Origin of the sequence: Streptomyces sp. NPDC096311, assembly GCF_044763085.1 — a bacterium.
Lineage (GTDB): Bacteria > Actinomycetota > Actinomycetes > Streptomycetales > Streptomycetaceae > Streptomyces.
The window spans coordinates 1-56942 of sequence record NZ_JBIWFN010000034.1 but is presented as its reverse complement, the minus strand read 5'-3'; the positions used below and the strand labels follow the sequence as shown (position 1 = coordinate 56942).

The window sequence follows — 56942 nt, the reverse complement described above, 5'->3', positions numbered from 1 at the left end:
TGTCGGCGTCCATGCTCCCGGCGGGCACCACGGAGACGTCGTACGCCCGCGTCTTCCGCCACGACCTGCCCTCACGCGGCGCCCGCTACGTGATGGTCTTCATGCTCAACAACACCACCAACCACCGTGACATCCACTGGGGTTGGTCCGCGGACGGCCGCACCTGGACCTTCGACCAGGAGCCGCTGATCCGGCACGGCGACGTCGGCGCCGTCAACGTCGGCGGTCCGCACCTCCTCCACCGCGACAACAGCACCTTCGTCGTCTACAACAAGGACAAGTCGAGCGGCGGCGACATCATGATCACGGAAGTCGGCAACGACTTCAGCAAGCGCACCCACCTCGGCGTCTTCTACAACTCGCGCGGCGCGGCCCCAGAGAACGGGCGCGCCGCGGCGCCTTCCTTCGGCACCGATGGCGGCGTCCCGTACATGATCTACGAGGCGGGAGAGCGGCTCGCGGGATCCATCGCCGTGGCCCGGGGCTGACCCGGCAGGTCGACTCCACGGACGGCCGTGACCTCGGAGTTCTACGGCTCCTCATCTGCTCACTGCAGGACCGGGCGGTCGGCGGATTACGCCGCCGGCGCCTGCTGTCCCCGCCCTCGGAAGGAACCTCCCCGCGGGCCGCCACCGGCAACGTCGGCTGGAACCGTCACCACGGTTCCAGCCGACTACCCTCGATCGTCCTCGTCGGGTCAGTGGTCCGCGCAGCACGGTGTCGGGTCCGGTACCTCGAACGGGACCAGTGTCCCGCCCGCGGCCGGCATCGCGGCCAGGACCAGTCGCTCTTCGCGCCACTCCGGTCGTACGTGATCACGGGTGACGATCCGCTGGTCCGGGTCGGGCCCTTCGGGCGCCCCGAGGACGACGATCCGCTCGACCGCGGAGACGGCCAGCAGCCGGGCGACGGTCACCGTGCCGGTGAGGGCGTCGGCCCCGGCGTACCGGACGGCACGGCCCCCGCTGCGCGCGAGGTGCTCCGCGGCGGCGTGCGCGGCACCGGCGGCCAGCTCGTCCGGACCGTGCCGTTCGGCGCCGAGGGCGGCGCCGAACTCCCGTTCCGTGAGCGCCCGCCAGGCCGCACGGGCCACCCGCTCCGAGGGGGTGGAGAAGGACAGCGCGGTGTGCGGCCGCCCCTCCCGCACATGGTGCGTGCAGCCCACCACTCCGTCGTCCAGGCCGAGTTCGGCGGCGAGGTCGAGAAGGAGATGGTCGGCTGCCCGCAGGGTCCCGGACAGGCCGGTGTCGACCCCGACCACGTACCGTTCGGTCACGACGGCAGGATCCACACCGGGTTGGAGTAGAACCACAGGTCCTTCCACGGGTCCGCGTCGCCGACGACGTCCACGGCCGGGCCCGCCGGGTCGATCGCCGCGCCCATCAGACCGGTGGCGGAACGGTTGCCGTCGGTGCCGCGCAGCCGGACGTACACCGGGCGGTCGACCGCGCCGAGGGAGTACGACAGACGCACCACGCCCGTGGACTTGTTCACCTCGTACGACTGGACGACCTTCGCGGTCGGCGCGGTGAAGGTGTCCTTGTCGGCGACGGTGCCCGTGACATCGCCCTGGATGACATCCACGCGAGCCAACTTCGGTACAAAGCCTGCCCAGTTGGGTCCGTCGGCGAGCGCGATGTCGACCGTCAGCGTGACCTTCTGCCCCTTCTTGACGTGCAGCGCGCCGCCGAGGGTCGCCCAGCGGCTGCCGCCCGCCACCCGCGCGTCGAGGCCGCTGATGAGCTGCCCGTGGTCGACCCACACGCGTCCGGCGCGGATGCCGTCCATGACGGCGGCGTACGAGAAGCCGTCCGCGCCGACGTGGGTACGGCTGTACTGGCCGGGCCAGTAGTCGCCCTGGGTGAGGTCGACCTTGCCGCCGTAGACCGGGTCGGTGTGCTTGCCGTTGGCGAGGAAGTCGCTGTCCGGGCCGCCCCGTACGGCGGTGTCCGTGTACACCTGGTGGGAGTCGGAGTTGGCGGTGATCCACCAGGGCTTGCCCTCGGCGAGGAGGCTGTCCCACAGGCCGCCGACCGTGGCGGTCATCCAGTCGAAGCCGCCCCAGGTGCGGTAGCTCTCCAGCGGGTAGCCGGCGAACGAGCCCGCGCTCGGGCTGTTGTCGTACAGACCGCGCCCGCTGCCCATGCCGTACGCCTTCGGGATGCCGCCCGCCTGGTGGCCCGGCGCGCCCTCCATACCGACCGCGATCTGGTGGGACGCGGGCGTCGCGTCGCGCCAGGCCCGGATCTCGTGCGGAGAGTCGATGCCCTTGCGCGCGGGGTGGTTGGCCAGCATCAGGATGTCCTTGACGCGACGACGCTGGACCTGCTCGGAAAGGAAGTTGAGGCCCGCGACGGCGAGCGCCTCGTTGGCGGGGGTGGAGTCACCCGCCGCCTTCACACTGCCGTCGTACGAGGTCTCGAACTCCTTGAGGACCGCGACCTCGTTCCGGCCGGGGTGCACGAAGACCGTGCCGTGCTCGGCGCCCGGGATGTTCCACTCCAGGCCCTGGAAGACGAGCGTGTCCTCGTACTTCTCCCGGGCCTCCTTGATGTCCGGGTTGACCTTGTCGACACCGATCTTGGCATGCGTGTCGCTGCCGTGGTCGGTGATGACCATCCAGTCCAGACCGTGCCGGGCACCCTGCCGGACCTGGTCACCGACGCGGTACTTGCCGTCGCTGCTGTACTGGGTGTGGATGTGGTGGTCACCGGACAGCCAGAGGAACCCGTTCCGTCTGCGACCGCTCGTGGAGCTGGAGGCGTACGCCGGGGCGGTCGCCCCCTGCGCGAGAACACCACCGGCGGCGAGTCCCGCGCCGAGCAGTCCCGCGCGGCGCAGCATCGAGCGGCGCGACTGCTGCTCGGGGGTCAGGGCCTCGTCGGGCACGGAGACGTCGAAGGCGGCGGGCAGCACGTCGCCCTCGTGGCCGTGACTGTGATCGTGACCGTGATCGTGACTGTGCCCGTGGTGGTGATGCCCGTGCCCCATCGTTGCCTCCTGAGTTGTGCACCGCGCGTGCGAGCGTTCGCCACGAGGAGATTCGGTGCGGAACGTGAACGGGGGACGGCGGGCGCGTGTTCGGCGGGCGATGAGGGCGAGTCGACTCACCGCTCCCACCTCAACTACCTACCCAGCCCCACCAGTAGCTCCGCCCACACGACCTTGTAGGCCATCCCGATCCGGGGCACCACACCCCACCGCTCGGCCAGCGCGGCGACGATCACCAGCCCGCGCCCGCCTTCGTCGTCCGGCGCCCGCAGGAACGGCAGCCGCTCGGTCCGTCCGTCGGCCACCTCCACGCGGACGAGGCCGTCGCGCAGCACCAGCCGTACGCGGAAGCTGCGCCCGCGCACGTGCCCGTGCCGTACGGCGTTCGCGGCCAGCTCGGCCACGACGAGGACCACGCTCTCGCTCGCCTCGCTGTCGTAGGCGAAACCCCACACGTCCATCCGGTTCGCGACCAGCCGCCGCGCGAGCCGGGCGCCTCGCGGCGTGCAGCTGAAAAGTTGCGTGAACGTACGTACGGTGACCGGTTCTTGGGCCCGGGTGTCTCCTTGCATGGTTCAACGGTCCCGGGAATCGCAGGGGTCGACCAGCTACGCCACTCGTACGCCGCGTTCTGTAGGAGTTCACGCTATGGACAGTACGGGTCACCGTCCGTGACCATACCCGGCATGACCTACAGCACCACGAACGAGCCCGAACCGTCGGACAGTCTGAAGACGTTCGGCCTGGTTCACAAGGCCTGCCGCAAGCGGGCGGGGCTGACGCAGGAGGAGTTCGCTCCCCTGGTGGGGTACCAGCCGTGCACGGTGGCGTCGATCGAACAGGGGAGACGACTGCCGCCGCGGGGGTATGTGGAGCGGGCGGAGGAGGTGTTGGATGCGTTCGGTGTACTGAGGGCGGCGGCGAAGTACGCGACGCGGCAGCCGGGGTTGGCGTCGTGGTTTCGCGAGTGGGCGGAGCTGGAGGAGCAAGCGGTCACCCTGCACACATACGAATGCCGTGTCGTCCCGGGCCTGTTGCAGACCGATGCGTACGCCCGGGCGGTGATCTGGAGCGTGCCGCCGCTGCCTACCGAGGAACAGGTCGAGCATCGTGTGACCGCGCGGCTGGCCCGTCAGGAGTTACTCAGCGCGCGCAGCGAGCCCCCGACTGCGTTCAGCTTCATCATCGAGCAGGCCGTGCTGGAACGCCGCACTGGCGGGGACGACGTCACGCGGGAGTTGATCCACCATCTACTGGAGGTGAACAACCGCCACTGGAACGTCGAGTTGCAGCTGATGCCCCGCCAGCAGACAACGCACGCGGGCCTCGACGGCCCTGTACAGCTGCTGGAGACGCCGGAGAACGAGTGGTTCGCTTACTCGGAGGGCCAGCAGACCGGGGTTCTCATCTCCGACCGGAAAGACATCAGCTTGATCCAGCAGCGGTATGCCAAGATGCGCTCACAGGCTCTCACCCCCGAAGACACGGTGAGCCTGCTCCGGGACATGCGAGGAGCGCTATGAGCACCACGGAACTGGCCTGGTTCAAGAGCACCTACAGCGGCGACAGCTCTGGCGACTGCATCGAAGTGGCCCTCTCCTGGCGCAAGTCGACCTACAGCAGCGGCAGCCAGGGCGACTGCGTCGAGGTCGCCACCTGCCCCACCACCATCCACATCCGCGACTCCAAGAACACCTCCGGCCCTCAGCTCACCCTCTCCCCCACCACCTGGACCGAGTTCGTGGAGTTCGCCGCACACTGAGTCCACAGCGCGGCCCCCGCCCGCCGTCAGGTGTTGGCGCCGCGTGCCGCCACCCGCCACCGGTCCAGTTCCACTCCCCGGCGGGCGATCACCAGTTCCTCCGCGAGGTTCACCGGGGTGCAGACGTGGTTGGGGACGACGGCGAGTACCGAGCCGAGGCGGGGAGCGGGGACGCCCCGAGGGAGGCGGACCACGGCGTGGTGCTCCCAGAGGGCGGTGATCGTGGCTTCGGGGTACTGCGGGAGGTAACCGTGGCCGGTCACCCACGCGGAGCGGTCCGCGCCGAGGACCTTGCTGCCCGCGTCGAGGACGAAGCGGTCCGGGGCGGGGACACTGATGACCGTCGAGGCGGCCGCGAGGGCCAGGTCGTCGACACCGCAGCAGCCCATGGCCAGTTGCTGGGCGTCGTTGAAGACGTAGACGCCGGGACGGAGTTCGTCGACCGGGCCGGGGCGCCAGCGACCCGCCGTCGGAGTCGAGCCGCCGCTCAACACCCGGGGCTCCAGGCCCAGTTCGCGCAGAGCCTCCGCCGCCTCGGACAGGGCCTGCTCCTCGTCGCGGGCCGCCCGCTCCCGGGCCTCGGGGTCATGGCCGTATCCGTGTCCGGGGAAGGTGAACGCGCCGAGCACGCTCAGCCCGGCGTCCGACGCGGCGCGGGCCACCTGACCCGCGTCCGCGGCCGGCACCCCGGTCCGTGCCGTCCCGCAGTCCACCTCGACCAGCACCTCCACCGCACGGTCACTCCCCCGCACCGCGTCCCCCAGCCGCCGCGCCGCCTCCACCGAGTCGACGCCGACCCGTAGCGCGACCACGTCGGCCAGTCGGCGCAGGCGCCGCGCCCTGCTCTCGTCCGGCCAGAGCGGATAGGCGATGAACAGGTCGTCCACGCCCGCCGCCGCGAACGCCTCCGCCTCGCTCAGCGTCGCCACCGACAGCCCGCGCGCACCCGCCCGGAGCTGCCGCCCCGCGATCTCCGCGCACTTGTGGCTCTTGGCGTGCGGCCGGAGAGCGAAGCCGCCGGTCCTGGCGGCCTCTGCCATGCGGGCGATGTTGCGGTCCAGTACGTCGGCGTCCACGACCAGCGCGGGCGTGACGAGCCCTTCGGGCAGTTGCTCAAGCATCACTACGTCCTCCCCGCACCACTACGTCCTCCCCGGTCCGCCACAGCCTCTCACTCCCCACATGCCTGTGTATATTAGGTCTTTACCTAGGAGTCCTAGGCAATCAGGCGAGGCACATCAGACAAGCGAGTGCTCCAGAGGTGGTCCCCATGGCCCGTGCCGGGCTCACGGCCGACCGTGTCGTCGAGGCCGCGGCCGATCTCGCCGACGAGGTCGGGTTCGAGAACGTCACCCTGTCCGCGTTGGCGCGCCGGTTCGGGGTGAAGGACGCGAGCCTGTACTCGCACGTCAAGAACTTGCAGGATCTGCGGACGCGGGTCGCGCTGCTGGCCTCGGGCGAGATGATCGACGGGATCGCGATCGCGATCGCCGGACGGGCCGGCAAGGACGCGCTCGTCGCCTTCGCGGGCGCCTACCGGACGTACGCGCTCGCGCACCCCGGCCGCTACGCCGCCACGCACACCCCGGTCGACCCCGCCGTCGGCGCTGCGTCCGACGCGTTCCGGCGTACCGCCGAGATCACCTACGGCATGCTCCACGCGTACGGCCTGTCCGAGCCGGACCTCACCGACGCCGTACGGCTGTTGCGCAGCACCTTCCACGGTTTCTGCGCTCTGGAGGCGATCGGCGGCTTTCACGCCGCCAGGGACGTGCAGACCTCGTGGGAGCGAGCCCTCGACGGCCTGCACACGGCCCTGGAGCACTGGCCACGGAGCGAGCAGCAGACCGAAGAGAAGGAAGAAGACCATGCGTGACGGACACTACGACGTGTGCGGCAGCGGGCCCCTGCTGCTGGTCATTCCCGGCGGGGCCGGTCACCCCATGGGGCTGGACGGCGCCGTCGCGCGCCTTTCCGAGCGGTTCACCGTGGTGACGTACGACCCGCTCGGGCTGTCCCGCGGCCCGCTCGACGGGCCGGTCGAAGACCAGCGAGTGGAGGTGTGGAGCGACCGCGCCCACCAGCTGCTGGACTCCCTCCTCCCGGACGGCGAGTCCGCCTGCGTCTTCGGGAGCAGCTCCGGTGGGATCGTCGCCCTCGACCTGCTGGCCCGGTACCCGGAGCGGCTGCGGCGCGTGGTCGCGCACGAGCCGCCGAGCATCGGTGTGCTGCCGGACTCGGCCCGGCAGCACGCGATGATCACAGAGGTGTACGAGATCCACCGTACGGAGGGGGTGGCGGCGGCCACGGCCCGGCTCAGCGCCGGTCTGGAGGGCCGGAGTTGGGAGCCCGGTCCACGCCCCGCGTCTGCTGCCGCCGACGGCGGCGAGAACACACGGAGCACGCCGGACTCCCAAGGGGCGCAGAACACGCCCATGGACATCTTCCTCGGCCACGTCCTGCGCCCCTTCACCTCCCATGCCCTGGACCTGGACGCCCTGAAGGGTCTGTCCTCCCGGCTGACGCTCGGTGCCGGAAGCGACTCCCGGGGCCAACTCCCCTTCCGCACCGCCGCCTTGCTCGCCGAGCTCAGCGGCGGTGACTTCGTCGAGTTCCCCGGCGGTCACCTCGGAGTCCTCCAGCACCCCGTCACCTTCGCGGACCGGCTGACCGAGGCACTCCGAGTCGCCCGGCGGAGGGAGGGATCAACTAGGCGCCGCGAAAAGCTGTACTGAGTACTTTCCGCTGACGGCAACGCCGGTGTCCTTGAACGAGCAGTTGAGGATGTTCTCCTTGTGGCCCTTGGTGCTGTTCATCCAGCCGTCGACGACCTGCTTGGCGCTGGTGTCTCCCCAGGACATGTTCTCCGCTGACGGCCCCGCGTTGTAGCCGGCGTCCTTGATGCGCTGCTGGGGCGAGGAGCCGTCGGAGCCTGTGTGCGTTGTGATGTTGTTCTTGTCGGCGTCGTCCGCGAAGACCTTGGCGGCGTGGGTCAGCTGCGCGTTCTCGTGGAGCGCGGGGCAGTTGACCTTGGCGCGTTCGGCGTTTACCAGTTGCAGAATCTCGCCGGGCGAGGTCTGCGGGGCGCGCGGCACGGAAGCGGGCACGGTGGCCGTCGCCGCGGCGCCTGCGGCGGCCGCTCCGGAGAGCACCAGCAGAGGGGCCGCACACGCGGCAACGCAGACACGACGTATTCGATTGCTCTTGGTTCGCACGGGATTCCCTTTCGTCAGGGGCGGTCGGCAGCTCCCCGACATCGCGTGCGACGACATCGCGTGCGACGCGACGCGAGGAACGTGACGGCACCCTCCCCGCCCTTGGCCGTCACCAGCCCGCGGCCTCTTTCGCCGCTCGGGTGAGGGGCATGACAACGCCTCCTCGTACAACATCCACACTAAGCCCCACCACGCGGGCTCACGAGTCGGTTGGCCTGCGGGCGGATCACGAAGCCTGAGCAGGCCTAGGATGTGCGGTCGTGCGTGCTCAGTGCCTGTACCTCGTCGTACGTCGGCGCGGTGCCCCGCGGCGGGCGGCCGGAGCGGATGTCCGCCATCGCGTCCAGCGCCGCGCCCAGGGCCCGCCGGTAGAGGTACGAGCCCAGGCTGATCCTGCGTACGCCGAGGTCGGCGAGGTGGGAGACGGGCGGGCCCGCGGGTGAGTAGAGGATGTTCAGCGGTACGTCGAGGGTCTTGAGCAGGACGGTGACGCGGGCCGGGTCGGTCAGTCCGGGGACGAACACGCCGTCGGCGCCCGCCTGTTGGTAGGCGTCGAGACGGCTGACGGTCTCCCGCTCGTCCGCGCCGTCGCCGAGCCAGTGGGTGTCGGTGCGGGCGTTGACGAAGAGGTCCGGTACGGCTGCCTTGACCGCCGCGATCTTCGCCGCGTGCAGGTCGGCGGGGCCGAGGCCGTCCTCCAGGTTGATCCCCACCGCCCCGGCGGCAGCCAGTTCGCTCGCCAACTCCGCCACCTCGGACGGGTCCTGGGCGTATCCGTCCTCGGCGTCGACGGACAGCAGGTACGGGCCGGTGCCGAGCTGCCGCGCGAGCCGCACGGTCGGTTCCCGGGTCGCCGCGGCCCCGTCCGGCAGTCCGGCCGCCGCGGCGACACCGAGACTCGTCGTGCCGATCGCCGCGAAACCCTGAGCGGCAAGGAGCGCGGCCGAGGCGTGGTCCCAGGCGTTGGGCAGCAGGAGGGGCGCGTCGGCGTGGTGGAGCGCGGCGAAGGGAGTCGCGGTCATGTCGGCCTTCCACGTCATGTCGGCCTCCCGGGGAAGTCGCTCGTACCGGCAACGCTAAGCGCGCGATCCTTCGGCGCCCGCCGAACCGTATCCGTCCACCGCGCGCCGAGAAGCGCGGCAACCTTTCGCCGCGCGGCGGCGACCACCCGGCATGACCAACGCAAGACCCACCACATCGCACCGCCGCCGCCACGTGGCCCGTAAGCCGCTGGCGGCCGGACTCGGGGCCGTCGGTGTCCTGGCCGGTGCCTGGTACGCGACCGCCACGCCGACGACGACCACGACGGCCGCCGCCCCGCAACTCGCGGCCGTCACGAACACCACGGTGAACCTGGCCGCCAGGTTCCCGTACCTGTCCGCGGGATACAACAACGCCCGCGAGTGGACGCGCACCGCGACCGCCGTCGCCCCGAACGGCACCCTGCGCGTGGCCTGGCCCGCGTCCGACGGCGTCCACGTCACCCCGCTGACGGCGGCCGGGAAGCGCTCCGGCGCCGACACGGTCGTCAAGGGCGCCAAGGAGGTCGGCGGCCTGGTCGCGCACAACGACGGCTTCGCGCTGCTGACCCGCGTCTCCGACACCAACAAGTGGAAGGAGACGGCGGCGGCCCTCGTCCGCTACAAGAACGGCACCCAGGCCTTCCGTACGAAGCTCACGGGGACCGCCTCGCACGACACGGCCCCGCTGCTGGACGGCCAGCTCACCTGGAACGGCACCAAGTACGGCACGTACTTCGTCGTGCACGGCGCGGGCGGCTTCGCGGACGGCCACTTCGGCGACAAGCTGAGCTACGTCAGCGCCAAGGGCGCGAAACTGACGGGCGGCTGGAGCTGGGGGTGCAGCCACAACGAGGGCATCGCGCTGCACGCGGAGACGACGGGCGCGTTCACCTCCCTGTGCTTCGACGACTGGCGCTCGGGCCTGTTCGTCTCGACCGGCATCGGCGCCCCCGACAACGCGCCCGCCGTGCAGCGCGAGCAGTGCTGGGCGGGCTACTGCGGCGGCACGTTCGCGGGCCGTACCGGCGACCTGGTGAAGTCCTCGACGGGCCGGTACGCCACCGCCTTCGCCTCCCGGGGCGCCGCGTCCGCGGCCAAGAACCCGGCCGACGCGAGCGGGCGCGGCTGGACGGTGAAGCCGAAGACGTCGACCCACCAGGTGACGGTCGCCTTCCTCAAGAACCGCACCACCCCGGCGGGCAAGCCGGTCCGCCTCACCAGCGCCGCCGGCACCGAGAACGTCAACGTCCACATAGCCCCCTACGGCAAGGACCGGCTCCTCGTCTCCTGGGAGTCCCTGAAGAACGCCAAGTGCTCGGCCGGCACCTGCACGGGCACCTTCACCGGCACCCATCTGCGCCTGATCGACTGGAACGGCGCCCTCAAGACGCCGGACAAGGTCGTCCAGGCACGTATCTCCGGTGATATCGCGACCCTCAAGGACGGCTCCCTGACCTGGGCGTACGCCCCCGTCACCCCGTCCTACGCGAGCGCCCTCACCGGGGCTTCACCGACCACGACGACGCTGAAGGTCGCCCGTCTGAAGCCCTGAACCGGAAGCACGTCGAGGGGCCCGAGGGCCAGCTCACGCGCACGTCGTACTCCCCCTGCTCCTCCCCCTCCACGTCCACGGACACCGACTCCGTGAGGGGCAGGGGGTCCGGCTCTCCGGTGAGCCGGGCGAGGGCGACGAAGAGGGTGGCGGCGGGTCCCGTGACACCGGCGGAGTCCAACAGGTTGTGTGCGGGGAGGAGTTCGGCGTGCACGCCGTCGTCCTCCGGCCACCCTGTGACGCGTACCGGCGTCCCCGGTGCCGCTCCCGCCACCAGGTGGGCCCGCACCTCCACCGCTCCGCGCGCGACGACCAGGTTCACGACCCGCGCTCCCCCACCCCCCGTGTGCCGGGACGCCGCCCAGCCGTCCCCGGCGCCCAGCGGCTCGATGTCCGTCCGGCTCGGATCGTCACCGACGAGCACGCTGTTGTCGTACGACGCCGAGGGCGCGGTCGCGGTCGAGTACGCGAGCCGCGTGTAGTAGGGGTCGTAGCGGACGTCCTCGCTGCCGTGGTTGTGGAGTCGGACCAGGCCGTCCGACGTCGTGGTCTGGAGCAGCCAGTTGGGGGGTCCGACGGGGGTGACGGCGTCGGCGCGGTCGGTCGGGCCCGGCTCCTCCCGCGCCGTCCACACCTCGTGGTCCGGTGGGAGGAGCAGGCCGACGAAGGCCTTGCTCGCCCAGTAGGGGGAGGCCGGGCCCGAATAGCCCTGCAGGACCGTCTCGTCGGGGCCGTGCCAGCCGAGGGTGAGCAGGCCACGGTCGTCGACCGCGCCCCGGTCGAGGAAGTGGCGCAGGGCGCCGGACGCCAGGCGTCGGGTCTCGCCCGGAGACAGCGGCGTACGGCCGGTGAGGGCGCCGAGCCACAGCGGGGCGGTCGTCGCGAAGCGGTAGGTGAGGGAGCGGCCCTGGCGCATCGGGGCGCCGTCGCCGCCGAACAGCCGTGCGTAGTCGGTGAGATGGCGGGAGAGCCGGCCGCCGTACAGGTCGAGGAGCCGGGTGTCGTCCGCGAGCCACGCGTGCAGCACCGGATACAGGTGCATCGCCCAGCCGTTGTAGTAGTCGAAGGCGCGCCCGGGGCCGTCGGTGTACCAGCCGTCGCCGACGTACCACTCCTCGATCCGCTCCAGGCCCCGGTCGATCGCGGCCCGCGACGCCTCGGGCTCGTGGCCGATCTCCGCCAGGAAGCCGCCGACGGTCACCGGGAACAACTCCCAGTTGCAGGCCCAGGGTTCGGCCGTCAGCGCGTCGCCGAGCCAGGCCGCGGCCCGCTGTCGCACACCGTCGTCCAGGCGGTCCCACAGCAGCGGCCGGGTGAGCCGCAGGGCGAGGGCGATCGAGGCGGCCTCGACGAGGGGCTGGCTGCGGTCCTCGACGCGTGGCCAGACGCCGGCCGTACCGGCGGCGAGTCCGTCGGCGTACCGCTCCAGGGCCTTCTCGTCGCGGCGGAAGGCGGCCAGGAGCAGGGTGCGGGCGTAACCCTCCAGGCCGTCGGAGAGCCGGCCCGACCAGCTCGTGTGCGCACCGGGGAGGTGGTAGAGGGAGCCGTTCTCGGTCGCGTACGGGGCGACCGCGGCGAGCAGGGAGTCGGCCGCCGCCTCCCAGTGGGCGCGGGTGTAGCCGGTGTACGGGCTGAGGGTGCGGTCCTCGTCGGGCATCAGTGGCGCTCCGTGGTGGTGCGGCTCGGTCGGGTGGTACCTGGGGCGCCCCGGTTCCGGACGGGACGCCCCAGGAGTTCATCCCACCCTCACCTGGCGCTCGGGCACCAGATGCTGGGCGAGGAGTTCGTCGCGGACGAGGCCCGCGTAGACCGTGGCGCCGTGCACGGAGGTGTGTGTGTTGTCCCGCTTCTCGTTGTAGAGGTAGATCGCCTTGGAGCCCTCGACGCCCAGCGACTCCACGAGGGCCTTGGTCTTGGCCGTCAGGTCGATGAGGGGCACGTGCTCGGCGGCGGCGACCGAGCGGATGACAGCCGGGTGGTTCACGCCGAGGCCGTTGACCAGCAGCGCGGTGTCGTTGTTCAGGGTGCCGTCCGCGTTGAACCAGCGGCGGACGATGGGGGTGACCAGGACCGGGTCGCCGCCCCGCGCGCGGACCCCGGCGACCAGGGTCTCCAGGTTCGCGCGGTACGTCGGCTCATCGGTCGTCTTGTCGTTGTGCGCGAGCTGGATGAGGACCAGGTCGTGGCGCCGGATGAGCGGCTGGACGGTCGGGAAGAGCGCGGGGTTCTCGAGGTAGGTGACCGTGCTCTCCCCGGAGTCCGCGTAGTTGGCGACCGAGACGCCCTTGCGGAGGTACTGGGGCAGCTGCTGGCCCCAGCCGGTGTAGGGGTCGCCGGACTGGTCACAGACGGTGGAGTCGCCGACCAGGAAGATCTGACGGGTGCGCAGGGCGGCCGGGGTCACCCGGATGTCGGCCAGCGCGGGCGCGGAGCCGCCGAGGATCAGATCCAGGCCCGGGGTGCCGTCAGGGCCGGTCGGCTCACCCTCGGGGGTGCGGACGTTCACCGTGAAGCTGCGGGTCACGGGCTTCCCGGCCGCCGTGACGGTCTCGGGCAGCAGCGCGCGGCGCGTCTCACCGCTGACGCTCGTGCTCGCCGCGGCCTGCCCGCCGAGCCGTACGCGCACGTCGTACGTGCCGGGCGCGACGTCGAAGTGGCAGGCGGTCGCGGTGCAGTTCTCCAGGCCCAGGGCGCGGGGCCCTCCGTGCGCCTGCGCGGGCGTGACCGACAGCGCGGTGGCAGCGGCCAGCACGGCCACGCCTGGGATGAAACGTCTCATTGCGGCTCCTCCAACAGGACGACAAGACCTGGCGGCAGGACCGTACCGCTCTCCGTAAGCGCTTTCTAGTGTCCGGCGTGTTTTCACATGATTGCCAACTCCCAAGCAGCGAAAGCCCTTTCGCGAAATCGATTCAACTGTCAGTCTTCCGGACACCCGCACACCCCCACCTCCGAAGGAGGCACCCCCATGTCCGGATCCACCGACAGATCCCTCGGACGCCGCACCTTCGTCCTCGGTACGACCGCGGCGGCCGTGAGCGCGACGGCCCTCACCCCGACGGCCGCCGCCGCGAGCTTCGGTTACACGGACGACGGCTCGAACTACGTCGTCGACACCGGCGCGAACCTCGTCTTCAAGGTCAGCAAGACCAACGGCGACCTGACCTCGCTCGTCTACCGCGGCACCGAGTACCAGGGCTACGGCGGCAAGAACTCGCACGTCGAGTCCGGCCTCGGCACCTCCACCGTGACCATCACGCAGTCCGGTTCGACGATCCTCGTCTCCGTCGCGCACGGCACGCTTCTGCACTACTACGCGGCCCGCAGCGGCGAGAACAACGTCTATCTGTGGACCAACAAGGCCGACACGTCGGTCAGCGCCACCCGTTACATCGTGCGCGTCAAGGCGGGCCTGTTCCTCAACGACGAGCCGGACTCCTACACGTACGCGCCCACCACCATCGAGTCCGCGGACGTGTTCGCGAAGTCCGACGGTCAGACCCGCTCGAAGCACTACGCGAAGCTCCGGGTCATCGACTACAACTACCTCGGCTGGACCACCGGAAGCGCCGGTCTGTGGATCGTGCGCAGCAACCACGAGAAAGCCTCCGGCGGCCCGTTCTACCGCTCCCTGCTGCGGCACCAGAGCGCGGACGGCGGCGGGCTGTACGAGATCCTGTACTACGGCGAGAACCAGACGGAGTCGGAGCGCTTCGGCCTCCAGGGTCCGTACGTCATCGCCTTCACGGACGGCGGCGCGCCCTCCTCCGCGCTGTACGCGGGAAACCTCACCACCTCCTGGGCGGACTCGCTCGGCATCTCCGGGTACACGGCCGCGAGCGGCCGGGGCCGGGTCGCGGGCGTGGGCATCTCGGGGCGCGACACGGCGTACGCGTACACGGTCGGGCTCGCCAACTCGGCAGCGCAGTACTGGGGTTCGGCGCGTGCCTCGGACGGCTACTTCTCGATCGCGGGCGTGCTCCCGGGGTCGTACACCCTCACGGTCTTCAAGGGCGAACTCGCCGTGTACTCGTCGTCGGTGACGGTCACGGCGGGCGGGACCACGGCGCTGAACAGCATCGCGATCCCCACCTCCAACGACCCGTCCCACGCGAGCGCGATCTGGCGGATCGGCACCTGGGACGGCACGCCGAGCGGTTTCAAGAACGCGGACCTGATGACGTACGCGCATCCGTCGGACGTGCGGGCCGCGTCCTGGACCGGCAACGTGGTCATCGGCAGCGGCACCGAGACCTCGGCGTTCCCCTGCTATCTGTGGAAGGACGTCAACAGCGGCATCATCGTGTACTTCAAGCTGACCGCCGCCCAGGCCGCCGCCGCGCACACCCTGCGCATCGGCGTGACCACGGCCTACGCGAACGGCCGCCCGCAGATCGTGGTCAACGACACCTGGACCTCGGCCGTCCCCTCACCGCCCACCCAGCCGAGCACCCGGTCGCTGACCGTGGGCTCCTACCGGGGCAACAACTACACGTTCACCTACAGCGTTCCCGCGTCCGCCTGGCTGGCGGACACCAGTGCGTACAACACGCTGAAGATCTACGTGGCGAGCGGCTCGGGGTCGACCTCCTTCCTCAGCGCGGGCACCTCCATCGACGCCGTCGACCTACTGACCTGACGTCATGTTCCGCGCGTCCACTGCTGGTTGGTTCCTCCGTTGCAGGTGTACGTGATGATCGCGGCGGAGTTGGCGGTGGACGCGCCGGACACGTCCAGGCACTCGCCGCTCGCCCGGGCCTTGACGAGCACGTAGCTGCCGGACGTGGTCAGGCTCCACTGCTGGGCGGTGGCGCCGGTGCAGTTCTCCTGGGTGACACTGGCGGAGTTCTCCTGGAGGCACAGGGAGCTGCTCCGGCCCATGAGTTCGTAGTAGCCGGTGCCCAGGTCCTTGAACCACCACCTCTGGTTGGTGCCGCTGTTGCAGGTGTACTGGCTGATCGCGACGCCCTGCCACAGCGACTGGCTGGGAACGTCCGCGCACTTGGCGCTGGACCGGCCGACGAGGGTGTTGTACGTGGCGCTCGTCCCGGTGACCGTGCCGGCGGTGGTGTCGACCGAGACCTCCGGATACCAGGACATGGACATCGAGGTGGAGGTCGGGAAGGTCAACGGCAGCCAGACGTAACGCGAGTCGTTGACGGTGCCGCCGAAGGAGTTGCCCCACCGGTCGCCCATGTACAGGTACGAGGTACCCGAAGTCCCCTGGACCGGAAGGACGTACGCGGTCTGCGAGTTGTAGGTCGTCGAGTCGCCGACGTTGGTCATCGCGGTCCAGGGGCCGGCGAGGCTGGTCGCGGTGGCGTACTGCTGCTGGTTGGCGTTCCAGCCCGTGGCCGCCGAGGTCAGCATGAAGTAGACGCCGCCCCGCTTGAACAGCGCCGGTGCCTCGCGGTGGCCGCCCACCCACGGGTTGGCGACCAGGCTGTCGATGCCCGTGTAGTCGGCGGTGAGCTTGTATATCTGCAGGTCGTAGTTCTCGCGGGCCGCCGACACCATGTAGCCGGTGCCGTCCGTGTCGACGAAGGTCGTGATGTCACGGGACATGTACTGGCCGAGCGGCTGGAAGCTGCCCTGGTAGGTGTAGTTCCCGTCGACCGTGTCCGAGACGGCGACGGCGGCGCGCGCCTGGCTGTAGTCGACGCCGTTCTCCTTGTGCATCCACATGACGAACTTGCCGGTGGACGCGTTGTAGATGACCTTCGGCCGCTCGATGTAGGCGGTGCCCAGCTCGGAGGCGCTGGACTGGGTCAGTACGTGATTGCGGAACTCCCAGTTCTTCAGGTCGGTGGAGCGGTAGGCGTCCACGTACTTGAAGGTGTTGTCGGCGTTGCGGTCCTCGCCGAACCAGTAGTAGTAGCCGCCGACCTTGATCACCCCGCCGCCGTGCGCGTGCACGGCGTTGCCCGAAGTGTCAGTGAACTGGGTGCCGTTGGTGAGGGTCTGGGCCGCCGCCTGGGCCGGTCCTGCGGTCGCCAGTGCCGCGGCGAACGCACAGCACAGGGCGACAAGGATTGCGTACACACGTCTCATCGGACGCCTCTCGGAGGGGGGTCGAGATTTCGTACGGCATCTGTCATTACGAACGCCGAAAAGGTAAGGGTGTGTTACGGGAAGGTCAACGGGTCGCGCGTGACAAAGATGGACGCGAGATTTCTGTTATCGCCGCCGTCCGCGTACGTCTCCGATGACGTGCGCAGCCATACCCACAAGACAGCAGCCGTCGCCGGGGCCCTCGCCACGGTCGCCCTCACACTCGGCGCCCCCACCGCCGCGGCCGCCGGCGGGCGTGACGCCACCGCCGACGTCCTCGCGGACCGGGACGTCACGCTCACCGGCGACACGGTGGTCACCGTGCCGTCCGGCACGACGACGTACGACGGGGTGTTCCGTGGCCGGGGCACCCTCACCGTGCGCGGCGGCGGCACGCTGATCCTCGCCAAGGACAGCGACTTCACGCTCCCGGCGGCCCGGCAGCGGCAGAAGGTGACCACCCAGGGCGGCAACCACCCGTACACCACCGTGAGCAACCCCGACCCGCCCGCGATCACCGTCGAGCGGGGTGCCACCCTCCAGTACGGCACCGGCGGCGGCACCGGTCTGATCGGCCACTTCCCCTACAACACGCCCGGCTACCGGCTGAACCAGCTCAACGTGCGCGTCGACGGCACCCTGCGCCTCTCCCTCACCCGCACCTTCAACATCGGCACCATCAGCGGCTCGGGCCTGGTCACCCAGCCGCGCACCATGTGGGGCACCCTCGACCTGGCGGGCACCCACCCCTTCTCCGGAGTGATCGACAACGGCACCGGCATGGCAGTGGGCCGCCCCGAGTACCCGGTGGCACTCCCGAACGCCCGCGCCATTCTCAACCAGGGCTCCTGGATCATCGACACCCCGCTGCACCAGACGATCACCCTGCGCCAGAACTTCTACCAGCGCGCGTACGGCAGCGACGTCAACGTCCACTCGCGGCCCGGCAGCAAGGTCGTGCTCACCGGCCAGTACGGCTACAGCGACCAGGGCGGCGACACCGACCCGTCGTTGAGCGACCCGGGCATCAACTGGCGTTCCATTCCTCATCAGTTGAACAAGCGCGGTACCAATATCGAGGGTGCGGACGTCCAGTGGGGCGACGGAACCACCCACAAGATCTTCATGCCGGGGACGAAGGACACCGTCTACGTCAATCTGCACAGGGCGAGCGGCGTCCGGTCCCGGCTGACCTTCGCCTACGACGGTCCCGTCACCCTGGGCGCGCCCATCGGCGGCGGCCGGTACCACGACACACTCGCCGCGCCCGGCGCCGGGGACGTCGTGATCAAGGGGACGCCCGGCAACGACGTGACCTTCGCGGCACAGCAGTACTACGACGGGTCGACGACCATCGAGAAGGGCGCCGTGCTGCGGCTGGGCTCGGGCGCGCGGGGCGGTGACGGCTCGCTGCTGACCGGCACCGAGCGCAGGCGGATCGTCGACGACGGCACGCTGATCGTCCGCAACACCTCAACTCCCCTGTCGCTGTCCCGTGTCGACGGCGTCGGCGGGCTCACCCAGTCGGGCGCCGCGACGACGACCCTGACGGGCGGCGAGGTGTCGTACACGGGCCCGACGACGGTCACCAGGGGCACGCTCGCCCTGGCCTCCGGCGCCACACTCGCGCACAGCAAGGCGATCCGGCTCACCTCGGCCGGTGCGCGGCTGGACGTGCGGACGGCGGGACTTCGGGTGTCCACGTCCCTCAGCGGCAAGGGCACGGTACGGGGCACGGTCGTCAACGACGGCGAGGTCGCGGGCGCCCTCACGGTGACCGGCGACTACACGCAGGGCGCGAAGGGCACGCTGGTCCTGCGCGACAAGCCCCTGAAGGTGACGGGCGCGGTCCGGCTGGCCGGGGACCTCGACCTGTCGGCCGCCGGGACCGGCCCCGCCCGCGAGATCAGGGTGCTCGACCACACCGGCCGGGCGAGGACGACCGGCGCCTTCTCCGGCCTGCGCGAGGGCGCCACGGTCGCGCTCGCCGACACCACGTACCGGATCAGCTATCGCGGGGGCGACGGCAACGACGTCACCCTGAAGGCCGTACCGAAGCACCGCACCGCGGCCCCGTCCCCCGCCCCGTCCGGCGCTGCGTCCGTGCGGAACTCCACCGCCGTCGGCGAGAGCGAGAACGCGAACGCGTGGTGGCCGCTGCTGCTCGCACCGCTGCTGGCCGCGCTCGCCGTGCCGGTGGTCCGGCGGGGGCGGTCACGGCGACGAGGCGGACGACGGCACGCTGCCTCCCGGTGAGTCATGGGCGGACGACGGTCACCCCGCGCTCCGCGAGTTCCGTCAGGTCCCGGACGGTGTCGGGGGCCGTCGGACGCATCCCGGGCGCCGCCGGTGTCCTTGCCCCGGGTGAGCACCTTCAGGACGACGGAGCGATCACCGACCGTGACACGCCACACGCCGTCGGTGACACCGTTCTTGAGGTGGTGGACGAGGGGTTCGAAGACGGCCCGGTCCGCCGGGGCCCCGAGGATCTCCCGCACTTCGGCGCGGAGGATCTCACCCCCTTCGGCGTCGAGTTGATCGACTTCACGCATGCCCCCAGGCCAGGGCTGTTCCACTCACCAGATGGACATGACCGGTCGCGGCCGTCCCCATCGACTAGCGTCGTCACATGACCAGCGACACCCCCCGCAGCGCTTCCTCCCCCTCCCTCGCCGACGCCCTCGCCTCCGGAACGGTCGTCCTGGACGGCGGCATGTCCAACCAGCTGGGGTCGGCCGGGCACGACCTGAGCGACGAGCTGTGGTCGGCGCGGCTGCTCGCCGAGCGGCCCGAGGCGATCACCGAGGCGCACCTCGCGTACTTCGAGGCCGGCGCGGACGTGGCGATCACCTCCAGCTACCAGGCCACCTTCGAAGGCTTCGCGAAGCGCGGCATCCCGCAAGGCCGGGCGGCCGAACTCCTCGGCCTCAGCGTGGAGCTGGCGCGGGAGGCGGCCCGTCGCGCGCACGCGAAGGGGGCGACCCAACCGCTGTGGGTGGCCGCTTCGGTCGGCCCGTACGGGGCGATGCTCGCGGACGGTTCGGAGTACCGGGGGCGGTACGGGCTGAGCGTCGCCGAGCTGGAGCGGTTCCACCGCCCCCGCCTGGAGGTGCTGGCCGCCGCCGCGCCCGACGTACTGGCCCTGGAGACCGTGCCGGACGCCGACGAGGCCGAGGCGCTGCTGCGGGCGGTACGCGGTCTCGGCGTACCGGCGTGGCTGTCGTACACCGTCGCCGGGGACCGTACGCGGGCCGGGCAGCCCCTGGAAGAAGCCTTCGCCCTGGCCGCCGACGCGGACGAGATCATCGCGGTCGGCGTGAACTGTTGCGCCCCCGAGGACGTGGCCGGCGCGGTGGCGACGGCGGCGCGGGTGACCGGGAAGCCGGTGGTGGTGTACCCGAACAGCGGGGAGGTGTGGGACGCCGAGGCGCGGGCCTGGAACGGGCTCTCGACCTTCACGGCCGAGCAGGTGACCGGCTGGCGAGAGGGCGGGGCACGGCTGATCGGGGGGTGCTGCCGGGTGGGACCGGCGGCGATCGCGGGGATCACCCGGGCGCTGACGCCGGTGCGGTGACGTTCGGGTGGTGACTCCTGGATGGCGGCTTCGGCACACTCCTCGACCCGCCGACCCGGCCTCGGTCGCCGCGCGCCTCGAGGCCGCAGAGGCACCGAGGACATCGGCGGGGTCGAGTCCGCCTCTCGTCGCGTTCCGCTCCCGCTGCTAGCCTCCGGCTCGGGAACCGGTTGCCTTCGGTGTTGCCGCACTTCCCGAGGGGCGGGCAGGCCCCGGCGGCGGAGAAGTCGCCGCCCGGGGCGGAGGAGAGGGGCCGGCATGACGAGGAAGAGCACCACGGACGCCGGGAGCCGGCGCACGATCCGGGACGTGGCGGCACGCGCGGGGGTGTCCGCGTCGACGGTGTCGCGGGTGCTCGGCGGCGAGTATCCGGTGAGCGCAGCGACGCGTACCCGGGTGATGCGGGCGGTGCGCGAGCTGGACTACGTGGCCGACGCCCGCGCGAAGGCGATCGCGGGGGCCGGCACACCGACGCTCGCCTTTGTCCTCGACGACATCACCGGGCCCTCGTTCGCGCACATGGCGCACGGCGTGGAGCGCGAGGCGACCCGGCTCGGCCATCTGTGCCTGGTGTGCAGCACGGACGGCGACGCCGAACACGAGCTGGAGTTCATCGACATGATGCGTGCCCAGCGGGCCGCCGCGGTGATCCTGGTCGGCGGCGCCACGGACACCGAGGAGTACCGCGCACGGATGGCCCGCATCGCCGACTCCCTGGCGTCGGCCGGGTCACGGCTGGTCCTGTGCGGGCGGCCACCACTGGCCCCCGGGACGCCGGTGACGGTCATCGAGTACGACAACGAGGGCGGCGCCTACGCCCTGTGCGCACACGTCCTCGCCCAGGGCCACCGGCGGGTCCTGTTCCTCGGGGGGAAGCCGGACAGCACCACGGCCCTGGGCCGCGAGCGCGGCTATCTCGCCGCCCACCGGGCACGCGGCCTCGAACCCGACCCGGCGCTGCGCCTGGTCGGCGACTTCACCCGGGACTCGGGCCACCGCCTGGTGCGCCGGGCGCTGGAACAGGGCCTGGACTTCACGGCGGTGATGGCCTCCACCGACATGGTCGCCTCCGGTGCCCTGACGGCCCTGCACGAGGCGGGTCTGCGGGTCCCGGCCGACGTCTCCCTCGTCGGCTACGACGACATCCCCTTCGCCCGCGACCTCCATCCCCCGCTGACGACGGTCCACGTCCCCTACGAGGAACTGGGCCGGCTGGCCGTCCGCACCGTCCTCGGCCGCACCCCGGACGCCCCGAACGAGCACCTTCTCCTGGGGACGCACGTGGTGGTGCGCGACTCCGTGGCGGGGCCGGGGGACGAGATCTGCGCAGAGCAACCGGTTGTCGCACCCTGCCCCACGGTTCCGGCCTGACGGTCATCCGCGAGCCGGACCCGTTCGGCGGGGCCGCCGCCGTCACGGCCGAGGGGCTCCCCCGGAGCGACGGAAGCGTCGTACGGCTGACAGTGGTGGCGTACCGCGCGTGGGCGGACCGACGGGAAGGCGCGCCGCGGGGGTGGATTTCGGAGAGCTGAGTGGCCCGGCCGACTCCGCGTCCCACAGGGCGAGTTCACGGTCGCGCGGCCCGTGGACGGTGTGCGGTTCGCCGGTGCCGAAGACACGGACCGGATGCGTGGTATCCCAGGCCCCCCAGCCCGGGTCGCCCTCGGCAGCGAACCGCACCCAGGCGGTGTGCATCGCGTCGGCGAGCTCCTGCGGGGCGCCCGCACCCGCGAGCATCGCCGACTCCGGCACGTCGGCGGTGTCGAAGACGAAGCCGAGCTCCAGAGCATGACAGGCGCCGAGGTCCGGTACGTTCGAGGGCCACGCGAACTCGTAGACGTACGCGGGGGTTCGCGGCGGGCGGGAATCGGCCAGCCGGTGCAGTGGCACCCGCAGGAGGTGGTCGGTGACCATCTGCCCGACGAGGTCCGCGGTGCCCGCACCCGGATGGATCGCGCGATAGCCGCGGGGCACCTCGTGGCCGCAGCGGCAGCGGGCCATGGCACCGGCCAGGGCGACGGGACCGAGCCGGTCGACACGCTCCAGCAGTCCTCCCGGGGCCAGCCACAGCCGGTACTCCTCGCTGGTCCAGCCCAGCAGCAGTTCGACGCCGGGCGCGCCGCCCTCGACGAGTGCCTCCATCGGGTCGCGCGGGACGAGGTCGCCGTCGACGACGATCCCGAAGGCGGGCCCGCCGAGGAGGGGGCTGCTGAGCCTGGCCACGTCGGCCTGGGTGCGCAGCAGCAGAGCGCGGTCGACGGCGGCGAATGCCCGCGCCGTCGCCGGGACCTTCAGCCGGGTGGCCATTCTGCGCACCATCCGCCGTACCTTGTCGCGCTCGCTCGCCTCCGGCGGTCCGCTCTGCAGGACGGCCCGCCGGAACAGCCCCTGGGCGCGCGGACTGGCCAGCAGCGCCCCGACGCTGATGGCCCCGGCCGACTCGCCGAACACGGTCACCCTGTCCGGGTCGCCGCCGAACCGCGCGATCGACTCCCGCACCCACTCCAGCGCGGCGAGTTGATCGCGCAGCCCCGCGTTGGGCGGCGCGTCCGGGAAGAGGCCGTAACCCTCCACCCCCAGCCGGTAGTTGATCGAGACGAGGACGATCCCGTCCCGTGCGAAAGCGCGACCGTCGTAGACGGGTACGGCCGACGAGCCGCGGGTCAGGGCGCCGCCGTGGATTCACACCATGACGGGGAGCCGGGCAGCGGAACCGGGCTCGGGTGTCCACACGTTCAGGTTGAGGCAGTCGTCGCCGGGCACCGCGGGGTCGGCGAGAAGCCGCGCGAACGCCTCGGAGTACGGCGGCTTGGGCGGCGTCGGTCCAAAGCCCCCCGCGTCGCGCACACCGTCCCAGGGCTCCGGAGGAACGGGTGGCCGAAAGCGCCGGGCGCCGAACGGCGGGGCCGCGTAGGGGATGCCCCGGAACACCGCGATGCCGTGCTCGTATCTGCCTCGTACGACCCCGTGCGGCGTCCTCACCACGGGGCCTGCCTGGTCTGCCGTCATCCGCCCACCAGCTTCCTCACCGCCCTCGCGCACCGTGAACAACAGAGCACCACATCACGGCCCGGTATTCCGGCGCACGAGGCGGCTGGGGGGCTGATCGGGCGAGATAGCGCTACTTGGCGTACATCAGCGTGCCGAAGCCGAGCTGGTCGTATCCGCCGCTGGTGGAGCCGTAGTCACCTCCTCCGCCCTCGGGGGCGACGAGGTTGTAGTACATCTGCGAGATGTACTTGTCGTCGAGGTACACGCGCCGGTTGTAGTGGAAGTGGAGCATCGCCCACACCGGGCGTATCTGACCGCGGGACCCGGAGGCGATCACCGTCTGGGACTGCTGGGCGCAGCTCTGCCCGGTGCCCCACGTATAGGTGCTGTAGGGCACGTCATTCCCCAGGTTGTACTTGGCGACGTACTGGGCGGCCTTCATGAACCGCCTGCCGTCGTACGAGTACAGGTCGTCGCCCTGGTTCCAGGCCATCTCGCAGATCGCACCCATCTGGCCCATGCCCATGACGGTGTGGCCCTGGTCACGGCCGGACTCCTGCCACTGGCCGAGGTCGTAGCCGTCGACGTTGCTGTACAGGAACGGCACCGCGTGCTGGATGGAGCCGTTGCCCGCGCCGGTCTTGAAGTAGTTGACGGCCTGGTCGTACTTGGCGCCGTCGTCGCACAGGATCCCGATGGCCATGATCGAGGCCATGTTGCACAGGTCCCAGTTCGCCCAGTAGTTGGTGACGCAAGCGTCGTTGTGGCCGGTGAGGAACTGGTTGTTGAGCGGGTAGAAGACGTTCAGCATCATCTGCTGGAACTTGCTGAGGTCGAACCCCGCGTAGCCGCGCATGAGTTCGGCGGCGTTGGCGAACTCCCAGCCGTAGATCCCGGCGGCGAGGAACCGGTCGGCGTTGCCCTGGATGGACGTGAGCTTGTTCGCCCAGGCGTTGAGGATGCGGACGGCGCAGTCGCCGTTCGCGGCGGTGCCGGCGACCTGCCAGCGCAGGGCGTTCTGGTAGGCGGCGGCGATGTCGTTGTACAGGATGCCGTAGTTCTCGGGGTAGCCCGATCCTCGGTAGACCGTGGCCTGCGGGTTGGGCGTCCAGGTGGACGCGGAGTGGGAGTTGGCGGTCAGCTTGTTCCAGCCGGACAGCCAGGGGTCGGTTCCCGCCGCGACCCTGACCTTGGCTCGGTTGACGTCGCCGGCGTTGTGCAGCATGCCGGGGTGGGTGAAGGTCGCCGGTGCGGCGGCGGCCGTGGTGGCGGTGGCCGTGGCGCCGAGGGCAACGGCGGCGGTGACACCGCCGACGGTCCTCAGCAGACTGCGGCGGCTCAACCCGCTGTCGTGGAGGTGCGTGTGGGGGGAAGTGCGGCTCATTGGTGCATCTCCCATCGTGGACTACAGGGTGATGATGCTCACCTCGTCGAACTGGGTGGTGCTGCGGACCAGGGGGCTGCGGGAGCAGACCACGAGGCCCACGTAGTAGGGGGCGTCACCGAAGCCGGGGATGTCTCCCGCGGCGAGGGGGGTCCAGGTGACGCCGTCATCGGTGGAGACGGCCGCGGCGAAGGCTGTCCCGGTGCGCTTCAGCCGCAGCAGGCAGGGGGCGGTGACCGTCCCGTTGCCCGTGAAGGTGGACTTTCCGGCCACCGTCGTGCGCAGCATGAGTTGCGCGGTGGTGCCGCCGGTGACGATCGTCCCGGCCGCCTGGTCGAACGGCGACAGGGACTTGGCCATGAGCAGGCCCACCCGGTCGGCGCTCGCGCCCGTGCGAGAGACGAGCCGGGCGGTGACCTGGCAGTCACCGGTCACCGGCTGCCGTACGAACTGCCCGGTCATGCCCTGGTTGTTGACGGTGAGGTCGGTCCCGGCTCCCCGCACCACAAAGGTCCCGTCTTCGTGGGCGGTGCTGCCGGGGGTCTGGGTCGCGACCACGCCGAACGTCCCAAAGGCGCGGTCGTCGAGGACGGCGTCGCCGAGGTCGCCGTACGTCCAGGGCGCGGGCGGCGGGGTGCCGACCGTGAGGGTGAGGGTGCCGGTCGTGTCACCGGCCGCGTTGCCCGCGGCGGTGGTGACGGTGAGCTCGCCGGTCTCAGTGGGTGTTCCGGAGATCAGGCCGGTGCGCTTGTCGACGCCCAGACCGTCGGGCAGGCCCTCGGCGGCGAACCGGATGGGCTCGTGCGAGGCGCGGAGCAGATATCGGAAGGCGGCTCCCTTGTTCGCGAACGCGGCGGTGGCGGAAGTGAGTTCCGGCGCGGACGGGGTCGGCATCACAGCGGCGGCGGATTCGGACAGCGGGCCGCGTCCGGAGCTGTTGGTCTTCGCGACGACGTAGTGGTACGTCGTGCCGGGCGCGCCGGTCGCGTCCGTGTACCGGATGCGGGTGCCGAACCCGACGGGTCCGACGCCGCTGGCGACGGTCACGTACGGGCCATGGTCCTCGGCGGACCGCAGCACCTTGTACCGGGCCGAGAGGTCCGGGTCGGTCCAGGCCAGTTCGACGGCGTCCGCTCCCGCGGCGGCCCGCAGGCCGGTGGCGGTGCGGGCCGGGCGCGGCACGGACCAGACCTCGCCGGACGCGGAGTCCACGCTGACGTCGTCGAAGGCGCCGGTGCCGGTCTCGGCGTAGGCCTCGTCCATGCCGAGGCAGGAGGTTAGGGCGAGACCCGCGCAGGCGGTATTGCCCAACTCGACCTCGGTGGAGCCGACTTCGGTCCAGCGGATGCCGTCCGGAGAGATCGCGCCGGTGCAGCGGCGGCCCTTGCGGGTCACTCGCACCCAGTACGGTGCCCTCAGCCGGTAGCCGTCGCCCGCACCCTCGACGTACGGGGCCTCCAGCGGGGTCGCCGACTCGGGCAGCGCGCCGAGGTTCGAGATCGGGAAGGCGGCCGCCGAGGTGATGGCCTGCTGCTGGGACGGCGGCACGGGTGTGCTGCCGGTCGCGGAGATGGCGGCCCCGGCCTTCGGGCGCACGGTCCACACGCCGCTCCAGGTGTGCAGCGGCAGCCCCTGGATCAGCATCGCGGCGTGGGCAGCGTCCGCGTCGAGGGAGTCGCGGACACTGACGCCGATCTTGGCGTACTGGGAGCTGAGCGGCCACACGATCCGCGCGGTGATCGAGCCGTCGCCGTGCAGCGGCAGATACGCCAGGCGGTGGGTGTCGGCGGTGCCGGAGGCCTCCAGCACGAACCGCTCGCCGTCGAAGGCGGCGGAGCCGGGGATCCTGACGTCCCCGATGTCGCGGGTCGCCCAAGGGGCGGGGAGTCCGGCGGTGGCCGCCGCCCACGCCGAAGTTCCGCTCGTGCCCACCGAGTTGGTGGCGGTGAGGGTGTAGTAGTAGGTGCGGCCCGTGTGGGCGGTGCGGTCGCTGTACGTCGGCTTGTCGACGCCGGTCGCGATCTCCTCGTAGGGGCCCTCGGCGGTGTCGGCCCGCAGGACCGTGTAGGTGGCGGCCCACGCCGAGGGCAGCCAGGTCACGGTGACGTCCTTGTCGTCGCCGACCGCCGTGACACCGGACGGAGGGGTGGGCTCGGTCGGCGCGGGCGCCTTGGCACCGGCGTAGGCGAAGGTGCCCCAGCTGGGCAGGTCGTCGTTGCTGCCCTCGACGACGCGGGCGCCGCCGGTGCCGCGGAAGACGGCGGCCTTGGTGTACGGGGTGTCGAGGCCGCGGACGCCGGCGTAGTGGGCGTAGTACATCTCGTAGATCGGCGGCAGGGTGCCGCGCGAGACGGCCGAGACGGCCGTCTTGATGTACTTGCCGGTGCGGTCGAGGTCGGGGGTGAAGGGGACCTCGCCGCCGAGGTTGTAACGGGCAGCGTACTCGGCGTTCGCGAGGATCCGGTCGTCGTCGAAGGCCCACAGGTCGACGCCCTGGTTCCAGGCGACCTGCGCGATGTCTCCCATCAGGCCGACCGCGAGCTGTTCGTGGCCCTGGTCGCGGCCGCTCTCCTGGCCCTGGCCCGCGTCGGTCACGATGCGGTGCAGGACGCTGCCGTTGCCCGCGCCGACGGCGGCGAATCGCAGGGCGTCCTCGACGACGGTGCGCTCCTCGCAGAACACGCCGATGGCCAGGATGGACTGAATGGACGTCAGATCCCAGTTGCCGTTGGCGTAGAGCATGTAGCCGGACATTGCCGGATACCACACGCGCAGGAAGGACTCCTCGCAGCGGGCGATGTCCTCCTTGACCCATCCGTCGTAGTCGCCGTGGCGCAGCAGCTCGGCCGCGTTGACGAACTTGAAGGCCTGAAGGCCCACGCCGAGCGGTCCGTCGGCCCCCGTGACCGCCGTCAGGGACGCCGACCATGCGTTGAGGATGTCGCGGGCCTTGTCGGCGTGCGCGCGGTCGCCGGTCACGGCCCAGGCAAGGGCGTTCTGGTAGGCGGCGGCCGAGTCGGCCACCGCCTGGTTCTGGTAGTTGGAGGGGCCGCGGCCCCACGAGGTGATCTGGCCCGTGTTCTGCACAGGGTACGACGACGAGGAACGCGGGTGGGCAGCGAACGCCAAGTAGCCCTCATAGATGGGCGATTCCTTCGCGGCGAGCGCGCCCTTCATACGGGCGAGGTCGTCTGCGGTGTGCAGCAGACCGGGGTGGGTGAAGGCTCTGAGGCCGGCAGAGGTGTCGTCGTCCTCTGCCCGTGCCGTGCCGGGCACGAGCAGTCCGCTCGCGCCCGAGGTCAGCAGCAGGGCCGCGGCGCCGCCGAGGAAGACCCGGCGGCTCGGTGCGTGGGTCGTCATGACGCGGCGGCCGCCTCGGCCTCGGCGGTGGTGAGGAACGTGAGGTTCAGGACGTGCTCGTTGGAGTACCACTGCATCGCGTCGGTGGTCGCGTACCACTTGGGCTTCTTCATCGAGTCGGCGATGACCGTGCCATTGATCACCAGGTTCTCGAAGGTGACGTTCTTGATGGCGTGGTCGGCGTCGTAGCCGAGGAAGAGTGACGGGTTGGCGTGCGTGCCCGTGTAGGTGAGATTCTTGACGTAGACGTCCTCGATGCCGCGGCCGACCGAGGTGTTGTATTTCGTGTTGTACATGACCCGCATGTGGATCACCTGGCCCCAGCGGAAGTCCTCGATCCGCACGTCCTCGATGAGCACGTTCCTGATGAGGTTGGAGTCGCCGGGATTGAGGGCGATGCAGCCCTGGTAGCCCATCTGGGGCTCGCGGTGGTCGAGGATGTCGAGGTTCTTGAAGACCAGGTTCTCCAGCACCTCGGGGGCGTCGGTGTTGCCGTGGGTGCCGACGTTGATCGGGTGGGCGACGTCGGCCCACAGGGTGCAGTTCTGGACGGTGATGTCGCGGGTGTCGCCGTAGTAGTCCCAGCGGTGGGCGTAGATGGCGATGCAGTCGTCGGAGTTGCGCAGGAAGCAGCCGTCGAGCACGACGCTGCTGCTGGAGAAGATGTCGATGCCGTCGCCGTTGCCCCGGGAGCTGAACCCGCGCAGGTGCTTGATGTGGACGTTCTCGCTCTCGCCGAGGGTCGCGATGTAGCCGCCCCCCGGGTTCATGACGATGACGTCCTCGATCCGGATGTTCTTGCTGCCCTCGCAGAGGACACCGTTCGCCGTACCCCCGTAGACCATGCCGTGGCCGGTGAGGGAGGCCTTCTCCACGTCCTTGAAGTAGACCAGGCCGGTCAGGACGGCACCGCCCGCCAGGTGGACGGTCTTGCCGCTGGGGACGGTGAGCGTGCCGCCAGGGACGGTGTGCACGCCGGGGCCGAAGTAGATGACGTCCGGGTCGTCGGCCGAGGGCGGGTTGGGGTCGATGTGGTTGCTGAACAGCTGCAGACAGTCGAAGACCCCGTCGTTGATCTGGACGACGACGTCACGCGGCTCGTCGAGGATGAACCGCAGGGTGTCGCCGAGGAGTTCGAACGTGATGCCGAGTGCGTCCGGTCTCACGCGAGCCTTGGTGGTGCCGCCCTTGAGGTAGGTGACCTCGACCTCGACCGAGCCCTGGAAGTCGAAGTACGCCATCGAGGTGTCCCAGACCTTGCCGGAGCCGGTGGTGGGGTTGATCTCCTCCAGCCGCGGCCGGTAGATGTCCAGGGTCTGCCACTCGCCGTCGGGAGCGGTGCGCACCCGCACCTTGAAGCTGGTGTTGGTCGGCATGGTGGACGGGCGGGGGTAGGTGACCAGCTTCGGCGCGGAGTCGCCGTCCGCGTGGGCCACCGTGGCGGTCGGTCCGCCGGTCAGACCGGCGGCGAGCACGGTGGCACCCACGGCCTGGAGGGCGGTACGGCGGGACAGTGGCGTGTTCATCTATGACTCCTCGCGATGGTGAACAAAGGGGAATGGAAGGTCACTTGAGGCCGGAGGTCGACATCCCGGCGACGAAACCGCGCTGGGCGACGAGGAAGACCAGCAGGATGGGGACGACGTACATCACGGAGGCCGCGGCCTGGAGGTTGGCGACCGGTGTGCCGGCCGACGTGACGTAGGTGGACATGACGGCGACGGCGAGCGTGGAGCGGTCGGTGGACAGCAGTAGCTGCGGGGCGATGTAGTCGCCCCAGGACCAGGTGAAGGCGATCACGAAGCTCGCGGACAGTGCGGGCCAGGACTGCGGCAGGAAGATCCGCCAGAAGATCGCCGTGTAGCCGCAGCCGTCGACGATCGCGGCCTCCTCCAGTTCGCGGGGCAGACCGGCGAAGAACTGGCGGAAGAGGAAGACGAGATACGGCGCGGCGGACAGGCCCCACAGCACCCACGGCCAGTAGGTGTCGACCATGCCGAGCTTGGCGAAGATCAGGTAGGTCGGCAGGAGCGTGATGAGCTGGGGCAACATCATCGAGCCGAGCAGGATGCCGAACAGCGTCTTCTTGCCGGGCGCGTCGAGGCGGGCGAATCCGAAGCCGACCCAGGCCGAACTCAGGGTGACCAGGGTGGCGTAGACGAGGGCGATGATCAGCGAGTTGCGGGCGTAGCCCAGGAAGTCGATCAGGTGGAAGGCGTCCGCGAAGTTGTGCCACTGGAAGTGGTCGGGCAGCCAGTGCACGGGTGAGGCGGCCAGTTCGGCCGGGGTCTTCAGTCCGGTGAGGATCAGCCAGCCGAAGGGGCCGAGGAACAGCCCGATGATGGCGACGAGAACGGTGTAGAGGACGAGGCGGTTGACGCGTACCCGCACCGGGGGAGCGGAGTTGGGGGGAGGGCTGGTCGCGGTCACTTCTTCGCCTCCGGGTCGACGTTGTAGAACACCACGCCGGACGTGAACTTGAAGATGAGTCCGGTCACGATGAGGATCAGGACGAAGAGCACCCATAGGAGTGCGGAGGCGTAGCCGTAGCGGCCGAGCGCGAAGTACTGGCTGAACACGTGCATCATGTACAGGTAGTTGGACTGCGGCAGTGCCGTGACGCCCGCCGTGGTGCCGTCCGGCGACAGCAGCAGCGGCATGATGGTCTGCACCGAGGCGATCACGCCGGTCACCGTCTGGAAGAGCAGCACCGGGGAGAGCAGCGGCACGGTGATGCTGCGGAAGGTCCGCCAGGCGCTCGCCCCGTCGATGCGGGCCGCCTCGTGGAGTTCGCGGGGCACGTCCTGGAGACCGGCCAGTGAGATGATCATGATATTTCCGGCGCCCCACAACACGCTCATCAGGAGCACGTACCGTGCGTAGGGGTCGGCGAGCCAGCCGAGGGCGTCGATGCCGAAGAGGGTCAGGGCACCGTTGACGGCACCGGAGTTCTGGTCGAAGAGCGCCTTGAAGGCGAGGCCCACGCCCACCGGGGGCACCACGGCCGGCAGATAGAGCAGCGTGCGGAACAGTCCCCGTGCCTTGATCGGCCGGTTGACCAGGACGGCGAGCCCGAGCCCGGCGATGATCGACAGCGGCACTGAGGTCACCGCGAACAGGCCCGTGCGGCCCAGGGCGTCCCAGGTCTGCCTGTCGGAGAACAGCTCGCGGTAGTTGCCGAGGCCGACGTAGCGCCAGTTGGGCGAGATGCCGTCGAACGTGGTGAAGCTCAGCCACAGTGCGTACGCCATGGGGAGGACGGTCAGCAGCAGAAACCCGATGATCCAGGGCGCGGTGAACCGGTAGAACGCCCGGTGCCTGCGCGTGGTCATGGATGTCCGCGGCCGCTCCTCGGCCCGCGCGGGGTCCGCGTTCGCCGCCGGACCGGGCCGGTCCGCGACGGAGGAGATCTGGTCGACCGTCATCCCACCTGCTCCTTACCGCGCTTCAGCTGCTCGTTCATGACCGAGTCCAGACGGCCCGCCAAGGTGTCGACGGACATCTGGCCCTGCATCGCGGCCGGGGCGATCTGGTTGAAGAGGGCGTAGAGCGAATCCGCTGTGGCGTAGGGCGTGAAGGCGATCACCGAGAAGTGCCTCAGCTCGGCGTTCTGCGCCTTCAGCACCCGCTTCTGGTACTCCTCCTGAGCCGGCATCAACGACCGCAGGGACTTCAGGGTGGGAATTCCCCAGCCGCTGGAGGCGCGCGCCTTGGCGGGCGCCTCGCCGAAGAACCACTCGAAGACCCGCCAGGCGGCGTCCTTGTTCCGTGCCCTTCTCGGCATCCAGAGGCCGGTGCCGGCCTGGCAAGGGCTGATCCGCCGGCCGCCCTCGAAGACGGGGGCGGGGGCGAGGCGGGACACCGGCGCCAGCTTCTTGTCGGCGTTGATCAGGCCGCCGAGCCAGTAGCCCGAGTTCGACATGGCCATCCGGTTCGCCTGGTAGGTGGGCCCGTCCCAGGCGTTGGGGTCCGGCTGGACGAGACTCGGCCCCACCTTGGCCCGGCAGTAGTCGATGTACCAGCCCAGTGCCTTGCGGGCCTCCGGTGTGGTGAAGTCGACCCGGGAGAAGTCGTCGGTGAAGAGACTTCCTCCGGCGGACACCGTCAGGCTCGCCAGGAGATTGGGGGTGAGTACGCCGTTGTAGCTGCCGCCGAAGACGGTCGTCTGGCCGTCCTTGCGGCGAGTGAGCCGCTTGGCGCAGTCCAACCACTCGTCGTACGTGACCGGCTCGGTCTCCGGCGGGTAGCCGAGGCCCGCCTTGTCGAAGAGCGCGGTGTTGTACCAGTACATGGAGTCCTGGGAGAAGTCCTTCGCCATGCCGTAGCGCGGGCCCTGACCCTGGGTCCGACCGTCGTACCGCCACAGGTCGTTGACCGGGTCCAGGTCGTCGAGCCTGAGAACGCTGCTGCGGGCGAAATACGGGTCCAGCTCCTCCATGACGTCCCGCGCCGCAAAGTACGGCGCGTCCACAGCGCCGAGACCGCGCACCAGGTCGGGCGGGTTGCCGTTGGTCATCATCCCGATCAGCTTGGTGAGGTCGTACCGCACCGTGACGATCTTGACACCGATGTCCTTCCGGGCCTGCTTGACCAGTTCCGGGGAGATGTCGTCGGGCTTGACCATCAGCGTGACGGTCTCACCCGAACCGCCGACCCCGGTGGACACCTGGAGCGCACAGCCGCTCAACGCTGCCGCACCGGTAGCGGCGCCGGCCGCCGAGCGTGCGAGAAATCGGCGGCGGCTCAGCGGGGCACCAGCGTGTGGGCGCATGAACGCATCACCTCCTGCTCCATCGGTTCGAGATATCGACCACGAATCGGCCTATCGATCGGCGGCCGATTGGCTCGGCAACCGGTTGCTGAGCAATGGGGCAGAGCTTCTTCCTGTCCGGAAACCGCGTCAAGGGCCTTGGCGCACTTTCGAAAACAATGAGTAAACCCAGAGACACGAGCCGGCCGCCGGAGGGTTCGCGCCGCCTGCGGCGGCGAACGAGGAGCAGATCATCGCCCTGCTCCTCACCCAAGGGCCCATGAGCCCAGCCGAGTCGGCACGTCAGGCCGGGTGTCCCGGACCACGGTTACGACGATCGTCGACGAGCCGGCGGATCCCGGCCTGATCACCACGATCGACGAGGAGCCTGACGGCTCCCTCGTCGACCACGCCGGAAACCGGTTGCTCGCTCAAAAGCGTCTGGGCGCATCTCAGCAACCCGGCCACGAGAAGGATCACCGGCTCCGGCAGGGCTCCGGTCCCCGTACCGGAGCGGCCGGGCGCGTCGAAACCGGCAGGTCGATCCCGCACCGGCTTCGGAAGCCGCCAGGTGGGACAGACAGCAGGCCATCTGCGTCGATGTGGGCATCCCGGGCCCCATCCACCGTGAGACCGGAGCCGTCGGGGTGCCCCTGCCGGGCCGACCCTGGTCGCATGTGCACGCATCGCGGCGCCGGGCGGCGCCTCGCTCGTCCTCAGCAAGACCTCCGACCCGGCCGCCACCCTCAGCCGCATGGCCGGGAAGGACAGGACCGCCTGCGCGCACCCTGACGTTCATCGCACCGCACCCTGCATCGCAGCCCCGTGGACACCCGCGCGCATCCGGAGAACACGGCCGGCGCCGCGACCTTCGCGCAACCGAACCGCAGAGCCACAGAGCCGCTGACGATCAGGAACGACGAGTAACCGTTTTCGAAACGATGCCACTTCAGGAGCCCACCAGCGGCACGAACACGGACCGCCCCAATTCCCCGCGATCCCCGATCGCGCACCTCGCCCCCGCCGCGACATGGGCACATACAGCGGGACAGCTCCCACCGGCGTCCGCACGCAGCTCCCCCTCCCGCACGATTGACCCACCCTTCCCGGCGGATCTACGGTAGAAGGCGCTTTCTGAAACTGTTTCCCAGCGCACTTCAGGAGAGTCATGCCAAGCGCCCAGCCGCCGAGGGTCGTGTTCGCCATGGATCCGGTGCACCTGCCTCTGCTCTTCCCTCCGCCCCTCCTGGCACGGCTTCAGCGGACGGCCGACCTCGACCCCGCCCTCGTCGTCCAGGACTTCGCCGATCCCGCGGCGGCGGACGCGTTGTCCCGGGCCGAGGTACTGATCACCGGATGGGGCTGCCCCCGACTCGACGGGGAGGCCCTGGCGGCGGCGCCCCGGCTGCGCGCCGTCCTGCACGCCGCGGGCTCCGTCCGCTCCCTGGTCGGCGAGGCCCTGTGGCGGAGCAGGGTCACCGTCGCCAGCGCGGTGACCGGCAACGCGCTGCCGGTCGCGGAGTACACGCTCGCCATGATCCTGCTCTGCGGCAAGAACGCCTTCGCGCTCCGCGAGCGCTTCCGGAGCACCCACACCCACCCCTCCCCTGCCGAGACCGCGGACACGGGCAATCTCGGCCGCCGGGTGGGGATCATCGGCGCCTCCCGCGTAGGTCGCCGACTGCTGGCACTACTGCGGCCGTTCGACCTCGCCGTGTCGCTGTACGACCCCTATGTGAGCGCCACCGAAGCGGTCGCGCTGGGGGCCGAACCGCTGTCGCTGGAGGATCTGTTGCGCACCAGCGACATCGTCAGCCTGCACGCCCCCGACATCCCCGAGACCCACCGCATGCTCGATCGCGACCGGCTCGCCCTCGTCAGGGACGGCGGCGTACTGATCAACACCTCCCGCGGCGCCCTGGTCGACCCCGCCGCGCTCACCGACGAGCTGCTCTCCGGTCGGCTGAGCGCGGTGCTGGACGTGACCGAACCGGAGCCGCTGCCCGCCGGATCCCCGTTGTACGGCCTGCCCAACGTCTTCCTCACCCCGCACATCGCCGGCTCGCTCGGCAACGAGCTGGCACGCCTCGGCGGCATCGTCGTCGAGGAGTTGGAACGCCTGGTCGCGGGCCTGCCGCCGGCCCATGAGGTGCGTCGTGCGGATCTGGCACATGTCGCCTGAGCCCCGCACCGACGACCGCCCTGCCTCGAAGTAACGATGGGATACGGTTTCGGCACCGGCGAGGGGCATCCCCGGCACGTCCGGTCAAGGAGTCGCTACGGCGAAGGAGCCGCTACGGTGAGTCAGCGCAAGGCATCGGGCGACGCCGGCCGGGCCACCATCCGGGACGTGGCGGAACGCGCGGGCGTCTCCGTGGCCAGTGTCTCGCGCGTCCTGTCCGGCAACTATCCGGTCTCGGACGAACTGCGCCGACGCGTGATGAAGGTCGTACGGGACCTGGACTACGTCACCAACGCCCACGCCCGCTCCCTCGCCGGCGGCGGCACTCCGACAGTGGCCATCCTCATCAACAACATCACCGGTGCCGCGTTCGCGCATGTGGCCAAGGGAGTCGAGGGTGCCGCCTCGCTGCGCGGCTGGCTCTCGCTGGTCGGCACCACCGGGGACGACCCGGAGCGGGAACTCGCGCTGGTGAACCTGATGCGCCAGCAGGGCGTCGCCGCGGTGATCCTGCTCGGCGGCGCGTACGACTTCGACGAGTACCAGCTGAGGATGGCCCGCTTCGCCCGCTCCCTCGACGCGGCGGGCTCGCATCTCGTGCTGGTCGGCAGGCCTCCGTTGGAGGGCGACGTACCGGCCACGACGGTCGACTACGACAACGAGGGCGGCGCCTACGCCATGGCCAGCCACCTCCTGTCCGCGGGCCATCGCCGTGTCCTGGTACTGCCGGGACCTGCCGAACTCACCACGGCACAGGGCCGCTTGAGAGGGGCCCGGCGGGCCTTCGAGGCGTATGGCGTGACCTTCGATCCGGGCCTGGTACTGCACGGCCCATACGACTACGAGCACGGGTACGAGGCGGTCGAGGAGGGTCTGCGGCGAGGACTCGACTTCACCGCGGTGCTCGCGGGGACCGATGTGGTCGCCGCGGGCGCCATGCAGGCGCTACGCGCGGCCGGGATGAGAGTGCCCGAGGACGTCTCGATCGTCGGCTACGACGACATCCCACTGGCCTCCCAGCTCACTCCGCAGCTGACGACCGTGCATGTCCCGTACGAAGAGATGGGCCGCGTCGCCCTGCGGGCGGTGGCCGACCGGCGTGAGGGCGGCGCCGGCCGCCGCAAGGGCAGCGACGGTGAGCACCTGGTGCTGGGTACGCATGTCGTCGTACGGCACTCCGTCCAGCCACCCGCTCAGCGGGTCTAGCCTGTTTCGCGGCGCTGTTACGTAAGCGTTTTCACAGAGTTTTTCGCGGCTCGTCAAGGGCGTGCACAGCGCCCTCAGGGAGCCGGGCGGTCACCACCGAAGCACCCTCTGGCCTGGGCAGTTCCTCCCTGGCGTCGGCACGTGCGACGGCTGCCGGCATCACCGCACGGACAACTCGGCGTAACAATCTTCAGCAGACCTCTTGCTTGGGGCTGACCGCTCGGCCTACCGTCCACAGCAACCGCTTACTACCGCTTCTGCTTGGCCCAGACCCCCCGCAACCGCGAGCCGACGGTTTCCCGGCCACCGTTGCCGGCCAACGCGGAGCCGCCGTCCTCTAGTTCTGAGAACGCCAACCTCCCGAAGGATCACGGTCAGATGAACTCCATCAGCCCCCGCAGAAGAGTCGTCCACGCCGCAGTCGCGGGTCTCGCGTTGACCGGCCTGCTCACCGCGTGCGGTGGATCCGGCTCCGGAGACTCGTCCTCCTCCGGTCCGGTCACCCTCCCCTTCTGGGGCTGGGCCAACGGTCAGGAAGCCGTCGTCAAAGCCTTCAACGCAAGCCACAAGGACATCAAACTCAAGTACACGAAGGTCACCGACCAGCTGACCATGCAGAAGCAGCTGACCAACGCCGTCAAGGCCGGTAACGCCCCCTGTCTGGTGCAGAACACCGCCGAGTACGTGACCACATGGGTTTCGCAGGGTGCGCTCGCCGACATCACCCAGTACGTCGGGTCCAGCGAGGACAAGTTCAACGCCGGTGCCTGGGCCGGTGCCCAGGTGCAGGGCAAGGTCTACGGCGTTCCCACCAGTTCCGCGCCCGCCTTCACCATCTACCGCACCGACATCTTCCAGAAGTACGGCCTGAAGCCGCCGGCGACGTGGGACGACTTCATCGCCGCCGGCAAGGTACTGAAGAAGCACGGCATCAAGGTCACCAACTACGCCGGTGAGGACCCGAGCACCCTTGAGGTACTCGCGATGCAGGCCGGGGCGCACTGGTACGGCATCGACGGCAACGCCTGGAAGGTGAACTTCCAGGACGCGGGCACCCTCAAGGCCGCGCAGACGATCCAGGAGATCATCGACAACGACCTGAACTCCAAGCTCTCCTTCGCCGACTACGCGGCCGTGCAGCGCAACTACGACAACGGCGCCACCGCCACCCGGCAGATCTCGACCTGGCAGATGGCCGGCATGGTGCAGAACTTCACCAAGTCCAACGGGAAGTGGGCGCTGGCGCCGTGGCCGACGTTCAAGGGTGAGGCGGCCAAGACCCCGGCCGGGACCAACCAGAGCGGCGGACTGACCCTGGTCACCAAGCAGTGCAAGAACCAGCGGCAGGCCGCCGAGGCGGCTCTGTGGATGTCGACCGACAACGGCGCGGTCAAGACGATGGCGAGCCCGACCACCGGCAACGGCGTCATGCCCGCGCTGGCCGGCAGCGACTCGTACGTCGGCGAGGCGATCTCCGACAAGCTGCTCGGAGGCAACTACGAGCCGGGCAAGAAGGTCGTGACGGACAGCCTGGGCACGGTCACCAGCGACTGGACCTTCGGCCCTGACTGGACCGCGATGTTCACGGAGATGCAGAGCGGCTGGGCCAAGGTCATCAACAAGGACCAGAAGGTCACCGACCTGCTGGCGCACATGCAGGAGTGGACGGTGGGCGACCTCAAGTCCCGCGGCATCAACGTCAAGAACTGAAGGCTCCCCGCATGATCCGCTCCCAGCGCTGGAAGGGTGCCGCCTTCACGGTGCCCTTCCAGCTCGGCTTCGTCTTCCTGTACCTCGTCCCGATCGGCTACGCCGTCTACCAGTCCCTGTTCCTGGAACAGCAGTCCGGACTCGGCCTCGGCGGCGCGACGGAGAAGTTCGTCGGCCTGGACAACTACCAGCACGGCCTGACCGATTCGGCGTTCATGAACTCCGTCCTGCGGGTGTTCCTGTTCGCTTGTGTCCAGATCCCGTTGATGCTCGCCACCAGCCTGTTGCTCGCCCTGATGCTGGACGCGCTCACCACACGGGCGGCCGGCCGGTTCCGGATCCTGCTGCTGGTCCCGTACATGATCCCCGGGGTGGTCGCCGCCATCGTGTGGATCAACCTCTACAGCCCCGCTGTGGGCCCGCTGACACCGCTGGGCGATTTCTTCGGGTTCCACTGGAACTTCTTCGCCCCCTCGATGGTCTGGCCGTCCATCGGCAACCTGCTCACCTGGCACGGCATCGGCTACAACATGGTGATCATCTACTCGGCACTCCAGGGCGTGCCCCGCGACCTGTTCGAGGCCGCACGGCTGGACGGGGCCTCCGAGGTGCGCATCGCGCGGAGCATCAAGATCCCGTACGTGCGCGGAGCCCTGGTGCTGACCGGCCTGCTGTCCATCATCCAGATGCTGCAGATCTTCAACGAGCCCGCCCTGTTCAGAAACGTCACGCCGCAGACCGTCGACGACAGCTTCACCCCGATCATGATCATCTACAACCAGGCGTTCAACGCGGGCAACTACCACTACGCCGCGGCCCTGTCGGTGCTGCTCGCCCTCATCCTCGGCGTCGCCTCCTTCCTCTTCTACCGGTTCACTTCGAAGGAGGTCGACTGATCATGCTGACGGAACAGCGGAGCGAAAACAGCACCGCGCGGCCCCCCGCGCGCCCCGTCCGGCGCCTCACCCGCCCCGACGGCGCCTCCCGCGGACGGGGTGGCCAGCGCTTCCTCCTGGTCGGTCTGATCCTGGCCAGCGCCTACAGCCTCTTCCCGGTGTGGTGGCTGATCGTCGCCGCCACCAAGGACCGGACGGGGCTGTACCAGAGCAACGGCCTGTGGTTCTCCGGCATGCACCTGTGGGACAACCTGCATCAGCTGTTCACCTACGAGAACGGCATCTTCCTGCGCTGGACCGCCAACTCCTTCCTGTACGCGGGGGTCGGCTCCCTCGGCGGCACCCTCATCGCCCTCGCCACCGGATACGGCCTGGCCCGCTTCGAGTTCCCCGGGCGCGGTGTGGTCTTCGCCTGTGTCGTGGGCTCCTTCCTGATCCCGCTCGCCCTGCTCACCCTCCCGCTGTACCTGCTGTTCTCGAAGATCGGGCTGGTCGACACCCCGTGGGCGATGCTCATCCCGTGTCTGATCAACCCGTTCAGCGTGTACCTGGCCAAGGTCTACACCGAGGCCACGATCCCCTTCGAACTCCTGGAGGCGGCCCGCCTGGACGGCGCCGGGGAGCTGCGGATCTTCTTCAGCATCGTGCTGCGGATGATGACCACGGGCGGCGCCACCGTGTTCCTGCTCGCCTTCGTGAACACCTGGAACGCGTTCTTCCTCCCGCTGACCGTGCTGCGAGGCGAGGACAACTGGACCCTCAACATCGGCCTGTACAACTGGACCGGCAAGCGGCTGGAGTCCGGCGTCGACCTGACGAGCCTCGTCCTGACCGGCGCGCTGCTGTCCATCGTGCCGATGGCGATCATGATGACCGCGATGCGCCGCTACTGGCGTACCGGCGTCACCCTGGGAGCCCTCAAATGACCGGACCCCGGACCGTGGCGCGCAACCCCGTCATCCGCGGCTTCGCCCCGGACCCCTCACTGGTCCGGGTCGGCGAGTGGTACTACGTGGCCACCAGCTCGTTCGAGTGGTTCCCCACCATCCCCGTCCACCGGTCCCGGGACCTGGCGCGCTGGGAGTACGCGGGGCATGTGCGGGGTGCGGTCCCGGGGGAATCGCTGGCCGGGGTTCCCGACTCGGGCGGCATCTGGGCGCCGTCGCTGAGCTGGGACGGCGAGCGGTTCTGGCTTGTCTACTCGATCGTGCGCTCGGTGGGCACCGCCTACTTCGACCTGGACACCTACGTCACCACGGCCACCGACGTCAGCGGGAAGTGGACGACGGCGCGCCGGATCGCGAGCCATGGCTTCGACCCCGCCCTCTTCCACCACGAGGGACGCCTGTGGCTGCTCAACATGCAGAGCGACCACCGTCCGGGGGGACGGCGTTTCGCCGGGATCGTCCTGACCGAGCTCGACCGCGACACGCTCGCCCCGGTCGGCGAGACGCGTCTGCTGCTCCAGCACGACCGGCTCATCGAGGGCCCCAAGCTGCTGATGCGGGAGGGCTGGTACTACCTCGTGCTCGCGGAGGGCGGAACGGGATTCGAGCACGGGGTCCTGGTGGCCCGCAGCCGTGCCCTCACCGGGCCGTACGAGCTCGACAGCCTGCCCCTGCTGACGACACGGGACGATCCTGAAGCGCCGTTGCAGAAGGCCGGGCACGCGGAGCTGGTCGAGACGCCGGAAGGCGAGTGGTTCCTGAGCCATCTGACGGCCCGTCCGCTGCGGACCGCGGACGGCCCGCGTTGTACCCTCGGCCGTGAGACCGCGATCCAGGCCGTGACCTGGGACGCCGACGGCTGGCCCCGGCTGCGCCAGGGGGGCCGGCACCCCGCGGTCGAGGTCGACGTGCCCGCCCGTCCCGGTACCCGGCCGTCGTCGCCCGCCGCTGAGGCCCCCGCCCTGGCCTGGCCATGGAGCACGCTGCGCGAGTACGTGGATCCCTCCTGGGCCGACACCACCGCCCGCCCCGGCTGGATCCGGCTGCGCGGCCGTCAGGGCCCCGAGTCGCTGTGGTCCCAGAGCCTGCTCGCCCAACGCGTCACCGAACACCGGGCGGAGGCCGAGGTCACCGTCGAGGCTTCCCCCCGCACCTTCACCCAGGCCGCCGGCCTGGTGCTCTGGTACAACACGGAGTCCTATCTCACGCTCGACCTCACCTGGGCCGAGCCCGCGGGCGAGCCACAGCGCGGCCAGCAGTGGCAGGGCACCGGCCGTACCGTGCTCAGCCTCCAGGAACGGGATCCCGAGGGTCCCCGACAAGTGACCGCCCCGGTCGACGTCGACGCGGGAGCCCCGGTCACCCTGGGCGTGCGCATCGACGGCGCCGACGCGCGGTTCTGGTTCCTTCGGGACGGGAAACGCACGCCGATCGGACCACCGCTCGACTTCAGCCGGCTGTCCGACGACTACGGATCCCGGCTGCGTTTCACCGGCGCGTTCGCCGGCATCCGCGCCCATGATCTCGTCGACGCCGCCTTCACCGCGGACTTCACCGGCTTCCGGCTCAGGTGCACTCCCGAGTGACCTTCCGTCAGCGTTCGATGTTTCGAAAGTTTTGACCAGCGCGATCCTGCGAATACCAGCCTCTTCACGCCCCCATGTGGGCTGGCTTAATGTAGGAAGCGCTTACCATACGTCGCTCGGTTGCCTGTGCGCCAGCAGCGCGACGCGAAACTTTCGATGGCCCTCGGGCGGGCCGGAGAGGCGGTCCTCGATGGCCAGTACCGGGAGCGGGAGCACGACGGCCGGCCCCACTTTGGCGGTCGTCGCCCGCGAGGCCGGGGTGTCCGTGCCCACGGCTTCGAAGGTCGTCAACGGCCGGGAGGACGTGGCCCCGGAGACCCGCCGCCGGGTCACCGAGGCTCTCGACCGCCTCGGCTATGTGCGCCGACCCCGCTTCGAGGCATCGAAGGCACCCGGCCTGGTCGACCTCGTGGTGCACTCGCTGGAGAGCTCCTGGTCGGGTGCGGTGCTGCACGGTGTGGAGGGCGCGGCGCACGAGGCGGGCCTGGAGGTGGTGGTCTCGGCGGGGCTGACCCGGACGAGGGACGGGCGCCCCGAGCCGGGCTGGCTGGACAAGCTCACCACCCGCGGTTCGTCAGGGGTGTTGTTCAACCTGGCCGAGCTGACACCGTCGCAGTACGCCTGGCTCGACCAGCGCCGCATCCCGTTCGTGATGATCGATCCGGTCCACGAACCGCCGCCGGGCGTCGTGTCGGTGGGCGCGGCGAACTGGCAGGGCGGACTGCTTGCGACGGAACACCTGCTGTCCCTGGGCCATGAGCGCATCGCCGTCATCGGCGGCTACCGCCGCAAGATGTGCAGCAGCGCCCGGGTCGCCGGCTACCGCTCGGCCCTCGCCTCGGCCGGCCTGCGGCACCGCCCCGAGTACATCCGCTACGGCAACTTCGACGAGACGGCCGCCCACCATCTCATGCGGGATCTCCTCGACCTCCCCGAACCGCCCACCGCCGTCTTCGTCTGCTCCGACAAGATGGCGCTGGGCGCCTACCAGGCCCTGGCCGAACGGAAGTTGAGCGTCCCGGACGACATCAGCGTGGTCGGTTTCGACGATCTTCCCGAGTCGCGCTGGGCCACCCCGGCGCTCACCACCGTGCGCCAGCCGCTCTCCGAGATGGCCGCGACGGCGGTGCGTCTGCTCGTACGGCTGAGGGCGGGCGATCAACCGGAGGGCACGCGAACGGAGTTGTCGACCCGGCTGGTGGAACGGGCCAGTACGGGACCGGTACCGGGCTCTTAGCGTGCGGCCGCCCAGGTGATCCCGCCGAGCAGATGCGCACGGAAGTCCGGGTCCTCGTACGCCTCCGAGGCATGCCCGAGTGCTGTGTAGAAGACCCTGCCCGAACCCTGCTCCCGGCACCACACCAGAGGATGGTCCTGGCCCATTCCCCCACCCTCGTACGAGGATTCGTCGGCGAAGGCGAGGACCCGCACCGAACCACGGGGGCCGGCTCGGAAGTCGTACCACTCGTCAGTGAACTCCCAGACGGGAGGCAGGTGTCGAGTCGCCGGATGGTCGCGGTCCTCGACGACGGCCTTGCCCGGCTGGTACTCCGGATGCCGGTCGAAGCGTGCGCCGAGCAGCTCGCCGTAGTACGGCCAGTCGTACTCGGTGCAGGCCGCCGCGTGCACCCCGACGAACCCGCCGCCGCCCTCGACGTACGCCGCGAGCCGGGTCCGTCCCTCCGGGGTCAGAACGTCCCCGCTGGTGGAGAGGAAGACGACCGCCGCGTAGGGGTCGAGGGGCGTCTCGAACGCGCCCGGGTCCTCGGTGGCGTCGACGCTGAAGCCGTGAGTCGCGCCCAGGGAGCGTACGGCGGCGACGGCGGCCGGGATGGAGTCGTGCCGGTAGGCGGTGGTACGGGTGTAGACGAGAACGCGGGTGGTCATGGGCGCGAGCCTATGCGGGCGGTGGAGTGCGCCCCAACGGGACGACAGCCCCGAAAATTTCGGTTTCACCCCCGCCGCCGCTATCCCTCCCGTCCTCTCGGGGCCGCGCCCCGGACCCCTGGGAGGAGCTTGGGCCCTCGGAGGGACTCTGTCCGATTCGTTCAAGACCCGCTTCGCGCGCCCTGCCTACGGTGTCCCCATGACTCCACGATTCGCCGTGATCGGCCTGGTCGCCTCCGACATGGCCGCCACGCTCGCCTTCTACCGCCGCCTCGGGCTCGTCTTCCCCGAGGGCGCCGAGGACCAGCCGCACGTCGAGGCCGAACTGTCCGGCGTGCTGCGGCTGGCGATCGACACCGAGGACACGATCCGGTCGTTCCACCCGGGGTGGCGACCACCGGCCGACGGGGGCGGCCGGGTCTCGCTCGCCTTCGGCTGTGACAGTCCCGCGCAGGTCGACTCCGTCTACGAGGACCTGGTCGGCGCCGGGTACCACGGCGAGCTCAAGCCGTGGGACGCCTTCTGGGGGATGCGGTACGCGATCGTGCACGACCCGGACGGCAATGGCGTCGACCTGTTCGCGCCGCTACCCGCGCCCGAGTAGCTCCCCCAGCGGCATGCCCGCCAACTCCCGTACGTCCCGGGCCAGATGAGCCTGGTCGGCGAAGCCGGAGCGGGCCGCCGTCGCCGCGAAGGGGACCCCTGCGCGGGCGAGGGCGAGCGCCCGTTGCAGGCGCAGGACGCGGGCGAGGGTCTTGGGGCCGTAGCCGAATGCGGTCAGTGAGCGGCGGTGCAACTGGCGTGCGCTCAGGCCGAGCCGGTCTGCCGTCGCCGCGATCGACCGGCCCGCGTCCAGGGCCGTCACGACCTCCCGCAGCAGCGGGTCGGGGGGATCGGTGACAGCCGCCAGGTCCAGTGCCACCTGCTCCAGCGCGGTCGCCGGGTCGGCGGCCGCGGCGACCCGCGCGGTGCGGCGCCGGACCTCCGAGGCCGGCCACAGGTCCGCCAAGTCGACGCGCAGGTCGCGCAGTTCATGGGCGGGTACGCCGAGGAACGTCGGCCCGGTGCCGGGGTAGAAACGGACGCCCGCCCAGGGCCCGGCCGCGCCCTCGGGGGCGTACGCCCGGGTGTCGGGCCCGGCGACGGACAGTCGCCCCTCGTGCCAGAGCAGGTCCATACAGCCGTCGGGAAGCACGGACCCCACCGTGGAACAGGACGTTCCACGGGACCACACGACGGCGCCCGCCAACCGGGAAGGCCGCTCCACGTACATGCACGACAGGCTACGCCGCCCGCGTCCGGTGCTCCTGCGGGCTCACCCCGTACACCCGTTTGAAGGCGCTGGACAGGGCGAACGCGCTGCCGTAGCCGACGTGGCGGGCGATCGCCTCAAGGGTGTCGTCCGTCTCGCGCAGCCGGTCGGCGGCCAGGGCGAGGCGCCAGCCGGTGAGGTACGTCATCGGGGGCTCGCCCACGAGTTCGCTGAAGCGGCGGGCCAGCGCGGCCCGGGACACCCCGGCCTTCGCGGCGAGCGTCGCCACCGTCCAGGGGTGTGCCGGGTCGTCCTGGACGAACCGCAGCACCCTGCCGACGACGGGGTCCGCGAGCGCCCGGTACCAGGCGGGGGCGGCGGCGTCCGCACGGGAGAACCAGGCGCGCAGCGCGGCGATCATGAGGAGGTCGAGGAGCCGGTCCAGGACCACCTCCTGGCCGGGCTCGTCACGGACGATCTCCTCGGTGAGGATCGCGGTGAGCGGGCAGTCCCAGACGTCCTGGGTGAGGGAGAGCAGCGGCGGCAGGGCGTCGAGCAGTCTGCCGTTGATCTCGCCCCGCATCATGTAGGTCCCGATCAGCAGCACCGTGGAGCCGTCGAGCCGGTCGCCCCAGGTGCGGACGTCCAGGTCCCACTGGCCCTTCAGGGACCGCCCGTCGGGGTAGGTGCACTCGCCGCCCGGCAGGATCACCGCCTGCGGCGGGGTCCCCGGTTCGTCCGCGCACGTGTACGGGTCAGGGCCGCGGGCGATCGCGAGGTCACCGGCCCGCAGGAACACGCGCTCCCCCGTGTCCGGCACGACCCAGGCCTCGCCGCGCACCACGAGCATGATCGTGAGGGGGGCGCGGTCCTCGACGCGCACGCACCAGGGCGGGTCGAAGCACGCACGGATCATGAAGGCGCCGCGTGCCCGGGGGCCCTCCAGCAGACCGGCGAGTGCGTCCATGGCGTCAGCGTAGACGTCCCTGGGGAAGGGACGTAGACGTCCGCTTATGGGAATGAGTCCCTCGGCGATGGGAGCCCTGCGCGAGCGGCGATTCACTGGCGGTATGACGCAGAACAGGGCACGAGAAGAGCACGTACGGGACATGACGGTGCTGGTGACGGGCGCCACGGGGCGTACCGGCCGGCGGGTGGCCGAGGCCGCGCGGGCGGCGGGGCTGAGCGTGCGGGCCGCGTCCCGTGCGGCGGGGTTCGACTGGACGGACCGGTCGACGTGGGCGGACACCCTGCGGGGCGCCGACGCGGCGTATCTCGTCCACCCCACGGACGTCGGCTCACCCGACGCGGCCGAGATGGTCGGGGGTCTGGCACGGGAGGCGGTCGGGCTGGGGGTGCGGCGGCTGGTGCTGCTGTCCTCGCGGGGTGAGGAGCGGGCGCGGCCGGCCGAGGAGGCGCTGCGGGCGTCGGGCGCCGACTGGACGGTCGTACGGGCCGCGTGGTTCGCGCAGAACTTCAGCGAGGGGCCGTTGGTGGAGGGGCTGCTCCGCGGGGAGCTGGTCTTTCCCGCCGGTGAGGTGCGGGAGCCGTTCATCGATGTGCGGGACATCGCGGACGTCGTGGTGGCCGTGCTCACGGGGGGCGACCGGTATGCCGGGCAGGAGCTCGCCGTCTCCGGGCCCCGGCTGCTGAGTTTCCGGGAGGCGGTGGGGGAGATCGCGGCGGCGACGGGGGGTGAGCTGACGTATCTCCCGGTGACGGCGCGCCAGTACGGCGATCAGCTGGCCGGGTTCGGGGTGCCGGCGGAGGAGGCCGAGTTCCTCGTCGAGCTCTTCGAGAGCCTGCTCGACGGGCGTAACTCCTACCTGTCGCAGGGCGTGCGGGAGGTTCTGGGGCGGGAGCCGCGGGACTTCGCGGAATTCGCCCGGGAGGCGGCGGGCGCGGGGGCCTGGAAGGGGTGATGCTCCGCCCGCAACGTGCTATTCGTCGGCGCAGTGGTCGTCGTCGTTGCTCTTGCGGTGGTGGTGGGTGCTCTTGACGTGGGTGCGGAGGCGGGAGGTCACGTCCTCCGGGGGGAGGAAGCGGGACCAGCGTTCCGGGAACTCGGAGGGCATGTCCGGGTCGTCGGGGTCGGGGTCGGCGGCGCGGTGGGCGGCGGCGCGGGCCACGTACTCGGCGGCCTGCTCCTGACGCAGGCGCTCGTTCGCGGCGCGGGCCGCGGCCGTGGCGGCGGCGGGCCAGACCCGGTCGATGGCCGCGTTGACGGCGGCGCCGACGAGGACGGCGAACGCGGACACACCGATCCACAGCAGGACGGCCACGGGGGCGGCGAGTGAGCCGTAGATCGTCGGGCCCTCGACCGTGCTGGTCAGGTAGATACGGAGCAGGAAGCTGCCGAAGACCCACATGGCGAGGGCGACCAGGGCGCCGGGCACGTCCTCCACCCAGGGTGAGCGGACGGGCACGGACACGTGGTACAGCGTGGTCAGGAACACGACCGAGAGCACGATGACGACAGGCCAGTACAGGACCTGTACGAGCGTCGCCGACCACGGCACGATCTGCACCACCGCGTCCGGGCCCGCGACCATCAGCGGCAGCGCGATCGAGCCGATCAGCAGCGCCACGATGAACAGCAGGAACGACATCACGCGGGTCGCCACGATCCCCCGGGTGCCGTCGAGGCCGTACATCACGGTGATGGTGTCGACGAAGACGTTCACCGCGCGTGAGCCCGACCACAGGGCGAAGAGGAAGCCGAGGGAGATGATGTCGGGCCTGCCGCCCTTCATCACGTCGTGAAGGATCGGTTCGGCGATCTGGTGGACGCCCTTGTCCGTGAGGACCGTGCGGGAGGCCTCCATGATGTTGGATTCCAGGCTCGCGATCGAGTGCGCGCCGGTCCAGTCGTCCACGTACCCGAGCAGCCCGATGAGGCTCAGCAGTAGGGGCGGCACGGACAGGAGTGTGAAGAAGGCGGCCTCGGCCGCCAGCCCCAGGATCCGGTACTCCATGCAGGAGTTGATGGTGTCCTTGAGCAGCAGCCAGGCGGTCCTTCGCTTCGACACGTCCCTGTACAGCGCGCGAGCGCGGTGAAAGCGGCCCACGGGAGACCGTTCAGGTGTTTCTTTTGCCTGGTGCACGTCCTTACCGTATCCGTATGGCAGCCAGCACCCACACCGTGACCAACCAGGCTCCGCCCCTGGTCGGATATGACGTCTTTGCCGCCGACCGGGCCCTCGTGGAGGCGGTCGAGCGGCACCTGGATCCAGGACTTCTCGACGAGACACGCGAGGAGCTGTCGCTGCTCGGGCGTACGACGGGCTCCGCGCAGGTGCAGGAGTGGGGGGTGCTGGCCAACGAGAATCCGCCGAAGCTGCGCACCCACGACCGCTACGGCAACCGCGTCGACGAGGTCGATTTCCATCCCGCCTGGCACCGACTGCTCGGCAAGGGGGTCTCTGCGGGGCTGACGGCGGCCTGGAGCCGTCCCGGCGGTCACCTCAGGCGCGCGGCCGGCTTCGTCGTGTGGTCGCAGGCCGAGGCGGGCCACGGCTGCCCGCTGTCGATGACCCACGCGGCGGTGCCCGCCCTGCGCACCGACCCGGCCCTCGCCGCCCTCTGGGAACCACTGCTCACGTCCACCGTCTACGACCAGGGGCTGCGGCCCGCCTCCCAGAAGGCCGGTGTGCTCTTCGGGATGGGCATGACGGAGAAGCAGGGCGGCAGTGACGTACGGGCGAACAGGACCGAGGCGCGGCCGCTCGCCGAGGACGGGACCTACGAGCTGACCGGGCACAAGTGGTTCTGTTCGGCACCGATGTCGGACGGGTTCCTGGTGCTGGCGCAGGCGCCGGGCGGGCTCACCTGTTTTCTGGTGCCGAGGGTGCTGGAGGACGGGACCCACAACGTGTTCCGCATCCAGCGGCTCAAGGACAAGCTCGGCAACAAGTCGAACGCGTCGAGCGAGGTCGAGTTCGACGGGACCTGGGCGCGCCGGGTCGGGGACGAGGGGCGCGGGGTGCGCACCATCATCGAGATGGTCGCGGTGACCCGGCTGGACTGTGTGCTCGGCGCCGCCGCCGTCATGCGGCAGGCCGTGGCGCAGGCCGTGCACCACTGCACCTACCGGGAGGCCTTCGGCGGCAAGCTGATCGACAAGCCGCTGATGCGCAATGTGCTGGCGGACCTGGCGCTGGAGTCGGAGGCGGCGACGACGCTGGCGATGCGTCTGGCGGCGGCGTACGACGACGGCGGCGAGGACGAGCGGGCCTTCCTGCGGCTCGCGGTGCCGGCCGCCAAGTACTGGGTGACCAAGCGCTGCACCCCGGTGGCGGTGGAGGCACTGGAGTGCCTGGGCGGCAACGGGTACGTCGAGGAGTCCGGCATGCCGAGGCTGCTGCGCGAGTCGCCGCTCAACTCCATCTGGGAGGGAGCGGGCAATGTGCAGGCCCTCGACCTGCTGCGCGCGATCCAGCGGGAGCCGCAGGCGCTGAACGCGTTCCTGCAGGAGGTGGGCCGGGCCCGCGGCGCCGACCACCGGCTCGACGGCGCGATCAAGAACCTGCTGGGCGAACTCGCCGACCTGGACGGTATCGAGGGCCGCGGGCGCAGGCTCGCGGAGCGTGTCGCGCTGGTGCTGCAGGGGTCGCTGCTGGTGCAGTACGCGCCGCCGGAGGTCGCCGACGCGTTCTGCGCCTCACGGCTGGGCGGCGACTGGGGCTCGGCCTTCGGCACGCTGCCGCACAGTCTCGATCTGGCCACGGTGGTGGAACGGGCCCGACCGGTTTCCTGAGCCGTGTCCTGAGCCGGTCTCCGTACCGGGCGCGGGGGTGGTGCTGCGCCGACACGGCACCACCCCCGCTCTCTGGCCCCGTTGTGAGGAGCGCGAACGCCGCACGGGCGGCGTTGCTCAAGTTTCCGACCCCGTACGGCTGTTCGCCAGGGTTGCAGGGGGTTGCAACTTTTCCGGCCTCTGTGGCCGGACTGTGTCCCTCCGTCGGCGCCGAGCGGCACTATGAGAACAGCAGTCAGTACGGGCCCGGGCGACCGTGGCCGAAAAGGGCCGGGCAGTGGCGGGCCACAGGTGTCCCGAACCCGTCGGTCCGTCCGTCCGGGAAGGATGGGGGAGGATTCCGTGGCGCACTCGCCGATCGACGTGACGCGGCTCGCCGCCCTGGACGCCGCCCAGGCGGCCCGTGTCCTGCGCGAGGTGCGCGACGCCACGCTCTCCGGACAGCCCGCCCGCCTCGCGCCACGCCCGGTGATCGAGCAGTCCTGGGAGCGCATGCTGCGCGGCGGAGTCGACCCCGACCACGACTTCCGGGCCGGGCTACTGGTCCGTGACGAGGTCGAGCGGCGGCGCCAGACCTCACAGCTGCGGCACGTCCTGCCGGTCCTGCGCGAGGGCCTGCTCTCGGTCGCGGACGTCGCGCACCACATCATGGTGGTCGCGGACGCGGAGGGCCGGGTGCTGTGGCGGGAGGGCAGCGCGTCCGTGCTGCGCAAGGCCGACGGGTTCGGCTTCGAACTCGGGGCGGACTGGCGCGAGGGCGTGGTCGGTACGAACGGTGTGGGCACCCCGCTGGTCGCCCGGCGCCCCGTCCAGGTCTTCTCCGCCGAGCACTTCGTGCGTACCCACCACTCGTGGACCTGCTCCGGCGCCCCGATCACCGACCCGCGCGATGGCAGTCTGATCGGCGTCGTGGACGTGAGCGGGCCGCTGGACACCCTGCATCCGGCAACGCTCGCCCTGGTCGGCTCGGTGGCCAAACTCGCCGAGGCGCGCCTGCGCGAGCTGCACCTGACCTCGCTGGAGGGGCTGCGCGCGGTGGCGGCGCCGGTGCTCGCCCGGCTCGGCGGGCGCGCCCTCGCCGTGGACCAGGACGGCTGGACGGCCGCGGTCACCGGGATGCCGTACACCGGACGGCTCGCGCTGCCCAAGGCGCTCGCTCCCGGGCGGAGCCGGCTGCCGACGCTCGGGCTGTGCGTGGTGGAGCCGCTGCCCGGCGGCTGGCTGCTGCGGGCCGCCGACCAGCCGGGGCCCCGGGGCGCCGCGCGGATCGTCCTGGACCTGGCGCACCCGCGCCGCTCCTCGGTGACCGTCTCGTCCGAAGCGGGCTCCTGGTGCCACGAACTGAGCCCCCGGCATGCCGAGTTGCTGTACCTGCTGGCCGTCCGGCCCGCCGGGCGCAGCGCCTCGGGGCTCGCCGACGACCTGTTCGACGACCCCGGTCGTACGGTGACGGTGCGGGCCGAGATGTCGCGCGTACGGCGGTATCTCGGGGCCTTCCTGGAACACCGGCCGTATCGATTCTGCGAGACCGCGGAGGTCGAGTTGGTGCTCCCGGAGGACCCCCGGGACCTGCTCCCCCACTCGACGGCGCCGGCGGTGCGCAGGGCGCGGAAACCCGGGCCCCCTTGTACCGCACCAGGGCCCGACGCATCACCCGACCGGCCGAATATGCCCCCTGCGAGAGGCAAGGAGCGTATTTCGGGACCGTCTTCCGGGGTCCTTGACCAGGCGCGTGGCTCTCTGACGTAGCATCCCTCCACAGGCCACCCCACCTGTCTCTCCGTCAACGTTCTGATCATGAGAGGCAGTTGGCCTTCCTCGGGAGGACGCATGAAGCACCGCGGCAGGCACCGTCGCAGGCGAAGGGGACAGGCGCTGCGCGCCGCCCTGGCCGGAACCGCCCTCGCGCTCACCGCGGCCGCCACGCTGATCAGCACCTCCCAGGCCACGGGCAGCAACAGTCCGGGCGCGCTGACCCCGCTCACCTCGGCCGCCGAGACCAGCAGGCTCCAACTGCACGAGAACCTGGTCGCCGGGGACACTCTCAGCACGCTCAGCCGGAACATGGGCGGGAACGTCGGGGTCGCCGGCGTGTTGGCGAGCGCCGACCACACGATGCGCGACGAGGCCGACTGCTCCGGGACCGAGCGGGCCGCGCTGCCGCTCGAACCGGTCGCCACCCGCGCGTACTGCTGGGCCTCGGACGACGCGCGGACCCGGCAGTGGGCGCCCGCCTCCGTCACCACCTCCGGTGACGCCGACCAGGACGGCCGGTGGGGCGACCGGCGGGTCGTCCTGGCGGGCTGGAACCACGACGACCGGGCCGCGGGCGCCTCCGCCACCGACCGGGGTCTGGCCCGGGTCGCCTTCATCGACGCGAGCGACCCGGCGGCGCTCAGGTACCGCTGGGTGCTGCTGGTCGCGCCGCGCGACGGCGGCAGGGACTTCGGCGCGGTCCGTTCCCGGCTGGGCGGCATGGTCTGGTACCAGGGCAAGCTGATCGTCACCGCGCAGAACGGCGCGGGGCAGGACGACTCCCTGCTCGTCTTCGACCTGCACCACCTCCTGAAGGCGGGCGTGGACAGCGGGACGATCGGCAAGGTGCGGGGCGGCTACTCCGCGCACGGCTACCGGTACGTGCTGCCGGCCATCGGCTCGTACAGCCCGGCGGGCGGCACGTGCGGCTCGGGCGAGGCCCGGGCGAACCCCTGTTTCGGTTCCCTGTCGCTGGACCGCACCTCGACGCCGGACAGCCTGGTCGCCACCGAGGCCGCACCGGCCGACGGCACGGAGCGGACCCGGATCTGGCGGTACTCGTACAGCACCGTCGCCGACCGGGCGGGGTTGCTCGCCAGCGACTCCCTGGGGCGGGTCGACGCACGCGAGGCCTACACGACCAAGGCCGCCGGGCTGTCCGGTGTCCTCTCCTACACGCCGGCCGGGGCGCGCAGGGCCGACTGGTACGTCGGCCACACGCCCGCCAGCGGTGGCCGGCACGGCACGCTGTGGCGCCAGAGCGGGCACACCGCCGAGGCGGTGCAGTGCACCGGGGACCGGTCCTACGCCTGCTGGGGTCAGCACACCGCGTCCCTGTCCTACTGGCAGGAGACCGGCGAACTGTGGAGCCTCACCGGCGCCGACCCGGACACGACACCGGAGCGCGTCCTGTACGCGGTCCCTTTGACCGCGGTGAACAAGTCCCTGGGGTAGAGGCCCCGGGGGTCTTCGCCCCCGCCGCCCCTACCCGTCCCATCCCCAGGGGCTCCGCCCCTTCGCCCCCGCCAGGGGCTACGCCCCCGGACCCCCGTTCGGCCCGAACAGCCTCGTCCTCGGACGCCGGACGGGCTGGGAGTCTTCAGGGGCGCGGGGAACTACGCGAACGGCCCCACCGGGCGGCAGCCGAAGAACGTCGGGCGTGCGGGAGATCCGGGGCGCAGCCCCGGCCCCAGGGGCGCGGGGAACTGCGCGACCAGCCCCCGCCGGGCCCGCAGCCGAAGAACACATCCCAGCGTCCGGCGACGCCGCCCCGCTTTGGAGCGCGGCGCGGCCCCGTGGTTCCCTGGCCTCCATGAGCAACGTCACTGTGACCACCTGGTCCCTGGAGCAGACCGCGTCGAGCGACCTGCTCCCCGCGATCACGCCCGACGGCGACGTCCGGATCGTGCGCTCCGAAGTCCCCTCGCCCGAGTTCAACCGCTTCCTGTACGCCTCCGTGGGCGGAGACATCCGCTGGACCGACCGCCTGAGCTGGACGTACGCGCAGTGGCAGGAGGTCCTGAACCGCCCCGGCGTGGAGACCTGGGTCGCCTACGACCGGGGAACACCCGCGGGCTATGTCGAGCTGGACCCGCAGGACGACGGCGTGGTCGAGGTCATGTACTTCGGGCTGATACCCGCCTTCCGGGGCCGCAGGATCGGCGGACACCTGCTCTCGTACGGGGTGGCGCGCGCCTGGGACCTGGCGGAGCGCTGGCCGGAGCGGCCCGAGACGAAGCGTGTCTGGCTGCATACATGCAGCAAGGACGGGGAGCACGCGATGGACAACTATCTGCGCCGCGGCTTCAAGCTCTTCGACACCAAGGTGGAGGAGGAGGCGGAGGTCGCCGCTCCCGGGCCCTGGCCTGGCGCACGAGCGATCTGACCCGCCACGGGCCGGCCCTCGGCCCGCCATCGGGCGGTCACCTGGCCGCCTGGTCGTCCATTCCTGCCCAGCCGTGTGACCGACAACACCTCCATCTCGCCATTCGGGACATGGGTGTCCACATGATGGATAACGGTGGACTGGCCCGAGATCCGCGTGACACGCTTCCGTCATGTCTGGAACTGGAATTGCCTTGGTGAGTCGGCGGCACGTCGACCTCGGCCGCATGTCCAGCGCCATCTGTCCGGCGAGCTGACAGCCCCGGCCCAGCCGACATTCTCCCTTTTGCCTCCCTCTGCGCAATGACGCGCGCGTACTTTCCGTATGCGCCCATATGCGCAGTTGAGAGCCGCTCTCCTTCCTGTCCCGCAGTCCCGAAGGACGTATCAACCATGGCCGCCACCCCGCAGAATCCCGCCGCCGCGCCCCGCCGCAAGGTGAGTCGTCACCGCGGCGAGGGTCAGTGGGCCGTGGGTCACTTCACCCCGCTCAACGGAAACGAACAGTTCAAGAAGGACGACGACGGTCTCAATGTGCGGACACGCATTGAGACGATCTACTCGAAGCGCGGCTTCGACTCGATCGACCCCAACGACCTTCGTGGACGTATGCGCTGGTGGGGGCTGTACACCCAGCGCAAGCCCGGGATCGACGGCGGCAAGACGGCGATCCTGGAGCCGGAGGAGCTGGACGACAAGTACTTCATGCTGCGCGTCCGCATCGACGGCGGCCGGCTGACCACCGACCAGCTGCGCGTCATCGGCGAGATCTCGCAGGAGTTCGCGCGCGGCACCGCCGACCTCACCGACCGCCAGAACGTGCAGTACCACTGGATCCGTATCGAGGACGTCCCCGAGATCTGGAACCGGCTCGAAGCCGTCGGGCTGTCCACCACCGAGGCCTGCGGTGACACGCCCCGCGTCATCCTCGGCTCGCCCGTCGCCGGCATCGCCGAGGACGAGATCATCGACGGCTCCCCGGCCATCGACGAGATCCACCGCCGGATCATCGGCAACAAGGACTTCTCGAACCTGCCCCGCAAGTTCAAGTCCGCGATCTCCGGCTCGCCGCTGCTCGACGTGGCGCACGAGATCAACGACGTCGCCTTCGTCGGCGTGAACCACCCGGAGCACGGCCCCGGCTTCGACCTCTGGGTCGGCGGCGGCCTCTCCACCAACCCGAAGATCGGCCAGCGCCTCGGCGCCTGGGTCCCGCTGGACGAGGTCCCGGACGTCTACGAGGGCGTCATCTCGATCTTCCGCGACTACGGCTACCGGCGCCTGCGCACCCGCGCCCGTCTGAAGTTCCTGGTCGCCGACTGGGGCGTGGAGAAGTTCCGCCAGATCCTGGAGGACGAGTACCTCGAGCGGAAGCTCGTCGACGGCCCGGCCCCCGAGCAGCCGGTCGCCCGCTGGCGCGACCACGTCGGTGTGCACCGCCAGCAGGACGGCCGCTTCTACGTCGGCTTCGCGCCGCGCGTCGGCCGCGTGGACGGCACCACCCTCACAAAGATCGCCGAGCTGGCCGCGGCACACGGCTCGGGCCGGCTGCGCACCACCGTCGAGCAGAAGATGATCGTGCTCGACGTGACGGAGGACCAGATCGACTCGCTGGTGGAGGGCCTCGAAGCCCTCGACCTGACCGTCAGGCCCTCCACCTTCCGGCGCGGCACGATGGCCTGCACCGGCATCGAGTACTGCAAGCTCGCGATCGTCGAGACCAAGGCGCGCGGTGCTTCCCTGATCGACGAACTCGAGCGCCGCATCCCCGAGTTCGAAGAACCCATCACCATCAACATCAACGGCTGCCCGAACGCCTGCGCCCGTATCCAGGTCGCGGACATCGGTCTCAAGGGCCAGCTGGTCCTGAACGACCAGGGCGAGCAGGTCGAGGGCTTCCAGGTGCACCTGGGCGGCGCGCTCGGCCTGGAGGCCGGCTTCGGCCGCAAGGTCCGTGGTCTGAAGGTCACCTCGGACGAGCTGCCCGACTACATCGAGCGGGTCCTCACACGCTTCCAGGCGGAGCGCGAGGACGACGAGCGCTTCGCCACCTGGGCCGCCCGTGCGAGCGAGGAGTCGCTGTCATGAGCGAGCGAGCGGCTCCCTTCTACTGCCCCTACTGCGGCGACGAAGACCTCCGTCCGAGCGAGCAGGGCCACGGCGCGTGGGAATGCGCGGCGTGCAACCGAGCCTTCCAGTTGAAGTTCCTCGGGCTGCTCGCCCGTGGGGTTCAGCGCAACGAAGGCGGAGGGGACGAAATATGACGACGGTTCAGAAAGACCAGGAAGACCAGGAAGACCGGGAAGACCGTACGGCCGAGGACCTGAAGCGCCTCGCCGAGCAGGCGGGGCGCGACCTCGAGGACGCCTCGGCCCTGGAGATCCTCCAGTGGGCCGTCGAGACCTTCGGCAAGGCGTTCTGCGTGACCTCCTCCATGGAGGACGCGGTCGTCGCCCACCTCGCCTCCCGCGCTCAGCCGGGCGACAGCCCAGTCGACGTGGTCTTCCTCGACACCGGCTACCACTTCCCCGAGACCATCGGCACCCGGGACGCGGTCGAGGCCGTGATGGACGTCAACGTCATCACCCTCACCCCGCGCCAGACCGTCGCCGAGCAGGACGCCGAGTACGGCCCCAAGCTGCACGACCGCGACCCCGACCTGTGCTGCGCCCTGCGTAAGGTCAAGCCCCTGGAAGAGGGCCTGACCAGGTACGACGCCTGGGCGACCGGACTGCGCCGCGACGAGTCCCCGACCCGGGCGAACACCCCGGTCGTCGGCTGGGACGAGAAGCGGCAGAAGGTCAAGATCTCGCCGATCGCCCGCTGGACGCAGGACGACGTGGACGCGTACGTCGCGGAGCACGGCGTCCTCACCAACCCGCTGCTGATGGACGGCTACGCCTCCGTCGGCTGCGCGCCCTGCACCCGCCGTGTGCTGGAGGGCGAGGACGCCCGCGCCGGCCGCTGGGCGGGACGGTCCAAGACCGAGTGCGGGCTGCACGGATGACCACGACCACCCAGATCTCCCAGGAGCAGCAAGTGACGACCGGAGCCACCATCTGGCTCACGGGTCTGCCGAGCGCCGGCAAGACCACCATCGCGTACGAGCTGGCCGGCCGGCTGCGCGACGAGGGCCACCGTGTCGAGGTGCTCGACGGCGACGAGATCCGCGAGTTCCTCTCGTCCGGCCTCGGCTTCTCGCGCGAGGACCGCGACACGAACGTGCAGCGGATCGGTTTCCTCGCCGAGCTGCTCTCCCGCAACGGCGTCAAGGCGCTCGTCCCGGTGATCGCGCCGTACGCCGACAGCCGCGAGGCGGTCCGGGGGCGTCACCAGACCGGCGGCACCCCGTACCTGGAGGTGCACGTGGCGACGCCGGTCGAGGTCTGCTCCGTGCGCGATGTGAAGGGGCTGTACGCCAAGCAGGCCGCGGGGGAGATCTCGGGGCTGACCGGCGTCGACGACCCGTACGAGGAGCCCACGTCGCCCGATCTGCGCATCGAGTCGCACACCCAGTCCGTGCAGGAGTCCGCGGCCGCGCTCCATGCGCTGCTCACCGAAAGGGGTCTCGCATGACGACCGTCGCCAGTGTCTCCGAGGAGACGGACAGCAGCCCGTACGCGCTCTCGCACCTGGATGCCCTGGAGTCGGAGGCCGTCCACATCTTCCGTGAGGTCGCGGGCGAGTTCGAACGGCCGGTGATCCTCTTCTCCGGCGGCAAGGACTCC

The 56942-nt window shown here is 70.6% G+C and carries 47 protein-coding genes and 2 pseudogenes (1 of these 49 running past the window's edge); 29 read left to right on the top strand and 20 right to left on the bottom strand.

What is annotated here, in order from left to right; genetic code table 11:
* Window positions 1–488 carry the 3' portion of a hypothetical protein gene (locus ACIRA5_RS49555; RefSeq protein ID WP_403704091.1) on the top strand. Its footprint begins 514 nt before the window's first position, so the window shows 488 of its 1002 coding nt (coding positions 515–1002); its start codon lies off the left edge, out of view; its stop codon occupies window positions 486–488.
* 209 nt (window positions 489–697) lie between these two features.
* Here ACIRA5_RS49555 and ACIRA5_RS49550 read toward each other — a convergent pair whose 3' ends face one another.
* The 3 genes from ACIRA5_RS49550 to ACIRA5_RS49540 form a co-directional block, all read right to left on the bottom strand.
* Window positions 698–1276, bottom strand: a complete 579-nt coding sequence (locus tag ACIRA5_RS49550; protein ID WP_403704088.1) for a hypothetical protein — start codon at window positions 1274–1276, stop codon at window positions 698–700.
* Window positions 1273–2991, bottom strand: a complete 1719-nt coding sequence (locus ACIRA5_RS49545) for a PHP domain-containing protein (RefSeq protein WP_403704085.1) — start codon at window positions 2989–2991, stop codon at window positions 1273–1275. Before ACIRA5_RS49545 ends, ACIRA5_RS49550 begins: the two co-directional genes overlap by 4 nt.
* A gap of 134 nt (window positions 2992–3125) precedes the next feature.
* Window positions 3126–3563 carry an ATP-binding protein gene (locus ACIRA5_RS49540; protein WP_403704081.1) on the bottom strand — a complete coding sequence of 146 codons (438 nt, stop codon included), beginning with the start codon at window positions 3561–3563 and terminating at the stop codon, window positions 3126–3128.
* Window positions 3564–3677: 114 nt separating this feature from the next.
* On the opposite strand from ACIRA5_RS49540, the gene ACIRA5_RS49535 reads away from it, so the two are divergent.
* A complete protein-coding gene (locus ACIRA5_RS49535; RefSeq protein ID WP_403704079.1) occupies window positions 3678–4514 on the top strand; it encodes a Scr1 family TA system antitoxin-like transcriptional regulator in 837 nt (278 codons plus the stop codon).
* Entirely contained in the window at window positions 4511–4753 is a 243-nt protein-coding gene (locus tag ACIRA5_RS49530) for a DUF397 domain-containing protein (protein WP_403704076.1), read from the top strand. Before ACIRA5_RS49535 ends, ACIRA5_RS49530 begins: the two co-directional genes overlap by 4 nt.
* A gap of 26 nt (window positions 4754–4779) precedes the next feature.
* On the opposite strand, the gene ACIRA5_RS49525 is transcribed toward ACIRA5_RS49530, so the two are convergent.
* Window positions 4780–5874 carry an alanine racemase gene (locus tag ACIRA5_RS49525; protein ID WP_403704074.1) on the bottom strand — a complete coding sequence of 365 codons (1095 nt, stop codon included), beginning with the start codon at window positions 5872–5874 and terminating at the stop codon, window positions 4780–4782.
* Between the two features lie 149 nt (window positions 5875–6023).
* Here ACIRA5_RS49525 and ACIRA5_RS49520 point away from each other — a divergent pair, with 149 nt between their 5' ends.
* Together ACIRA5_RS49520 and ACIRA5_RS49515 are read left to right on the top strand one after the other, a co-directional pair.
* Window positions 6024–6629, top strand: coding sequence for a TetR/AcrR family transcriptional regulator (locus tag ACIRA5_RS49520; RefSeq protein WP_403704071.1), 606 nt, complete (start codon window positions 6024–6026; stop codon window positions 6627–6629).
* Window positions 6622–7488, top strand: a complete 867-nt coding sequence (locus tag ACIRA5_RS49515; protein WP_403704068.1) for an alpha/beta hydrolase — start codon at window positions 6622–6624, stop codon at window positions 7486–7488. Before ACIRA5_RS49520 ends, ACIRA5_RS49515 begins: the two co-directional genes overlap by 8 nt.
* Here ACIRA5_RS49515 and ACIRA5_RS49510 read toward each other — a convergent pair.
* Both ACIRA5_RS49510 and ACIRA5_RS49505 read right to left on the bottom strand, forming a co-directional pair.
* Complete coding sequence (locus ACIRA5_RS49510) at window positions 7459–7968, bottom strand: CAP domain-containing protein (RefSeq protein WP_403704065.1); 510 nt, start codon at window positions 7966–7968, stop codon at window positions 7459–7461. The two genes, ACIRA5_RS49515 and ACIRA5_RS49510, sit on opposite strands and share 30 nt — an antisense overlap.
* 245 nt (window positions 7969–8213) lie before the next feature.
* Entirely contained in the window at window positions 8214–8990 is a 777-nt protein-coding gene (locus ACIRA5_RS49505) for an isocitrate lyase/phosphoenolpyruvate mutase family protein (protein WP_403704135.1), read from the bottom strand.
* Window positions 8991–9141: 151 nt separating this feature from the next.
* Here ACIRA5_RS49505 and ACIRA5_RS49500 point away from each other — a divergent pair, with 151 nt between their 5' ends.
* Window positions 9142–10542, top strand: a complete 1401-nt coding sequence (locus ACIRA5_RS49500) for a hypothetical protein (RefSeq protein WP_403704062.1) — start codon at window positions 9142–9144, stop codon at window positions 10540–10542.
* Here the strand turns inward: ACIRA5_RS49500 and ACIRA5_RS49495 are convergent.
* Both ACIRA5_RS49495 and ACIRA5_RS49490 read right to left on the bottom strand, forming a co-directional pair.
* Window positions 10487–12199: a DUF2264 domain-containing protein gene (locus tag ACIRA5_RS49495; protein WP_403704059.1), complete on the bottom strand. Its 1713-nt coding sequence runs from the start codon at window positions 12197–12199 to the stop codon at window positions 10487–10489. The two genes, ACIRA5_RS49500 and ACIRA5_RS49495, sit on opposite strands and share 56 nt — an antisense overlap.
* A 78-nt stretch (window positions 12200–12277) precedes the next feature.
* Window positions 12278–13321: a rhamnogalacturonan acetylesterase gene (locus tag ACIRA5_RS49490; protein ID WP_403704056.1), complete on the bottom strand. Its 1044-nt coding sequence runs from the start codon at window positions 13319–13321 to the stop codon at window positions 12278–12280.
* Window positions 13322–13510: 189 nt separating this feature from the next.
* On the opposite strand from ACIRA5_RS49490, the gene ACIRA5_RS49485 reads away from it, so the two are divergent.
* Window positions 13511–15181 (top strand): rhamnogalacturonan lyase B N-terminal domain-containing protein, encoded by a 1671-nt coding sequence (locus ACIRA5_RS49485; protein WP_403704053.1) that lies wholly within the window; start codon window positions 13511–13513, stop codon window positions 15179–15181.
* A 2-nt stretch (window positions 15182–15183) separates the two neighbouring features.
* Here the strand turns inward: ACIRA5_RS49485 and ACIRA5_RS49480 are convergent, their stop codons facing one another.
* Window positions 15184–16593, bottom strand: coding sequence for an RICIN domain-containing protein (locus tag ACIRA5_RS49480; RefSeq protein ID WP_403704050.1), 1410 nt, complete (start codon window positions 16591–16593; stop codon window positions 15184–15186).
* A gap of 159 nt (window positions 16594–16752) precedes the next feature.
* On the opposite strand from ACIRA5_RS49480, the gene ACIRA5_RS49475 reads away from it, so the two are divergent.
* The 3 genes from ACIRA5_RS49475 to ACIRA5_RS49465 all read left to right on the top strand — a co-directional run bounded on the left by ACIRA5_RS49475 (window position 16753) and on the right by ACIRA5_RS49465 (window position 21538).
* Window positions 16753–18849 (top strand): autotransporter, encoded by a 2097-nt coding sequence (locus ACIRA5_RS49475; RefSeq protein WP_403704132.1) that lies wholly within the window; start codon window positions 16753–16755, stop codon window positions 18847–18849.
* Window positions 18850–19222: 373 nt separating this feature from the next.
* Window positions 19223–20167, top strand: coding sequence for a homocysteine S-methyltransferase (gene mmuM / locus ACIRA5_RS49470; protein WP_403704047.1), 945 nt, complete (start codon window positions 19223–19225; stop codon window positions 20165–20167).
* 258 nt (window positions 20168–20425) lie between these two features.
* Window positions 20426–21538: a LacI family DNA-binding transcriptional regulator gene (locus ACIRA5_RS49465; protein WP_403704044.1), complete on the top strand. Its 1113-nt coding sequence runs from the start codon at window positions 20426–20428 to the stop codon at window positions 21536–21538.
* Window positions 21539–21580: 42 nt separating this feature from the next.
* Here the strand turns inward: ACIRA5_RS49465 and ACIRA5_RS49460 are convergent.
* The 7 genes and pseudogenes from ACIRA5_RS49460 to ACIRA5_RS49430 form a co-directional block, all read right to left on the bottom strand.
* Window positions 21581–23176: pseudogene (locus ACIRA5_RS49460) on the bottom strand (carboxylesterase/lipase family protein).
* A gap of 112 nt (window positions 23177–23288) precedes the next feature.
* Entirely contained in the window at window positions 23289–24542 is a 1254-nt protein-coding gene (locus ACIRA5_RS49455) for an alginate lyase family protein (protein WP_403704042.1), read from the bottom strand.
* A 21-nt stretch (window positions 24543–24563) separates the two neighbouring features.
* Window positions 24564–27902 carry an alginate lyase family protein gene (locus ACIRA5_RS49450; RefSeq protein ID WP_403704039.1) on the bottom strand — a complete coding sequence of 1113 codons (3339 nt, stop codon included), beginning with the start codon at window positions 27900–27902 and terminating at the stop codon, window positions 24564–24566.
* On the bottom strand, window positions 27899–29428 hold the full coding sequence (locus ACIRA5_RS49445; RefSeq protein ID WP_403704036.1) for a glycosyl hydrolase family 28 protein: 1530 nt from the start codon (window positions 29426–29428) through the stop codon (window positions 27899–27901). Before ACIRA5_RS49445 ends, ACIRA5_RS49450 begins: the two co-directional genes overlap by 4 nt.
* A gap of 40 nt (window positions 29429–29468) precedes the next feature.
* On the bottom strand, window positions 29469–30332 hold the full coding sequence (locus ACIRA5_RS49440) for a carbohydrate ABC transporter permease (protein WP_403704033.1): 864 nt from the start codon (window positions 30330–30332) through the stop codon (window positions 29469–29471).
* A complete protein-coding gene (locus tag ACIRA5_RS49435) occupies window positions 30329–31327 on the bottom strand; it encodes a carbohydrate ABC transporter permease (protein ID WP_403704030.1) in 999 nt (332 codons plus the stop codon). The genes ACIRA5_RS49440 and ACIRA5_RS49435 overlap by 4 nt, the downstream gene beginning before the upstream one ends.
* Window positions 31324–32673: an extracellular solute-binding protein gene (locus tag ACIRA5_RS49430; protein ID WP_403704027.1), complete on the bottom strand. Its 1350-nt coding sequence runs from the start codon at window positions 32671–32673 to the stop codon at window positions 31324–31326. The genes ACIRA5_RS49435 and ACIRA5_RS49430 overlap by 4 nt, the downstream gene beginning before the upstream one ends.
* 1147 nt (window positions 32674–33820) lie before the next feature.
* Between ACIRA5_RS49430 and ACIRA5_RS49425 the strand changes: the two genes are divergently transcribed.
* The 7 genes from ACIRA5_RS49425 (at window position 33821) to ACIRA5_RS49395 (ending at window position 42416) form a co-directional block, all read left to right on the top strand.
* The gene (locus tag ACIRA5_RS49425) at window positions 33821–34834 is read left to right on the top strand and encodes a hydroxyacid dehydrogenase (protein ID WP_403704023.1); all 1014 of its coding nucleotides are present in this window, start codon (window positions 33821–33823) and stop codon (window positions 34832–34834) included.
* A 117-nt stretch (window positions 34835–34951) separates the two neighbouring features.
* Window positions 34952–36040, top strand: a complete 1089-nt coding sequence (locus tag ACIRA5_RS49420) for a LacI family DNA-binding transcriptional regulator (RefSeq protein WP_403704020.1) — start codon at window positions 34952–34954, stop codon at window positions 36038–36040.
* A 378-nt stretch (window positions 36041–36418) separates the two neighbouring features.
* Window positions 36419–37750 (top strand): ABC transporter substrate-binding protein, encoded by a 1332-nt coding sequence (locus tag ACIRA5_RS49415; RefSeq protein WP_403704018.1) that lies wholly within the window; start codon window positions 36419–36421, stop codon window positions 37748–37750.
* Window positions 37751–37761: 11 nt separating this feature from the next.
* Window positions 37762–38646 carry a carbohydrate ABC transporter permease gene (locus ACIRA5_RS49410; RefSeq protein WP_403704015.1) on the top strand — a complete coding sequence of 295 codons (885 nt, stop codon included), beginning with the start codon at window positions 37762–37764 and terminating at the stop codon, window positions 38644–38646.
* 2 nt (window positions 38647–38648) lie between these two features.
* Window positions 38649–39572 carry a carbohydrate ABC transporter permease gene (locus ACIRA5_RS49405; RefSeq protein WP_403704012.1) on the top strand — a complete coding sequence of 308 codons (924 nt, stop codon included), beginning with the start codon at window positions 38649–38651 and terminating at the stop codon, window positions 39570–39572.
* Entirely contained in the window at window positions 39569–41179 is a 1611-nt protein-coding gene (locus ACIRA5_RS49400; RefSeq protein ID WP_403704009.1) for a family 43 glycosylhydrolase, read from the top strand. Before ACIRA5_RS49405 ends, ACIRA5_RS49400 begins: the two co-directional genes overlap by 4 nt.
* 190 nt (window positions 41180–41369) lie before the next feature.
* Complete coding sequence (locus ACIRA5_RS49395; RefSeq protein WP_403704006.1) at window positions 41370–42416, top strand: LacI family DNA-binding transcriptional regulator; 1047 nt, start codon at window positions 41370–41372, stop codon at window positions 42414–42416.
* Here the strand turns inward: ACIRA5_RS49395 and ACIRA5_RS49390 are convergent.
* Window positions 42413–43066 carry a ThuA domain-containing protein gene (locus tag ACIRA5_RS49390; RefSeq protein WP_403704004.1) on the bottom strand — a complete coding sequence of 218 codons (654 nt, stop codon included), beginning with the start codon at window positions 43064–43066 and terminating at the stop codon, window positions 42413–42415. The genes ACIRA5_RS49395 and ACIRA5_RS49390 overlap by 4 nt on opposite strands.
* Window positions 43067–43265: 199 nt before the next feature.
* Between ACIRA5_RS49390 and ACIRA5_RS49385 the strand changes: the two genes are divergently transcribed.
* Entirely contained in the window at window positions 43266–43670 is a 405-nt protein-coding gene (locus ACIRA5_RS49385) for a VOC family protein (RefSeq protein WP_403704001.1), read from the top strand.
* Here ACIRA5_RS49385 and ACIRA5_RS49380 read toward each other — a convergent pair.
* Window positions 43653–44339: a helix-turn-helix domain-containing protein gene (locus tag ACIRA5_RS49380; protein WP_403703998.1), complete on the bottom strand. Its 687-nt coding sequence runs from the start codon at window positions 44337–44339 to the stop codon at window positions 43653–43655. The two genes, ACIRA5_RS49385 and ACIRA5_RS49380, sit on opposite strands and share 18 nt — an antisense overlap.
* Before the next feature lie 10 nt (window positions 44340–44349).
* Window positions 44350–45285, bottom strand: a complete 936-nt coding sequence (locus tag ACIRA5_RS49375; RefSeq protein WP_403703995.1) for an AraC family transcriptional regulator — start codon at window positions 45283–45285, stop codon at window positions 44350–44352.
* A gap of 103 nt (window positions 45286–45388) precedes the next feature.
* Here ACIRA5_RS49375 and ACIRA5_RS49370 point away from each other — a divergent pair, with 103 nt between their 5' ends.
* Window positions 45389–46240, top strand: coding sequence for an NAD(P)H-binding protein (locus ACIRA5_RS49370; protein WP_403703993.1), 852 nt, complete (start codon window positions 45389–45391; stop codon window positions 46238–46240).
* A gap of 18 nt (window positions 46241–46258) precedes the next feature.
* On the opposite strand, the gene ACIRA5_RS49365 is transcribed toward ACIRA5_RS49370, so the two are convergent.
* Window positions 46259–47422, bottom strand: a complete 1164-nt coding sequence (locus tag ACIRA5_RS49365) for a YihY/virulence factor BrkB family protein (RefSeq protein ID WP_403703990.1) — start codon at window positions 47420–47422, stop codon at window positions 46259–46261.
* A 17-nt stretch (window positions 47423–47439) separates the two neighbouring features.
* Between ACIRA5_RS49365 and ACIRA5_RS49360 the strand changes: the two genes are divergently transcribed.
* The 10 genes and pseudogenes from ACIRA5_RS49360 to ACIRA5_RS49315 form a co-directional block, all read left to right on the top strand.
* Window positions 47440–49074 carry an acyl-CoA dehydrogenase family protein gene (locus ACIRA5_RS49360; protein WP_403703987.1) on the top strand — a complete coding sequence of 545 codons (1635 nt, stop codon included), beginning with the start codon at window positions 47440–47442 and terminating at the stop codon, window positions 49072–49074.
* Window positions 49075–49416: 342 nt separating this feature from the next.
* Window positions 49417–50823: a GAF domain-containing protein gene (locus ACIRA5_RS49355; protein ID WP_403703984.1), complete on the top strand. Its 1407-nt coding sequence runs from the start codon at window positions 49417–49419 to the stop codon at window positions 50821–50823.
* Window positions 50824–50904: 81 nt separating this feature from the next.
* On the top strand, window positions 50905–52284 hold the full coding sequence (locus ACIRA5_RS49350; RefSeq protein WP_403703981.1) for a hypothetical protein: 1380 nt from the start codon (window positions 50905–50907) through the stop codon (window positions 52282–52284).
* Between the two features lie 358 nt (window positions 52285–52642).
* Window positions 52643–53215 (top strand): GNAT family N-acetyltransferase, encoded by a 573-nt coding sequence (locus tag ACIRA5_RS49345; RefSeq protein WP_403703978.1) that lies wholly within the window; start codon window positions 52643–52645, stop codon window positions 53213–53215.
* A gap of 172 nt (window positions 53216–53387) precedes the next feature.
* Window positions 53388–53471: a putative leader peptide gene (locus tag ACIRA5_RS49340; RefSeq protein ID WP_309486338.1), complete on the top strand. Its 84-nt coding sequence runs from the start codon at window positions 53388–53390 to the stop codon at window positions 53469–53471.
* Window positions 53472–53607: 136 nt separating this feature from the next.
* Window positions 53608–55302 (top strand): nitrite/sulfite reductase, encoded by a 1695-nt coding sequence (locus ACIRA5_RS49335; protein WP_403703975.1) that lies wholly within the window; start codon window positions 53608–53610, stop codon window positions 55300–55302.
* Window positions 55299–55478 (top strand): hypothetical protein, encoded by a 180-nt coding sequence (locus ACIRA5_RS49330; RefSeq protein ID WP_079090235.1) that lies wholly within the window; start codon window positions 55299–55301, stop codon window positions 55476–55478. The genes ACIRA5_RS49335 and ACIRA5_RS49330 overlap by 4 nt, the downstream gene beginning before the upstream one ends.
* Window positions 55475–56221, top strand: coding sequence for a phosphoadenylyl-sulfate reductase (locus ACIRA5_RS49325; RefSeq protein WP_403703972.1), 747 nt, complete (start codon window positions 55475–55477; stop codon window positions 56219–56221). Before ACIRA5_RS49330 ends, ACIRA5_RS49325 begins: the two co-directional genes overlap by 4 nt.
* Window positions 56218–56790 carry an adenylyl-sulfate kinase gene (gene cysC / locus ACIRA5_RS49320; protein WP_403703970.1) on the top strand — a complete coding sequence of 191 codons (573 nt, stop codon included), beginning with the start codon at window positions 56218–56220 and terminating at the stop codon, window positions 56788–56790. The genes ACIRA5_RS49325 and cysC overlap by 4 nt, the downstream gene beginning before the upstream one ends.
* Window positions 56787–56942: pseudogene (locus ACIRA5_RS49315) on the top strand (sulfate adenylyltransferase small subunit); the annotation flags it as partial. The gene cysC and the pseudogene ACIRA5_RS49315, both read left to right, overlap by 4 nt.

Coding starts and splice junctions, on each gene's coding strand:
- ACIRA5_RS49360 (WP_403703987.1), top strand. CDS start 47,440: ATGGCAGCCAGCACCCACACCGTGACCAACCAGGCTCCGCCCCTGGTC.
- ACIRA5_RS49490 (WP_403704056.1), bottom strand. CDS start 13,321: ATGAGACGTTTCATCCCAGGCGTGGCCGTGCTGGCCGCTGCCACCGCG.
- ACIRA5_RS49455 (WP_403704042.1), bottom strand. CDS start 24,542: ATGAGCCGCACTTCCCCCCACACGCACCTCCACGACAGCGGGTTGAGC.
- ACIRA5_RS49385 (WP_403704001.1), top strand. CDS start 43,266: ATGACTCCACGATTCGCCGTGATCGGCCTGGTCGCCTCCGACATGGCC.
- ACIRA5_RS49435 (WP_403704030.1), bottom strand. CDS start 31,327: ATGACGGTCGACCAGATCTCCTCCGTCGCGGACCGGCCCGGTCCGGCG.
- ACIRA5_RS49525 (WP_403704074.1), bottom strand. CDS start 5,874: ATGCTTGAGCAACTGCCCGAAGGGCTCGTCACGCCCGCGCTGGTCGTG.
- ACIRA5_RS49500 (WP_403704062.1), top strand. CDS start 9,142: ATGACCAACGCAAGACCCACCACATCGCACCGCCGCCGCCACGTGGCC.
- mmuM (WP_403704047.1), top strand. CDS start 19,223: ATGACCAGCGACACCCCCCGCAGCGCTTCCTCCCCCTCCCTCGCCGAC.
- ACIRA5_RS49340 (WP_309486338.1), top strand. CDS start 53,388: ATGTCTGGAACTGGAATTGCCTTGGTGAGTCGGCGGCACGTCGACCTC.
- ACIRA5_RS49545 (WP_403704085.1), bottom strand. CDS start 2,991: ATGGGGCACGGGCATCACCACCACGGGCACAGTCACGATCACGGTCAC.
- ACIRA5_RS49325 (WP_403703972.1), top strand. CDS start 55,475: ATGACGACGGTTCAGAAAGACCAGGAAGACCAGGAAGACCGGGAAGAC.
- ACIRA5_RS49410 (WP_403704015.1), top strand. CDS start 37,762: ATGATCCGCTCCCAGCGCTGGAAGGGTGCCGCCTTCACGGTGCCCTTC.
- ACIRA5_RS49535 (WP_403704079.1), top strand. CDS start 3,678: ATGACCTACAGCACCACGAACGAGCCCGAACCGTCGGACAGTCTGAAG.
- ACIRA5_RS49485 (WP_403704053.1), top strand. CDS start 13,511: ATGTCCGGATCCACCGACAGATCCCTCGGACGCCGCACCTTCGTCCTC.
- ACIRA5_RS49465 (WP_403704044.1), top strand. CDS start 20,426: ATGACGAGGAAGAGCACCACGGACGCCGGGAGCCGGCGCACGATCCGG.
- ACIRA5_RS49345 (WP_403703978.1), top strand. CDS start 52,643: ATGAGCAACGTCACTGTGACCACCTGGTCCCTGGAGCAGACCGCGTCG.
- ACIRA5_RS49430 (WP_403704027.1), bottom strand. CDS start 32,673: ATGCGCCCACACGCTGGTGCCCCGCTGAGCCGCCGCCGATTTCTCGCA.
- ACIRA5_RS49515 (WP_403704068.1), top strand. CDS start 6,622: ATGCGTGACGGACACTACGACGTGTGCGGCAGCGGGCCCCTGCTGCTG.
- ACIRA5_RS49415 (WP_403704018.1), top strand. CDS start 36,419: ATGAACTCCATCAGCCCCCGCAGAAGAGTCGTCCACGCCGCAGTCGCG.
- ACIRA5_RS49450 (WP_403704039.1), bottom strand. CDS start 27,902: ATGACGACCCACGCACCGAGCCGCCGGGTCTTCCTCGGCGGCGCCGCG.
- ACIRA5_RS49425 (WP_403704023.1), top strand. CDS start 33,821: ATGCCAAGCGCCCAGCCGCCGAGGGTCGTGTTCGCCATGGATCCGGTG.
- ACIRA5_RS49520 (WP_403704071.1), top strand. CDS start 6,024: ATGGCCCGTGCCGGGCTCACGGCCGACCGTGTCGTCGAGGCCGCGGCC.
- ACIRA5_RS49390 (WP_403704004.1), bottom strand. CDS start 43,066: ATGACCACCCGCGTTCTCGTCTACACCCGTACCACCGCCTACCGGCAC.
- ACIRA5_RS49505 (WP_403704135.1), bottom strand. CDS start 8,990: ATGACCGCGACTCCCTTCGCCGCGCTCCACCACGCCGACGCGCCCCTC.
- ACIRA5_RS49400 (WP_403704009.1), top strand. CDS start 39,569: ATGACCGGACCCCGGACCGTGGCGCGCAACCCCGTCATCCGCGGCTTC.
- ACIRA5_RS49335 (WP_403703975.1), top strand. CDS start 53,608: ATGGCCGCCACCCCGCAGAATCCCGCCGCCGCGCCCCGCCGCAAGGTG.
- ACIRA5_RS49380 (WP_403703998.1), bottom strand. CDS start 44,339: ATGTACGTGGAGCGGCCTTCCCGGTTGGCGGGCGCCGTCGTGTGGTCC.
- ACIRA5_RS49370 (WP_403703993.1), top strand. CDS start 45,389: ATGACGCAGAACAGGGCACGAGAAGAGCACGTACGGGACATGACGGTG.
- ACIRA5_RS49395 (WP_403704006.1), top strand. CDS start 41,370: ATGGCCAGTACCGGGAGCGGGAGCACGACGGCCGGCCCCACTTTGGCG.
- ACIRA5_RS49445 (WP_403704036.1), bottom strand. CDS start 29,428: ATGAACACGCCACTGTCCCGCCGTACCGCCCTCCAGGCCGTGGGTGCC.
- ACIRA5_RS49495 (WP_403704059.1), bottom strand. CDS start 12,199: ATGCCCGACGAGGACCGCACCCTCAGCCCGTACACCGGCTACACCCGC.
- ACIRA5_RS49480 (WP_403704050.1), bottom strand. CDS start 16,593: ATGAGACGTGTGTACGCAATCCTTGTCGCCCTGTGCTGTGCGTTCGCC.
- ACIRA5_RS49350 (WP_403703981.1), top strand. CDS start 50,905: ATGAAGCACCGCGGCAGGCACCGTCGCAGGCGAAGGGGACAGGCGCTG.
- ACIRA5_RS49530 (WP_403704076.1), top strand. CDS start 4,511: ATGAGCACCACGGAACTGGCCTGGTTCAAGAGCACCTACAGCGGCGAC.
- ACIRA5_RS49540 (WP_403704081.1), bottom strand. CDS start 3,563: ATGCAAGGAGACACCCGGGCCCAAGAACCGGTCACCGTACGTACGTTC.
- ACIRA5_RS49330 (WP_079090235.1), top strand. CDS start 55,299: ATGAGCGAGCGAGCGGCTCCCTTCTACTGCCCCTACTGCGGCGACGAA.
- cysC (WP_403703970.1), top strand. CDS start 56,218: ATGACCACGACCACCCAGATCTCCCAGGAGCAGCAAGTGACGACCGGA.
- ACIRA5_RS49375 (WP_403703995.1), bottom strand. CDS start 45,285: ATGGACGCACTCGCCGGTCTGCTGGAGGGCCCCCGGGCACGCGGCGCC.
- ACIRA5_RS49405 (WP_403704012.1), top strand. CDS start 38,649: ATGCTGACGGAACAGCGGAGCGAAAACAGCACCGCGCGGCCCCCCGCG.